This is a genomic window from Microbulbifer mixtoriginis (SeqCode) (genome assembly GCF_052466865.1).
On record NZ_CP174293.1, the window covers coordinates 3,720,573 to 3,772,500 of the forward strand.

The window sequence follows — 51,928 nt, forward strand, 5'->3', positions numbered from 1 at the left end:
TTATCCCCACCCTGGTCCTGACCAAACTCTCCGGGGACGACTGGCTTGGCACCAAATGGGCCCTAGTGGTCGCACTGGCTTTCCCTCTCGGCTACGGACTGCGCGACCTCATTCGCTCTGGTAAGGTCAACTTCTTCTCCGCCCTGGGAACTATCAGCATCCTGCTCACCGGTGGTATCAGCCTGCTGGAGTTGGATCCGCAGTATATCGCCATTAAAGAAGCCGCCATTCCAGGGCTGCTGGGTATCGCCACCGTTGCCTCCCTCTACACCCGCTGGCCACTGGTAAAGACGCTTTTGTACAACGACCAGATACTGGATACCGCCAAGATTGCCCAAAGTCTCGCCAACAAAGGCAACCAGGGTGCCTTTGAGCGCACCTTGCAACAGGCATCCTGGATGATCGCCGCCTCTTTTTTCCTCTCCTCAGTACTCAACTACGTACTGGCGAAAGTTATTTTACAGAGCCCTCCGGGTACGGAAGCCTTCAATGAGGAACTGGGTAAAATGACCGCACTCAGCTATCCGGTGATCGCCCTGCCGGCCACCATTATTTTAATGCTGGTTCTCTTTTTCCTCTTTTCCCGTATCGGCAAGCTTACCGGGCTGAAGCTGGAAGAAGTCATGGTTGCCCAATAACAAAATTTCCTGATCAACTAACAAGAGCAAAATTCACAATGTGGTACGCAATCATCAGTGAAGATGTTAGCGATAGTCTCCCTTTGCGTAAAAAAGCGCGTCCAGACCATTTAGCCCGACTCAACCGTCTTAAAGACGAGGGGCGCCTGCTGGTTGCAGGCCCACACCCCGCCGTTGATAGCGAAGAACCCGGTGAGGCTGGCTTTAGCGGCAGCCTAGTGGTTGCCGAATTTCCCTCGCTTGAGGAGGCTCAGGCCTGGGCCGACGGCGACCCCTATGTGGCTGCTGGTGTCTACGCTTCAACTTCTGTCAAGCCATTCAAATTAGTACTGCCCTAATAACAACAAGCACAAGCTGTATCGCAATGAAGAAATTATTGTGCGGCCTGATCGCCGCCACACTGCTCAACGCAGTCCCGGCAACTGCCGCCGCCGAAACTCGCTATATCACCGACCAGCTACATGTGCCCATGCGCGCCGGTAAAGGCAATGGATTTCGTATCCTGCACCGCGGCTTGCCCAGCGGCACCCAGCTCAGTGTTCTCGAAGATGCCCCGCAAGAGGGTTGGACCCGCGTGCGCACCCAGGGTGGCACAGAGGGGTGGGTGAGGCGCCAATACCTGGTCTCCGACCCAGTGGCCAAACTCAAGCTGGAACAAGCGGAAGCGAACCTGGCACGCTTTGAGAAAATGGAAGGCAACCTCGGTGGGGAAGTCCGCCGCCTGGAGGAAGAAAATAGCAAGCTGAGTAGCTCCCTGGAGTCCGCCCAGCAACAGAGCCAGACGCTCGCAGCCGAGCTGAAAACCCTAAAGGCGTTATCAGCAGATGCCCTGGCACTCAATGAGCGCCACCAGAAGCTCCTGCACCAGCACGAACTACTCAAGCAGGAGAAGACCATGGCAGAAGCGGAAATTCAGCGCTTATCCGGCAGTGAAAGCCACAAGTGGTATATGTATGGCGCTCTGTCTGTACTACTGGGCGCCCTCCTTGCAATGATTGCCCCGCACCTACGCCCGCGCAAGCGCCACTCAGAGTGGGCGAACTGATTTCGCCCACTCTCGTCGAAATCGCATACTATTGAGCCCCGGGGGAAGTGATATCCCCCCAGGCCCTACATCCAACTCAAAAGCGGCTGTGTCGAAACACTGCCGTAAAACCTAAAGGACTTAGGATGATGCGTAAACTATTTGCAATGCTACTCTGTGCAACCCTTGCCCTTCCCGCATTGGCCAAAAACCCGCGCGTGGAACTTAAAACCGACTTGGGCATTATTCAGATCGAACTCTTCGCCAAAGAAGCTCCGGTCACCGTACAGAACTTCCTTACTTATACCGATAACGGCTTTTACAATGGGATCATCTTCCACCGGATAGTACCGGGCTTCGTTGTTCAGGGTGGCGGATTTACTTTCGATTTCCAGAGAAAGGAAACCCAAGACCCCATCGTCAACGAATCCGCCAACGGCCTGCAAAACCTGCGCGGCACCCTCTCCATGGCAAGAACCAACGACCCAGACAGCGCTACCTCTCAGTTTTTTATCAATCTGGTCGATAACACCAGGCTCGACGCCCAAGAAGACAAGCCCGGCTACGCCGTTTTTGGCCGGGTGATTGCCGGCATGGATATTGTGGAAAAGATGGTAGAGCAGCCAAGGGGCCTCTATCGACAGCACCCAAGTGCCCCCAACACTCCCATCCGCATCCTTGAGGCCAAACGTATAGACACCGGTGACAACGCCGTCGCCACCAACAGCAAGGGAGAATAAGCTGTGATCGCTCTCAGTGTTAATCTCAACAAGATCGCCCTGATCCGCAATTCCCGCGAGGGTAACTTCCCCGATGTCACTGCCCACGGTCGGATATGCCTAGACGCTGGTGCGCAGGGTATCACCGTACACCCACGCCCAGATCAGCGCCATATCCGCCCCAATGACGTACGCGAATTGGCTGCACTGTGCCGCGATCGCCAGGGTATTGAGTTCAATATTGAGGGCAATCCCTTTGCCCTGCACCAGGGGGACTATCCCGGCCTGATGCCGTTAGTACTGGAAACCCAACCAGACCAGTGCACCCTGGTCCCCGACAGCAACGATCAGCTAACCTCCGATCACGGCTTCAACCTCAAACTCGATGGCCCGCGCCTGGTCCCCCTGATCGCCAGACTCAAGGACGCCGGTGTCCGAGTTAGCTTGTTTATGGATCCGGATCTAGAGCAGATCAGCCTGGCCAAGGATGTGGGTGCTGATCGCATTGAGCTGTATACAGGCCCCTATGCAGAAGCAGCCGCAAAACAGAGTGCGGAACTGGAAGATATCTTCAGCGCTCACTGCGCCGCCGCCGAGCATGCTCGCCAATTGGGGCTGGGGGTAAATGCGGGCCACGACCTGAACCTGGTCAACCTGCCCCGCTACCGCACCCTGCCAGGATTACAGGAAGTCTCAATCGGCCACGCCCTCACCGTAGACGCCATCGGTATGGGGCTGGAGAATGCTGTTAAAGCTTACCTGGACTGCCTCGCCGGCAACTAATGAAGACACTCAACATTATTGGTGCCGGGCGCCTGGGGAAAACTCTCGGGCGCTTGTGGCAACAGACCGGTTTTTTTCAAGTTCAATCGATTTTTAACCGCAGTCTGGAAAGCGCACAGGCTGCCGCCGAGTTTATCGGCGCCGGGCACGCAGTAGCCGCGCTGGAATTGATGAAGCCCGCAGACTTCTGGCTAATCGCTTGCAGCGATAGCGAGATTGCCGCAACAGTTGAACGCCTCGCCAACCACCTTGGCGAACGCGAAAACATAGCAGCCTTCCACTGCAGTGGCGCCCTGAGCTCACAAGTGCTCGAAGTGCTGCGCCCTGCCGCTATCGCCAGCGCCCACCCGGTGCACAGCTTTGCCGACCCGCTGCGCTCCCTCGATAGTTTCGCCGGCTGTAGCGTCGCCCTAGAGGGCGAAAGCTCTGCAACAAAGGCTTTAGCAGAAGCTTTCACTACCATAGGCTGTGAAATACTCAACATCGAAGCCCAGCACAAGTCTCTATACCATGCCGGTTCGGTGATCGCGTGCAACTATCTCACCGTACTCATAGATCTCAGCCTGAGCAGTTTCGCTGCGGCGGGTATCGACCGCGATAGTGCCCTCAAGTTACTGGAGCCAATTGTTCTGCAGACCGCACAGAATAATATGGCTCTTGGACCGGAGAATTCTCTCACCGGCCCGATCGCCCGGGGCGACCTGGAAACAGTAGCCAACCAGCTGAAAGACTTAACCTCCACAGCCCCGGAACTCGCGCACCACTATCGCCAACTGGGCCTCGCCTGTGTAGAGTTGGCGCGGCGGGGCCAGCTATCCGATGAGAGCGCGGCCAAATTGATCGAACTACTGAGCGAGCCAATGCGGTGAAAGACTCCTCTGAATACCTAAAAAAAAGGGCCTTTTTCGACAGCCTACTAACTATTTATGGGCGCAAGCCGGTGCTCGAAGCACTGGAAGACCCAGAACTTCCGGTACACAAGCTGCACCTGGCTAGCAGCAACCGACGCGACCAGCTGATCAGTCGAATGGAGTCTCTGGCCGAGGAGCGCCAGATAGAAATCTCCTACTTGGATCGGAAAGAACTCTCCCGCATCTCGAAAAATTCTCGCCAGGACCAGGGTGTAGCGCTGGATCTGGCCCTACCCAACTACGGCAACTACAAAGCCTTCCTGCCCAAGAATGAGGCTAAGACCTACGAACTTTTAGCGCTGGACGGTATTACCAATCCACAAAATCTCGGCATGATTATCCGATCAGCCTGTGCCGGCGGTGTGGATGGTATTCTCCTGCCGAGAAAGGGCTGCGCACAGATTGACCCACTGGTGATCAAAGCCAGCACCGGCACTCTGTTTAAAACCCAGATACTACGGTGCGACACCCTGACCGATGCACTAAGCGATTTTCGCGATTCCGGCGCACGTATCTGTGGCCTGTCCTCCCATGCCTCAATGACCCTTGCAGAGGTTCCCGGTAACAAACCAACTATTTTTGTTCTGGGCAATGAAACCCGCGGGGTTAGCGATGCGGTCACCAAGCAGTGTAACGAGCTAGTGCGTATCCCCATGCAAAATGGTGTGGAGAGCCTCAACGTAGCAGTTACTGCGGCACTGATCAGCTTCCGGCGCCAACTTTAATCCGCCCAGGGCATCTCTGTGCAAAAGGTGCCCCTTCTTTCTCTTTCAACCCCCTAATTACCAACTACACCCCTCTCGAAGAGTGGCTACCCACAGATTCTGTGGATATCTCTGAGGATAACTATTCTTTCCCTGTCGCAAAGGCCCATGGTTGCGCCAATGTGACAATCTGAAGAAAAAATGACCAGCTTTTGAAACGCCCAAAAAATCAACGAGTTACAGTGAATTACAAGATAAAAGCAAGAGACGTGCGCACCAGTTAAGCGCCATTTGAAGCAAAGGGCTCAGCTGTGGAAAGTGGCACGCTTGGCGGGGAAAATAGAGAAATGGGGCGCCAAGCGCCCCATTAAAGAAGTGAGATTAAGCGCTTACTCCCACTCGATGGTAGCCGGTGGCTTGCTCGATACATCGTAAGCCACGCGGGAGATATGCTCTATCTCATTAATAATGCGGTTGGAGACTTTCTCAATCAACTCGTAGGGCAAATGCGCCCAACGCGCCGTCATAAAGTCCACGGTTTCCACGGCTCGAAGCGCCACTACATATTCATAGCGGCGGCCATCGCCCACCACACCAACCGATTTCACCGGCAGGAATACCACAAATGCCTGGCTGGTTTTGTGGTACCAATCAGCCTTGTGCAACTCCTCGATAAAGATGGCGTCTGCCTCGCGTAAGATATCGGCATACTCTCTCTTTACCTCGCCGAGAATGCGAACGCCCAGGCCCGGTCCCGGGAAGGGGTGGCGGTAAACCATATCGTAAGGCAGACCCAACTCCAGGCCGATTTTGCGCACTTCATCTTTAAACAGCTCACGCAGTGGTTCCACCAGTTCAAACTGCATATCTTCCGGCAAGCCGCCCACGTTGTGGTGAGACTTGATTACATGGGCTTTGCCCGTTTTGGCGGCGGCAGATTCGATCACATCTGGATAAATAGTACCCTGAGCCAGGAACCTCACATCCTGCAATTTGGACGCTTCTCGATCGAAAATCTCGATAAAGGTATTGCCGATAATTTTGCGCTTGGCTTCAGGCTCATCCACACCTGCCAGACGTGAGAGGAAATCCTCTTGCGCATCGGCGCGAACAACCCGCACGCCCATATTATCGGCAAACATTTGCATCACCTGATCGCCCTCATTTTTGCGCAACAAGCCGTTGTCCACAAAAACACAGGTCAGCTGATCGCCAATAGCCTTGTGCAGCAGTGCCGCCACCACAGAGCTGTCGACACCCCCGGAGAGACCCAGCAATACCTTGCCATCACCCACCTGTTCGCGCACTTTGGCAATGGAGTCCTCGATAATATTGGCCGGGGTCCAGAGCTTTTCACAACCGCAGATATCAATGACAAAGTGTTCATAGATGCGCATACCCTGCAGGGTATGTGTCACTTCCGGGTGGAACTGTACCCCAAAGAAGTTCTTGTCAGCGGAGTACATACCAGCAATGGGGCAGGAATCGGTGGAGGCCATCAGCGCAAAGCCTTCCGGCATTTGCACGACTTTGTCGCCGTGGCTCATCCATACATCCAGCAGCGCCTCACCATCATCGTTGAGGTGATCTTTGATATCGCGCAGCAGATTGGAAGTGCCCTCTACTTTTACCTGGGCGTAGCCAAACTCGCGGACGTTACTTCCCTGTACGGCACCACCTAGCTGGTGTGCCATGGTCTGCATGCCATAGCAAATCCCCAGAACAGGCACGCCCAAGCTGTAAACCACTTCTGGCGCGCGGGGAGAGCCCTCTTCCGGTACAGATTCGGGCCCACCGGCCAGGATAATACCTTTCGGGTTATATTCGCGGATCTCTTCTTCGCTCATGTCGAAGGCGCGAATTTCGGAAAAAACACCCAGCTCGCGCACTCGGCGGGCGATCAATTGGGTGTACTGGGACCCAAAGTCGAGGATCAGAATTCGACTGGAGTGGATATCTTGGCTCATGATTGACTCATTAACAGAATAAATAACGGCAAACGGACCTGAAAGGTCCGTTTGCGGCTTGGTACTGAAAGTTGTTCACCGAGGGGCTTAGCGTCCTCCCACCGGGTAGTTGGGCGCCTCTTTGGTAATCTGCACATCGTGTACATGGGACTCACCCATGCCGGCGGCAGTTACCCGCACAAATTCCGGACGGGTGCGCATGGTTTCAATATCCACACTACCGGTATAACCCATAGCAGAGCGCAGGCCACCGAGCATCTGGTGCACAATGGCAGACAGAGGGCCTTTATAAGGGACGCGCCCTTCAATACCTTCCGGGACCAGTTTTTCAGCGCCCTTGCTGGCATCCTGGAAGTAGCGATCGGAGGAGCCCTGAGTGCGCGCCATGGCACCGAGGGATCCCATACCTCGATAGGACTTGTAAGTACGCCCCTGGTATAGCTCCACCTCACCCGGCGCCTCTTCGGTACCGGCAAACATAGAGCCCATCATTACGGAAGATGCACCCGCAACAATTGCCTTGGAAATATCACCGGAATAGCGGATGCCACCATCGGCGATCATAGGTACCCCTGTTCCTTTAAGCGCAGTGGAAACCTCAGCAATTGCCGTTACCTGGGGCACACCGATACCCGTCACGATTCGGGTGGTGCAAATAGAGCCCGGGCCAATACCTACCTTCACCGCATCCGCACCAGCTTCAACCAATGCGCGCGCGGCGTCGCCAGTGGCAATATTGCCGCCAATTACATCCACCTGAGGATGCATTTCCTTAATGCGACGCACGCGATCAATTACGTTGCGGGAATGGCCGTGGGCAGTATCCACAACCAACACATCCACACCGGCCTCTACCAGAGCCGCTACGCGGTCATCGGTGTCAGGACTGGTGCCCACTGATGCGCCAACACGCAGGCGACCATCGGAATCTTTACAGGAGTTCGGGTATTGCTCTGCCTTATTAAAGTCTTTAACGGTAATCAGGCCGCGCAACTCAAAATCATCGTTCACAACGAGTACTTTCTCGATGCGGTGCTTGTGCAGCAATTCGCGCACATGATCAGAAGAGGCATCTTCGTGTGCAGTTACCAGGCGCTCCTTTGGCGTCATAACACTGGCAACACTCACATCCAGGTCGGTAAGGAAGCGAACATCGCGGCTGGTAACAATACCCACCAGATCTCCTTTATCCATTACCGGAACACCGGAAATATTGTGATGGGTTGTCAGGGCGATCAATTCACGCACGGTGGCATCCGACTCGATCGTAATCGGGTCTTTTACCACACCGGCTTCAAATTTTTTCACCGCACGCACCGCAAGAGCCTGTTCTTCAATGGACATGCTCTTGTGAATAATGCCGATACCACCTTCCTGTGCCAGGGCAATTGCCAGGCGCGCTTCCGTTACTGTATCCATAGCAGCGGAGACAATGGGAATATTCAGGGTGATATTGCGGGACAGCTGGGTTTTAAGGCTGACATCCTTGGCGGTCACCTCGGAATAACCGGGCACAAGTAGGACGTCGTCAAAAGTGAGGGCTTCGCGCGCGATGCGCAGATTGGATTCAGACATTGTTGACACTCAAACCTCGAATAGGCGGGATTGGGTATCGGCGCGATTATACCTCTCAGGAATAAAAGCGCAAATGGCATTTCATAGAAAATCAGATTTAACGAGTAAAGCACTTTACCTATAAAGGGGATACTGCAATATTGCTCCGCCAGTTTTCACTTGAGAGGCACAGATGCAATCCAGCCCAGCAACTCCCAACAGCAAACGCAGTGTCCTGTCGGTAAGCGATTTGAACCGGGAGGTGAAACAGCTGCTGGAGGGCAGCATTCCACTACTGTGGATCAGCGGGGAAATCTCCAATTTTACTGTGCCCAGCTCCGGCCACTGGTATTTTAGCTTGAAAGATGCCCGCGCCCAGGTGCGCTGTGCCATGTTTCGCGGGCGCAACCGCAGTGTGGCTTTTCGCCCACAAAACGGCCGCGAAGTGCTGATCCGCGCACGGGTTAGCCTCTATGAGGGCCGCGGTGAATTCCAGTTGATCGTGGAACATATGGAGGAAGCCGGCTTCGGCGCCCTGATGCGCCAACTGGAACAACTCAAAGCCAAATTACAGGCCGAAGGGCTATTCGACAGCGCCCGAAAACGCGCCCTGCCCTATTTGCCCACCAATATTGGCATTATCACTTCCCCGACTGGTGCCGCGATTCGCGATATGATCCATGTATTGGGTCGACGCCACCCTGGAGCGCGAATTGAACTCTGGCCAGTGGCTGTACAAGGCCAGGGAGCGGCGCAACAAATCGCCGGCGCTATTGAAAAAGCTGGCCGCAGCGGTCGCCACGACCTACTTATCGTGGGGCGTGGTGGCGGCTCTTTGGAGGATCTCTGGCCTTTCAATGAGGAGATTGTTGCGCGAGCCTTGGCCACCTGCCCCATTCCCACAATTTCTGCGGTAGGCCACGAAACAGACACGACCGTTTCCGATCTGGCTGCCGATCTACGCGCACCCACCCCCTCAGCAGCAGCGGAAATTGCCAGTGCAAATGCCGCTGAGTTATATCAACGGCTGGAAAATAGTAGGCTTCGATTATATAGGGCCATACAGCAGCAGGTTCGCCACTTACAGCAGAAAATTATGTTGAGCCGTAATCGTTTACGCCACCCGCGCGAACAACTGCAAAACCGCTCGCAACGCCTGGACCACCTGGAGATGCGCCTATTGGCCGCAGGCCAGCAGCAAATTCAGCAGCGCCGCAACCAATTGGCAGCAGCTCAACGGGCCTTTACCCACTACCAACCCCAGAGGCAATTACAGAAAAAAGGAGAACAGCTGAAATTTGTGCAAAGCACTTTGCAACGCGCGGCTGAGCGCCTTTTGCAGCAAAAAGCGGACAGGCTCAACCACCAAGCGCAGTTACTTCACAATGTGAGCCCACTGGCTGTTTTACAGCGCGGCTATGCTATTGCCAAGGATTCCCAAGGTAAACCTCTAAAAGACAGCCACACGCTCGAAATAAACCAGGAAATTGAAGTTCAATTGGCCCGGGGTCACTTTTCCGCCAAGGTAGAGAACATCAGTCACTGAAACCAGAAAATGGGCTGAAGAGGCACGACACTATAATCCACACATAGAGAGCTTTTGGAGCTATCTATGAGGTGCCGTTATAAAGCTATCAGCCCCTATTGCTGGATTTTTTTATACTTTTTTATACTAATTCTCGCACTTGCCGGGTGCTCCCCAAAAGCACCCGAAGATTCAGAGAAGTCAGGTACTTTACAACCTACGGCCTCTTCAGAAAGTAGCCCTCAGGCAAATACCCCAACCGAGGAGAAAAAAAGTCCTATTGTTATTCCTGCAAAAGAACAACAGGTCAATTACATTGAAACCGGAGACCTCAAGGAAATAAAAAAACACGGCACCATCCGCTTCGTGAACTTGACCGGAGCAGCGGAAAACCTATTACCTAGAGACGGAGTAGTCAGCCTGCGTCACTTCGAGCTGGGAAATAAACTCGCCGACCAATTAAAACTGGAGGCCAAGTGGATTAAGGCCCCAACCCCCGACAAAGCAGTAGAAATGTTAATCGCCGGTGAAGCTGATGTCATTGCCTATAACCTAACAGTGACCGATGCGCGAAAGAAAATCATTGACTTCAGCGTACCCATGCGCCAATCCCGCCTGCAGCTAGTTACTGGCCCTTCCGGTCCAGATATTAGCGACCCGAGCAAACTTAACGATGTTGAATTAATTGTTCCGCAGGGCTCTGCCAATATAGAAGCTGCGCAACAATTAATTGCCAAATATCCTGATGCGAAACTTTCTGTGCGTGAATTTGTTATTCACGGTAATCGCGATGGTTTGATCGATATGCTCAATATGAAAAATAATCGGGTCGCGATTCTCGAGAACTTTTCTGCGGAGGATTTACGCAACTATAGGGACGACTTACGCCTAGGGGCTTATGTTAGCGAGATGCAGAATATCGCCTGGGGAATGCGCAAAGACACTAAGCGACTCAATTCCACCGTGGATAACTTTATTACTCGAAATCTGGTGAAGGCCCAGGAAGAGCGCATCACCGACTGGAAGGGCATTAAAAAATCTGGTGTTATTCGCTTGCTTACTTATAACGGCCCCACGACCTACTTTATTTGGAAAGGTCTGTTAATGGGTTTTGACTATGAATTGGCAAAAGCCTTCGCAGACAAACACAAACTGCAGTTACAAATTATTGTGGTGCCGTATGAAGAGAGCTTAGCGGACTGGCTCAGGGCCGGACGCGGGGATTTTGCCGGATCGGAACTCAATATCACCCCATCCTATGAGCCACAAGGGATGGTATTCACCAAACCTTATGTAGAGTCGGCAGAGCAAATCATAAGTAGCAAAAATAAACCCCCAATCGAAAAAATTCAGGACTTGAGCGGCCGAAAACTCACTCTACGTGCCTACTCTTCTTTTATTGACACAGCTAAAACTCTGCGCAACGCAGGTATTGACGTAGAAGTTCAGGTTGCACCGCCGGATATGTCCCAATCACAAATTTTCTCTTTGATCTCGGACGGTCTAATCGATGCCACCATTTCAAATTCTGGGCGCGCAAAAATTGAGGCTTCAGTACAGCCCAATTTGGTACTAGGCACATTACTCGGAGACCCCCAGCCCCAAGGCTGGCTGGTTCTACGCCAGAACTGGCATCTACTGAAGAACCTCAATAAATTTATCGAGGGCTATAGAAAAACTGCGAAGTATAAAAAACAGTATGCGGCCTACTTTGAGCCCAACAAACGCTTTATGCAGAGGGTTAGCACCCGAATAATCCCAGGAGAAAACCTCTCCCCCTATGATGACCTGGTAAAAGAATCGGCTTATAAATATGATTTTGACTGGCGCATGATCGTTGCACAAATGTGGCAGGAAAGTAATTTCAATCCAAAAGCGGTTTCACCGGTTGGTGCACAAGGTCTGATGCAGGTAATGCCGGCAACCGCAGAGGAAATGGGATTTCCACCCCCACTATTTGAACCGGAGCGCGCCATTAAAGCCGGTGTGAAATATATGGACTGGGTCAGAGACCGGTTTAACCCCTCCCTGCCCACGGTAAACAAACTCTGGTTCACTCTAGCCTCATACAACGCTGGTTATGGCCACCTTCTCGATGCACAGCGCCTCGCCAAGCAGTTGGGCCTAGACCCCAATGTCTGGTTCGACAATGTAGAAGTAGCCATGTTAAAGCTGGCCCAACCCCAGTATTTTAAGCGTGCGCGTTATGGCTATGTAAGGGGATCGGAGCCTGTGCAATATGTGCGTAACATCAGCAATCTCTACAAGGCCTATGTAGAAATGATGAGCGACGATGCCAGTGTGGCTGTGCCCCTACAGAAAGCACCGGGTATCAGCTATTGCTCGCCACTCCACACCCCAGAGGGGGTTATCCAACAGATACCCAATTACTCCGCTCCGTAGGCTACCAACGTAGATTTTCTAAAAATCATAAGGTGAGCACAATTTTCCCAACGATCTTGCCAGACTCAAGAAGCCGATGTGCTTCGGCAACCTCCTCCAAAGGGAAGCGCGCAGCAATCTGAGGGTGAATTTTTCCAGCTTCTATTAATGGCCAAACTTGTGATTCCAAAGAGTGTGCAATACTGGCCTTAACCTGTGTGGATCTTGGCCTTAAAGTCGAGCCGGTAAGGGAAAGCCGCTTCAACATCACCGGTAACATATTCACTTCGACTCTGGCTCCCTGCAGATAGGCGATATTCACGATACGGCCATCATTCGCAGCCACTTGAATATTACGATCAATATAGCTGCCACCCACCATATCCAGAATCACATCCGCTCCATGTCCTGAAGTAGCTTCTTTTACTGCCTGTACAAAATCTTCTTCCCGGTAATTTATTGCTCGCTCGGCGCCGAGTTGTACACAAGCCGCACATTTTTCTGGGGAACCAGCTGTGACGAAAACCCTGGCACCCAGCTGGTGTGCCAACTGAATAGCGGTAGTGCCAATACCCGAGCTACCGCCATGTACCAAGAAGATCTCTCCACTTTTCAAACGAGCCCGATCAAATACATTGGCCCAAACCGTGAAGAAAGTCTCCGGTAATGTCGCAGCCTCCACCATAGACAAAGAACCGGGTATTGGTAGGCACTGCCCTTCTGGAACCGTCACAAAATCCGCATATCCGCCGCCATTAGTTAGGGCACAGATCTTATCGCCAACTTGCCAGCGTTCAACGCCTTCACCCACAGCGGCCACCCGACCGGAAACTTCAAGCCCAAGAATAGGTGAGGCACCTGGAGGCGGTGGGTAATGACCATTACGCTGAACGATATCGGGACGATTGACACCAGCGGCAGCTACCTCAACCAACACTTCACCTGGGGCGACCTCCGGTCTGGGCAGATCCGCCAGCTGCATAACCTCAGGGCCTCCATATTCCGGTAGATCAATAGCACGCATTATTCGCTCCTTTATCCTTTAAATTCTTCACGACCCGATTCAGTGATGGCGACAAACCCTCAAACCATCAGAGAGATATTGAGCACTACTGTACCGCTAATAGGAGGGAATTACAGGAGGGTAAAAGCAATGTGGCCGGGAACACTTGCACAAATCACCGAAAGATCCTGTATGCAAGTGGCCCGGCCAAGAAATGCATTAAATGAGAGCCAATATCTCAATTAATTCCAAAAGTGAGTTGCGATTTAAAGCTCGTATAGGAACTCCACTCCCATCACACGGCCTTTATTCAGTGGTGTGAAACTGGCGCCAACTCCTCCCATAACAGGAGGTAACTGGGTATTGTTACCCTCCGCCATTTCATCCAGCATATTCTTGCCGAACAACGAAACCGTATAGCTTCCATTATCCGGGGTATAGCCGATGCTGAAATCCAGCATATCCACTTCTGACAACATGCCGCGATTGTCATCGGTGTAAGGAGCTTCATCCCTATGATTAAAATTCACACGAGAAGTCAGGGTGCCGAAGGCGCCTAACTGCAAGTCGTGGATAAAGCCCATTCCGTAGGTCCAGGGGGCCAGACGCGGAATCTCAAGACCGAGATCGGTACTATCTACAAGTCCATCGCCATTTAGATCACCCAGCACCTTATCGTAGTCACCGTCAACATAGCCAACATTAAAGGTAAACAGCAGATTTTCACTAAGGGCCGCCATAGCCTCCAACTCGGCCCCGCGGATGGTTGCATCGGCAGTATTGCGGATGATTTGTGCAACCCCTGTTACCGCATCAGGAAGGTTTTCCTCACGCTGCATATCATCAATAGTATTGTGGAATACCGCCATATTGGTGCGTAGACGCCCATCCAGCCAATCCACTTTGGCGCCAATCTCGAAGCTGCTCTGCTCCTCTTGATCGGTAACCTGTGGAGAATAGGGCCTTTCAGTTAAAGGATTAATTCCTGCATTACGGAAATTGTAACCGCCGCTGCGGAAGCCCTTGGTCCAGAAAGTATACAACTGTGTATCATCGGAGACGGACCACTGCAGGCCCACCTTGGGCGTAAAGGCATTCCAACTCTCGCTATCTTTATAGTCGTAGCCTGCACAGCCGTCTAAAGAGCAGAGGTTCAGGGGAATAGAGGCTATCTTGGCATCTTTTTTCTCACTGGAGTAGCGCCCCCCCAGGGTCAAAACCCAAGCTTCATTTAAGTCAATATCCGCCTGGGCAAATACGCCATAAGTGCTGTGATCCTGTTCACCGCCTCCCGTCCAGTCAATTGTCCCGAAACTTAAAAGACGATTCTCCAAGTAGGTGACATCCTGGCTAAACCAGTAAACACCAGTAGTCAGAGCAGTGCGACCAAAACGCCCAGAGTAGCGCAGCTCATTACTAAGCTGGCTCTGATCCACACTGGAATCAGCATGGAACAGCGTAACCGGTAGAGAGTCGATATCACCCAGCCCGTGAGCCTCATATTCCCTCCAGGCGAGAATATTGGTGATGGTGCCATCACCAAAGGCAACATCTTTATTGAACTCGGTAATAACCTGGCTCCACTCATCTTTCTGGTAGCCTTCCTCATTTTGTGCCACCTCAAAAGAATCTCTGCCGTTATCCCAATCATCAATGCCAATTGACGCAGCAATCAGTGGGGCACTTGGAGCAAATTGCAAACCTTCCCTAGTCTGAACATAAGTCGATTCATAACCGCGGTTCTGAGCCACCACACCATCAGAATCCATGCGGCCGTGCTCCATACGCACCAATAGCTCCGCCGTATCGCTCAGCTGGATACTAAAGCTTGGCCGAATAAACCAGCTGTCGGAAGCACCGGCATTGTCGTTGTTAGTGGCAACGTTTTCGAACCATCCGCGGTCATCGTTGTAATAAACCGTTAAACGGCCGTTGACCGTATCGGAAATGGCGCCGTTAATGGAGCCGGCTGCGACAGTATCGAGATTGTCGGTGGTGGATATTTTAAAGCGTGTAGAAAATTCATCCGTGGGGCGGGCAGTCTTTATGACCACTGCACCACCAGTTACATTGCGGCCAAATAGCAGGCCCTGTGGACCCCGCAAGACTTCAACACCTTCCAGGTCGAACAGGTCGGTCACCACACCGGCGTTCACACCCAGATACATACCGTCCACAAACACACCGACGGTAGGATCAATAGAGGGAATAGAACTATTGATACCCAGGCCGCGTACCGTGAAGTTTGCGGTATTTTTTACCGTGCCCACATCTTCCAATTGAACATTGGGCATTTTGAAGGAAAGGCTTTGCAGATCCTTGGTGTGCAGAGCCTCTAACTGATCGCCAGAATAGGCGGTGGCCGCTACGGGAACCTCCTGCAGGATTTCTGCATCGGCGCGTTTGCGGGCGGTGACTTGCACCTCCTCCATTAGAGTACCTACCGAACCCTCAGCGGCAAAGCTGGGGGTCGCACCACTGGCCAACCAAAGAGTCGCTACAGAACAGGCGGAAAGCAGAGCGGAGTGCTGCTTAAGTTTTGACGGACTTCCCATGTTTTCTCTCCATTGTTTTATTGTTTTTATCTACAACAACGGACTTATCGCAATCGGTACTGCCTTATCCCGCCGCTCTACTCTCTCTGTGGAGATTCCGACTTTGCGGGATTCCGATCCAAGACCGCGCTGATAAAGAGGCACAGAATTCGCATATTTTCTGTGACTCAAACAGATTACAGGCTAGCCACGCCCGGTGGAAGTCTATTTATCGCGGATAACGATAAAAATAACTCAATTAGTCTGGAAAGTTCGTTGGAAGAGGAAAAACTAAATCCTGACTAAAAAAAAGAACTAAACATGCACTATTTAAGTGCGAACTTTTAACTCGCCCACACCCAAAATTCCCCTTAAAAAGTAAGGAATCAAAATTTATTTTTGTTAAGAGCAGCCAAGGCGTGAGTTAAATCTAGCTTGATAAATTTAAAAAATGCAGTAACGGCGAAATACAGGCTCAAACTTCGTTATCTTCAACATAAAAGACCTAGCAGTCAGCAAAATTACTCGGTTAATAGACTAGATTTTTCTGGGTGTGGATACTGAGAAATGGTACTTTTGAATATTCTGTTAAAAAAGTGTGACACTAATTACAAATTTCTCCACTTTATACAAAAGTGAATTTGACCATTAAGTCCGGCCACTTTATTGCCAGAAGTAACAAATTATTTTCACCTTATTAGTACATCGCAAACGACCCACTGGTAAGCTAGCCGAGCAATGCCCTATCAATTCGTCAACTGCAAATGCAGCGCTAGGATGTATCCGATCCCTTAACCGCTTGCAGATCAAGAGTCTGCTTTGCCCCCAAGTGTGATTACTTGATGCATCTCAGAAGCATCGAGGGTTTCTTTTTCTAGTAGCGCTTGTGCCAGGGCATCGAGCTCCTTGCGATGGCCCTGTAGAAGATTCTGGACTTCCGCCTCTATTGCGCTGACCAGGGCGATGACTTCATCATCAATAATCTCAGAAGTATGCTCACTGAAATCTTTTTGCTGCGCCATTTCTTTACCAAGAAAGATATGCTCCTCCCCGCGCCGAAAGGCCACGGGTCCAAGTTTCTGACTCATACCCCAGTGCGTTACCATATGCTGGGCCAACCGGGTGGCCTGCTTCAAATCGGACTCTGCCCCACTGCTGACTTCATTAAACACGACCTGCTCAGCCACCCTCCCCCCCAACATCACACCGATGCGATCACGCAGGTAGCTCACTTTCATGTTGTGGTGATTTTCTAGTGGAATCTGTTCTGTTGCCCCGAGGCTGTGTCCCCTGGGAATAATAGTGGCTTTCTCCAACGGATCGGCATGGGGTAGCAGCATCGCGGTGAGCGCGTGGCCAGCCTCGTGATAGGCAACCGTCTTTCGATCTTCCTCCCCCATTATCACTTCCCGCTCGCCACCAAGTACTACTTTGTCCCTGGCCTGTAGCAGACAATCCATATCCACGGCTGTCCTATTTTGCCTGCCCGCCAACAACGCGGCTTCATTAATCAGGTTTTCCAAGTCCGCCCCGGCGAAACCCGCCGTTAAGGCAGCCAAGCGCTCCAGGTCGACCTCCCCATGTAGTGGGACATTCTTAGTATGAATACTTAGGATGTCCCTTCGAGCAGGCCTATCCGGTAAATCCAGGGTGATCTTGCGATCAAAGCGCCCAGGGCGAAGCAGTGCCGCATCCAACACATCGGGGCGGTTGGTTGCCGCTATCACAACCACCGCCTCCTGGGGATCAAAGCCGTCCATTTCGCCGAGAATCTGATTCAGGGTTTGCTCACGCTCATCGTGTCCCCCTCCCAGACCCGTGCCGCGCGCCCGCCCTACTGAATCAATTTCATCGATAAAAATGATTGCTGGAGCCTCTTTCTTGGCTTCAGCAAACATATCCCTCACCCGCGATGCCCCGACACCGACAAACATCTCTATAAACTCCGAACCACTGATACTGAAGAAGGGAGCATCACTCTCTCCTGCCAAAGCCTTGGCCATCAATGTTTTGCCTGTACCTGGGGGGCCCATCAGCAGAATACCGCGAGGAATCTTTGCCCCGAGTTTACGGTAGTGTTCAGGGTCTTTTAGGTAGCCGGCTATTTCTTGCAAGTCCCTCTTGGCATTGGCAAGGCCAGCCACATCAGCAAAAGTCACTTCGGATTCACTGCGTTCATAGCGTTTGGCCGGTGACCGGGCAAAACTGAATGGGTTGCCTGGGGTCATAGCACCCATTCGGGCCTGCATTCGACGCCCCAACCAAACCAGCAAGGCAATTATCAAAACCCACGGCAACAGCAAGATCGCCATCCTTTGCCAAAATCCGCCCTGGGATGATTCCGCTTCAATTATTACCTGCTGCTTTTTCAGTAAGGGCATTAACTCGGGGTCCTGCACCGGGGGTATGGTCGTCTCAAAGCGTTTTTCTTCTGGCTTCTGGGCTTTATCTTTAGTCTCACTCTTTCCCTCGGGCTGCTTACTGGCTACTTGTTTGAAGACTCCGGTGATACGTTGTCCTTCAAAAAGTACACTGGCAATTTCCCCCTTGCTTAGCGCACTCTTAAAGTCACTGTAAGATAAAACCTCTCTTTCTGAACCAAACTGCCCATTCGAACAGTATTGAAGAGTGAGGATCACCAGGAAAAGGAGTACCACATACTGCAGCCAACCAAGTGGACTCTGCTGAGACTGGCCAGAGAGAGGGGAACCTGGCTCCTCGGCAGGTAACTTCTTCCCTTTCTCATCGTCATCCGCCATTGCCATAAGATCTCACTGATATTGGGGTAGCCTACTATCCAAAAATTGAAGCGCAGTCCCTTTATGCTGGAACAATCAGTATAGTTCTCCGCCAACTATGCTGAGCCGGCATATGTATAGGCCCATAAAGCCTCGGGCTAACGAATGAGGGCGGCGCTCAGCGGTCTCAATCAACCCCACCTAAAGGCCTGTAACAACTATTGTTAAAAAGAACTTGCAAACTCTCGTTCCACGCGGCAAAATTCGCGCCCTGTCGAACTCTCTGGCCCTGCCCCAAGGGGCGAAAAAGTTCGATAAGTTGCGGATTTTTAAAGGATTTTCTTTGAAATCAGTTGACTTAAGCAGATCAACTGACTATAGTTCGCACCCATAACGCGCTCGTAGCTCAGCTGGATAGAGTACCTGGCTACGAACCAGGCGGTCGGAGGTTCGAATCCTCCCGAGCGCGCCATACAAAAAGGGCCTGTAACGCAAGTTACAGGCCCTTTTTATTTTTCTGACTTTTTACCTACCTTATAGCTAACAACCTTCAGCTAAGTTAGCTGGCAAGATAGCCTAGCTTGGTTAGTCCCTGAAAAATTGAAAAGGCCTTGATAACAACCGAGGCCCCTTCACTCACCGTACAATACGGAGATTCTCACACCTGCTTACTTGCAGATGTTCTCCTTCTGTACAACATCATATTTCTTCAACAACTCCTGATAGCGGCCACTGCTGCACAGCTTGGCAAGCCCACTATTGAAATCATCGCGCACCTTCTGATCACGGAACCCTACACGGAAATCGGTCATTGGAACGAAGATCGGGAAAAGATTAACCTGATCCATTTTATGTCCCATTTTATTACTCAAATGCTTAAACAGCTCCATATCTACAACCGCCACCACGTCTTTCATTTTCCAAAATTGAGCGACAAGATCGGGGGCTGTTGGAGCCTGAATAATATTCTGGCGCTGCGTACCATTGGGTCCATACATCTTTTCAAATTCCGGCCCTAAATCCATAGGCCCTCCCTGCCAAGTAATCACCTTCTTACCGGCCAAATCAGCAATGCTATCAATTTTCATTTTATCGGTAGCTTTGGTAATTGCGTAATTGGCAAAACTGATCATGTTATTAGAGTAAAAAAGACCATCATCTTTCTTCATCACATTAACAGCTGCCTGTACTTTACCCTGCTCAAGGGCTGGGGCTGTCTCTGCAAAACCCATCTGTTCAAACTGCACCGAATACCCAGGCAGCGCTTCCCGTACAATATCGACCTCCAGGCCACTGGTAGCATTGTTGATCACATAGGGGGGAGCATCGCCAGCTATTGCCACCTTTAAGGGTGTGCCGCCCGATTGGGCAACCGCCTGAACAAGAACACCGAACATCAACCCGAGAAAAACAACAACGGAGCGCATACGCATAACCATCTCCAAAGCGACAGAAAAATCACCCAGACGCCCTAAGTGTTGACACCGAATAGCTATTTATCAAGTCGCATCTTTCCACCATAGAAACAGACTTATACTCAGCCACCCCCTATGCCAGACATATTTTCTAGCCAAAGAACTTGAAAACGGCACGTAATCCCCCCAACTCAGAAAATAGTAAAGCGGTATGGCTATAGACCCCTATTGGAAAACTCTCAACATCAATCTTTTTCCTGAGAACTGCAAAGTCAAACTTGTATTTTGCTCAACCAGGTTTATACCCCCCCCGCTGGAATCCCAAAGAGACTGAAGCAAAGGCCAGCCAGTATGGTATCGATTCAGAAACAACTCACTAAATATAAAAGAACTCTACACAATACAGATGATCGCAATAATCTGACAATCCTAGACTCACAATTGAACACTGAGTTTCGAGAAGTAAGAAAGCCTGGTCGCAGCTTTAATGTTAAATCGATAGCCTCAATGGTACAGATGGAGAAAAACTGCAAGTGGATAGCTCACAGTCAAGATCATAAATACATAACACTCTCCGACCCCCTTCGGTTACGTCTTTATCGGACCGCACACAACGATCGGCAGGAAAATTTCTATGAGTTCTGCAAGCTACCCTCTATTTGGGTATTCAATAAACGGCAGAAACAAATAAAGTACCACCAAGGTACGACCTGTGAAACTTTTTCAATAGACGAGAATAATTCAGCCAGACAGCAGGCACATAATCTATGAGCGCTTTTATTGCAATTATCCTGCTCGCCCTGGCAATTTGGTTAATACCGATTCTTTATCGCCGCTGGCGCATCAACTATCGACGTGCACAAGTATTGACTCAGGAGCAGTTACAGCTCCTCAAGGAAGCGCTTCCTCTATATCACGATCTAAATAGTGGCCAGCAGAAAGAACTACGTGGAAATATCGCACTTTTTCTTCATGACAAAGAATTTGTCGGCTGCGACGGCTTACAAGTGAATGAAAAAATGAGAGTCACGATCGCCGCCCATGCATGCCTTCTACTGCTGGGTCGTAAAAACGAGTGTTACCCCAACCTCTACACCTTACTACTCTATCCGGACACTTACGTTGCCCAGGAAACTCACCGAGAGGGTTATATAGAGACCCACAAGCACAGCGCACGGGAAGGCGAGGCACACTATCGCGGCCCCGTAGTGCTCTCCTGGGGTGATTTGGAGGAAGATTTAGAGTTCCCTCAGCGAGGACACAATGTCGCTTTACATGAATTTGCCCATAAAGTGGATGAGGAAGATGGCTACTTTGATGGCCGCCCACTCTTTGAGAAGTCCAACGATGGCGACAACTGGGCTGCAGTGATGAGCCAGGAATTCCATCGTTTGCGCCAAAAAGCTGAATTTGGCCAGCTCCCCGGTGACAGTCCTTCCGTGCTGGATTTATATGGAGCCCAATCGCCCGCTGAATTTTTTGCTGTAGCCACTGAGAGCTTTTACACCATCCCCATTGCTATGCGCTCCCTACACCCAGAGCTCTACAGGGAACTGAGCCACTTCTATCGACTGGACCCAGCAACACTGGTCGGAGGAAAAGCAGATAGTTCTCCAGGGCTATAACTCTTTCTCTTTAAATTCAACATAGAAATACAATAAGCTAGTGGCAGCTTATAAAAGAAAAATGATATCGAGCATAATTCCAGAAAACTAATACCAGGAAGTATCAATGGAAGCAATTGAGAAAGCGCTTAGCTTTATTATCGAAATAGAGAAGCTCAAAGACATTCAACGGAAAACAAAACCAGTGGGATTGAATCGCTTCGAAAACTCCGCAGAGCACAGCTGGCATGTCTGTCTATGCGCGCTAATTTTGAAAGATTATTCAAATGACCCAATTGATATAAACCGAGTTTTACAAATGCTACTAATACATGATCTTGGGGAAATTGATGCAGGGGATACCATAATATACTCAAGTGAAACAAACGAGGCAAAGACTAAAGAAAAGAAAGGGTTAGAACGACTATTATCATTATTACCTAGAAGTATGAATATAGAATTGATGAAATTATGGGAGGAATTCGAGTCTGGAGAAACGGCTGACGCCCGATTTGCCAAGGCCATTGACCGAACCCCTCCCCTACTACATAACATTTATGGTGAGGGACACAGTTGGAAACAATACGGCATCACCAAGGATCAAATATTTTCTTTAAACGCACGTATTGGAAAGGGTAGTGAAAAACTTTGGTCTGAGATTAGTAGCATGCTAGAGGGGGCAATCAAAGATGGCATCCTCAAGTAAGGGCCTACCTGAATAGGATCAAGCATATAAATTTGAGCCATGGGCTTCCCACAGGGTAATGCTCAACTACCTTAGCCTGTTCTACAATCAATACCATTCTTGTATAGCTTCCCCTGATTGCTACCAATATCTGAATAGTTTCCAACTCCTTCTGGAATATAAATCGTGCCAAAAGTAGCCCTGCCAATCCTCGGAGCCTTTATTCTTTTTTTGCTCCACACCGCATCAGCCAATTCGCCTATTAAGTGCCAACCCTTATTTAACCATCAGGATGATAAGGTTGCTCAATACAATAGGTGCACCCAAATTGACTTCCAACCCAGTAGTATCGACGGATCGGCAACGATCATAATGCGGCGCAATAGCAAGGGGGCTTGTGCCTATACCACAGCTGTCCAATGTGGCAATAAAAACATACAGATGGAGGAAATTGCTGCGATAGATTTCAAGGTCTCTATTCCTGCGGGCAAATGTAACCCAACCGAGTGGATTGCTGTATACATGTTCCCCTGGTGTGGAGAATCTGGGGGATGTTGGAGCGGCGGGGAACGAGAAGTGGACTTTGTAGAAACAATGGGCCCCAATGGCCCCGGTGACCTAGCCTCCAATTGGGGAGGTCGCCCCAAGCAGGCAGAGTGGATCAACCAACATGGCGCCATCAGAGTCGATAGTGGCACTAGCCAGCATATCACTTTTACTTCCAGCCAAGTTCTCTCAGGACCCAAAAGCGGCACTTATCAATGGGACATTCGAGTGTGTGCCCCTTCGGCGACAAAGTGTGAAAACACTAATCAACTCTGGCATGCTTACCGTGAGAAAGGCCCGACTATTTTTGATGAGTCGATGATGATCGTTATTGACAACTGGGGAGTTAATCACCCACCAAGAGAGGGCTGCACTTTAGAGGTTACAAATATGCTAATCACTAAACACTTGAGGTCATCTAAAGAGTAGGCAAAATTCTGAACATCCTTACCATTTTCCAAAAAAAGGGAGTAATTCAGCCATTTACTTATATATAGTCTTTGAGAATATCAAAAACTCAAAAAACTGATTAAATAATTGAATCATTCTATGATCCAGCCAAAAGTTCTTTTTACGAAAAGACTTAAATAAAGCGAGTTATCAGCCGCCAAGTCGAAAGCAAGCCCTTTCATTCTTATTGATAACTTTTAATAATTGCAAATTAATAATCCTTCTTCCACTGCAATTCCACACTACCAGAACCACTATCGCCCTCGTCCGCTGTTTTAAACTCCAGATTAAGGTCTTCGCCTATCTCTATCTGCATTTCTGCTTGCCAGGGGCTTAGGGGATCGGTACTACGTTGCAACTCTACATAGATACGGTTGGTAATATATTTTCCCAGGCTCAGAGCATACTCATCCCCCTCATCACCTTCCTCTTGCTCAATATTCAGAGTATCCAGCCGCAACAATTCCCGGGTTTTGGCTACCGGGTCTAACACAGCGCGTCCGGTTTGCAAGCTGCGAACCACACTCACTAAACGCACCGCCTGCAGCGGAGAAATATCTGACAAGGACTTACCAAACAACAGCTGAGCTAAGATTTCATCCTGGGAAGCTGAGGGGTCAGAGCTGAAAGTAATATCCATATCTGTTGCAGAACCAGAAATATTTGCTGTGATTTCACCGTCGCTATATTTGTAAACGCCTTCGACAAATACAGCCACTTCGTTATTTTCAAAGCGTATCTCCCCTTCCTGCAAATTAAATTTCTTACCTAGTAGATCAAAGCTACCTCTCACAATGGTCAGCTTTCCTGAAGCCTCGGGTTTGGCCGCAGTTCCACGAATATCCACCTGACCACGCAGTTGGGAGTTGAGCCCCAGACCACGCACATAAGATTGCTGGTCTAAAACCACTTCCACTCCCAGGCTAATCTTACTGAGTAACGGTGGAGCGCGCTCCACTTGTGGGCCATCCACCTGGACTTCTACCACCTGGATTTCCGGAACACTGCTACCGATCCACTGTTCAATCTGTACCGCTAATGGACGTAAAGTAAAGCGCCCGGTAATTTCCGCATCCTGGCTGGAGCCGGACAGAATTGCCTCTCCCGAGATGGCACCGCGCACCCCCGGAGTATTTAACAAGTGTGCTCTATTTAGGTTTAAATTGAGGCTAATCTGTGGTGGCGACTGCTCAGGGAAGAACACCGCTCCTCCCAGGTTAATCGTACCGCCATCCACAACAATGGCACTGCCACGCTCAATACGCCATTCCTCTGGTGTAAGGCGCATATAAAAATCGATATCGGCAATGCGCGTGTGACTGGGCCGGTGCTCATAGCTGGCCCCGCTGAGTTCTATCGCACCATTGAGCCGGGGCTCGCCAAGTGTGCCTGCACCATCAGCAGAGAAACTCAACAGGCCCCGCATAACATTCACCCTCGGGTCCATAAACTCCGCAACCACAGACAAGTCTGCAGTACCATCACTGACCAACTGCAGGGGAACATCACTTATTGGTCCAGATGGGTTATCTGCGAACAATCGCTCCATTATGGGCGTAATAAGCAGGCTAGCGCTGCTATCTACTGCGCGTCGATTGCCATGATCAGCTACCAGAGACACTTGCAACTCACCGCCCTCGGTATACCACTCCAGGGCCATAGAGAGCGGCTGTACCTGAACCCGCCCTTTTTCCCTGCCTGGCATATAGCCGCTGAGACGCAGATCACCCTCAAGCTGTGGCTGACGTGGGCTACCGGTAATATTCGCATGCAGGGAGATATCCCCTTGATCGGGGATTTTAAATGCTACCTCACGGGAGAGATCTTCCAGGGAAGCCCTACCTAAAACTTGCAGGTCCAGACGTTGTTCATTGAGGCTGCCATGGACCGACAATTGGTTACGCCCCGCCCACAAAAACTCCAGCCCCTCAACAATCAAACTCTTATCGGCATAATCCAGAGCGCCCTGCAGCACCCAGGGCTCATAGCGATAACCACCCTGCGCCAGCACACTGGCCCTTACCTCCGGGTTAGTAAGCGATCCACTAATTTCTCCATCCAGGCTCAGCTCACCCTCCATAGTACTGGGCAATACTGCTCCAAACACTTCCACCAAGCTCAAGGGTAAGTTACGCACATTCACTCCCACCTGGAGCTGGTCCCGTTTAGGCTCAATTACTCCCTGCGCCTCCACCAATACGACGCCCTGCTTCCCCAGACGCTGTGCTTCCTCGGCCAGGGCTGTCAGGCGACTCGCGCTCTGCTCAGGCTGTACCGCGCCCTTGGCGATACCTGGGATAATCACTGGCGATTGCAGGCCCTGAAACTGTCGTGAACCAAAGTAATTCATGGTGCCGTTGGCAAAGAGTTCCAGTCGCAAGCCTTGCAGGTCAATTTTTTCCAGGTTTCCGCTGGCATCACCTTTCAGGTTATAGCGGTATTCTTGAACCAGACCATCGGATTCCAGGCTGGCATTCAAGTAGGGATTAGACCAAGGGCCCTCGACACCCAGCAGCCCCTTTAAACCCAGGCTAACCCCCTGTGCAGAGACAAATCCGAGATCTTCATAAGGGCTGAGGTTGCGAATATCCAAATGCAGCTGCAAATTCAGTGTTTTTGCCTCGATATCCACCGAGCCGCCACCGAATACATTCAGCTTTTCCCCCACCAAGCTCAGATCAGTAATTGTCAGCCCCTGTAAATTACCCTTCACCTTGCCCGTCAACTCATTTTGTAGGCCTCGGTAAGCGGTAACAGCACTCACATCCCCATCAAAAACCGGCTTGTCCCATGGCCCTTTTATCTGTAGCTGAAGTTGATGCAGGGTCCCAGAGAAGTCATCGGGGATTTTTAGTGCTTCTGTTTGCGGTAAAGCAGATAGCAATCGACGAATCTCTTCAACCCCCAGCTCTTGCGCCGCTACATTGATGTCCAGGGACTTGTTGTCGGTATCAATAGCGCCCGCCGTACGAATTTGCGCACCGGCAAACGCCAGTCGAAGTGACTCCAACAGAATAACCCCCTGATCAGTATTCACCTCACCCAGCAGACTCAGTGGCTGCTCCCGATAGTGACTATTCAGCTCAATCTGACCAGAGATACTGGGTAGTGGCAGTGTACCGGATAGGGTTAAATCAGCACTAAACCAGCCGCTGTGTAATACATCTTGCCAAGGGCGAGAGAGGGTAATTGGCAGGCGGTTGAGGTGAAGCTCAGCACTGATCTCATTTGCACCAATACTGCCTGAAACAGTGCTGCGCCGCCCATCCACCTGCAACCAAATACCTTCGGAGTGAATACGCCAGGGAAAAAGGTCAATTAGCAGGCTACCGGTCAATGCCAATTGATGCTGGGAAAGTGGAATGGAAATAGACTCTATATCGATCTGTACCTGCTCATCGCGACGGCGCAGAGCAATTTTGCCACGTGCATCCAACGCCTGCCCTTTCGGCAGGTGTAGCTGGCGACCCACAAAGCCCTGAGCTGTTTCACTGGCCGAAAAGTCCAGAACAAACCGCCCCGGCTGCTGCTCCCGCCCCTCGGCAATAAACTGCAGATCACCACCTTTTAACTCGCGAACTTCCAGCTGCAACTGAGTGGGCTGCCCCTCCCAGCGATACAGGCTATTAGCGGATACAGAGAGCGCTGGAATATCGCTGACTTTGCTGCTAATTAACTGTAATCGCTCAAGCTTTAACTCTCCTAAGCGAAAACTCGGCAACAGGGCTTCCCAGCTGGAAGTTTTTACTGTGTCCGTCTCATCCTCTACTACTTGTGCAGTTTCTTGCTCTGCTTCAGTCAAGGATTTAAGTAATTCATCCAGCACATCTAGATTCAGCAGAAAATCTTTGGCAGCGATACGCTCAATATTGACTGGATTACTGGAAAAACTCTGTAGCTGAAACTCCAGCTGGCTTCCCTCTGCCAGGGTATTGCTCTCAAAATCGACCCGAAGACGTTCGAAAAACCAGGCCCCGAGGCGCTCGCTGCCAATCCCTTCAGCTTCAATCGTAAGGCCGTCGATTACCTGTTCTGCACCGTAAAAAGCCGTGCGGGTCAAATTAACCCGCCCCTGCTCTGTGCCTAGAAAGTAAATTAATGAAAGCAGAGTAAATAGCAACAGACCCGTGATCAGGTAGCCCCCGGCTCCGAGGGAACGCCACAACCCCCGCAGAAAGCCTCGCAAAAAAACTAGCAGTGCGCCAGCAAAGCCCAGAGCCAATACACTCCATCTGGACATCAAAATGCCTGCCCCAGGCTGATATAGACTTGGTAGTGATCATCTACTCCGTCGCGCCTATCCAGAGGAAAGGCTAAGTCAAAGCGGATAGGAGCGAAGGAGGTATTGTAGCGAACACCAAATCCCGCCCCCCAGAAGAGGTTAGAGAAGTTAGGGCGTGGATTCTCATAGGCATTTCCTCCATCGAGAAACAGGACTCCGCCCCAAGTTTTACTAAAGCGGAAACGCCCTTCGATTGATATTTCGCTGAGGCCGCGCCCACCGATCGCATCGGACAGGGATTCCTGACCGTCCTCATTAATTTCAACAATACGTGGACCCAACTCCTGGTACCCATAGCCTCGCACTGAACCACCCCCACCTGCATAAAAGCGTTCATCCGCCGGCAGTTCCAAATTGGGTGCGCCAGTAATGGCGCCGGCCTTGATACGCAATGCTAAAGTTGGTTCGTAGCGCGCCGATTGCGCCGTTTTATAAGCGGTCAACTGCAGGATATTTTTGACAAATGAAGTACTGTTATTTTTGAGATCCACATAGGGCTTAATCTCCAGTGCTGTGGTGGCGCCGCGGCGGGCATCCAGAGGCTTATCTGTAGTGTTTAACTTAAATCCCAACGGGAACGCCAATAAATGATAATTCTCATCCGGGTCCCCATCCTCCACAGCACCATCTACTTTTTCATCCACACGGCTGAACTTCAGTTCAGCCCCGCCACTGATGGTACGGTGCTTACTCAGCTTGCGCGATACCAGCCCCTTAAGGGTCAAGGCCTTGGAACTGTAGGAGTCTACATCCTCACCGGTTAGGGCCACACTCGCAGTAAAGCGCTGTTTATCTCTAAAAAAACGCGGTATGGTCAACTTACTCTCTAGAGTTTGCTTGACCTTATTCACTTTACTCTCCACTTCCAGCTTTTCGCCACGGTGAAAAATATTGCGATGTTCCCAACTGGCAGATACACCGGGGCCCTCATCAGAGGTGTACCCCACCCCCAAAGTAATAGTCCGGTGGTTGCGCTCCTGCACAATAAAGATGACATCAACCAGACCGTTATAGGGCTCTGATATCTGGTGAGTTACATTGGAAATTAAATTAGTGCGCAATAAGCGCAATTGAGCCGCATCCAGCTTACTGCGACTGAAACAATCCCCAGGGTTAATATTCAACTTACTGCGCAAATAGTCATCTTCAACAGAAGTGGCACCAAGGATTTCCACCTCACCCACCAACACCTCTGGACTGGGTGCCACACGGTACACCAATCGTGCAGCTGCCTCCTGGTGAATCACTGTAGCTTGATAGGTAACATCGACATTGAGCAGACAGGCATTTTCATTAAGGTATCTGGTGATGGTCTGCACACCTTCGAGTACCTCATCTGCCTGTAATGGATCGCCGATAGAAATAGGCAAGCCGGGAAAGCCCGCCCACAGATTCGCGGGCATTTCAATATCCAGGCTCTTTATCAAATACTGAGGACCGGGAATTACTTGGTAAATAATTTCACTACCCTGCACCGATTCCCGTACAGTAGCATCGTAATACCCCTCAGCGCGCAGTAATTTTTCCAGATTTCCACGCTCATAATGAGCGATATCCCGCAGGTTTTCATAACTCTCAAGGGCGCTACTATTCTTACGCAACTCATTGAGCTCTTTAGTCAATTTTTCCTGCAATTGCGGGTCGCCCTGCACATACAGTGAAAAAGCGGGAAGTTTGGAAAAAAAAGGAATGGCTACTGCCTGCTGGAAGGGCAGTAATACAAAACCGATAAGCAGGAAGGCAAAGAGAACTCGCAAAATATTAATCCGTTGACTACGGCGGCTAGTCCGCATACTCCCGGGTATCCATCCCTTCACACCTGATAATGACCCGGTACAGATATTGCCCGGGTAGAGTTTGCCGACGAGAGACGAAATAGCTAATAGTCCCGTTTTAATCGCCGGCGGAGAGAAAGCAAATGGTTTATGGCTGGCTGCTAGTGCTCGGGCTGCCAAGTAACGGATTACAGTCTTTGATAATCACCCGCCCCTCGAGAATATTGCCCTTGGAGTATTCAGTAAAAATACATTGATTGGTTTTGGGGTCGTAGTTCTCGATCCAGAGGTTATCCTCTTTCCAGGTGGCGCCAATATGCCGGTAACCGTCAGGTACAGAAATACGCATCACACCACCGAAGCGTTTTACAAAGACCTGTTCATAGTGGAAGTAATAAGCCAGCCAGCCTGCAAAGAAGAAAACTGCAGCCACAATGGCGCCAATTTTCAAGCTGCCCATGCGGCTGCCAGCAAAGAGGGAGAGAATAACCAGAGCGATAACCGCTGCCCAGTAGAGATAGGTAACCATACTTGCTCTTCTGCCTTGAATTTATTGGTATTACTACAGGGCAAGGGTAGCGCAGAACCGAGTCAAACAAAATGACGCCCGTCTACGCGCCCTCCCCCCCTTAATCTCTTTAGTCTTCCGCCAAGGCTGGCAAATTTTCATAGAGTGCCAGAGCCTCTGGGTTGGCGAGGGCTTCTTTATTCTTAACCGCCTTACCATGCACGACATTGCGAACCGCCAACTCAACAATTTTTCCACTAATAGTACGCGGAACATCGGCCACCTGAATCACCTTGGCGGGTACGTGGCGCGGGGTCGTATTAGCGCGAATGGTGGAGCGGATTCTCTGCACCAGATCATCATTCAGCTCTACGCCCTCGCGCAACACCACAAACAGTACAACCCGTACATCGTCTTGCCACTGCTGACCGATACAGATGCTATCAAGCACCTCCTCAACTTTCTCTACCTGGCGATAGATCTCGGCAGTACCAATACGCACCCCACCGGGATTCAGTACCGCATCGGAACGACCGTAAATAATCACTCCTCCATGGGTAGTAATTTCTGCATAGTCGCCGTGTGCCCAAACTCCCGGCCAATTTTCGAAGTAGGCGCTGTTATATTTCGCCCCATCGGGATCATTCCAGAAACCGATCGGCATACAAGGGAAAGATTTGGCACACACGAGCTCCCCCTTCTCTGAAGTTACCGGCTTGCCATCGTCATTCCAGACTTCCACAGCCATGCCCAATCCTCGACACTGAAGTTCTCCCGCATAAACTGGCAACGCAGGGTTACCCAAGGCAAAGCAGGAAATAATATCCGTGCCTCCAGAAATAGAAGACAGGCACAGATCCTCCTTTATATCTCGGTAGACATATAGAAAGCCTTCATGAGCCAGTGGCGAGCCTGTAGACAGTACCGCGCGCAGCTTCTCCAATTTGTGGCTTTCGCGGGGCTTACAGCCGCTCTTTTCCAAGGCGGCGATATACTTGGCACTGGTGCCAAATACGCTGATGCCCTCCTCATCCGCCATATCCCACAAGCCCCTAGCCTCTGGATAGAAGGGAGAGCCATCGAACAGCACCAGGGTTGCACCACAAGCCAAGCCACTTACCAGCCAGTTCCACATCATCCAGCCACAGGTGGTGAAGTAGAATAGGGAATCCTCACGACGCAAGTCGCAATGCAGGCGATGCTCCTTCAGGTGTTGAAGCAAGGTGCCACCCACCCCGTGCACAATGCACTTCGGCACCCCAGTAGTTCCTGAGGAATACATGATGTATAGGGGGTGATCGAAAGCGGTCTGAACAAAGGTAAGCTCGCGCTCAGGTGCTGTGGCTTCGAACTCCTGTAGCAACACCGCTTTATCCAGCGGCTCTGCTGCTAGTACCTGAGCCGCTTTTTCCTGCGAGCGGGCAACAGGCACCACTACCAGCTTCTCAATGGAGTCGATACGGGCCACTATCTCGCGCAATCGCGGCAGGGAATCGATCACTTTGCCGTTGTAGAAGTAACCTTCGCAGGCGATCAGCACCTTCGGTTCTACCTGGCCGAAACGATCAAACACGCCATTGATACCAAAATCCGGCGAACAGGAAGTCCATATAGCGCCAAGACTGGTGGTTGCCAGCATCGCCACTACGGTATCCATCACATTCGGCATAAAGCCAGCTACACGATCCCCTTCGGATATGCCCTGATTCGCCAGGGCCGAAGCCAAGCGTTCTACCCGACCGTATAGCTGCGCGTAGCTGAGCTGGCGGCGGCTGCCATTCTCCAGGCGCTCAACCAAAGCCGTCTTATCGTCGCGGTAGCGCAGCAGGTTTTCGGCAAAATTGAGTCGTGCATCGGGGAACCACTCAGCACCCGGCATGTTATCGCGGCCCAAGATCTCTTCTCCACGCGCACTGGCCTGCACTTCACAGAAATCCCATAAGTCGCTCCAGAAGACCTCACGCTCTTCTACAGACCACTGGTAAAGCGCACTGTAGTCTTCAAGCTGCAGCTGGTGTTTCACATTAACCAGGCGACGAAACTCATCCATTTGGGTGGCGGCTACGGCCTTGGGGCTCGGTTGCCAAAGGGCTTGTGCGTTGTCCTTCATCTCAGCAGACCTTGTAGATTCATTATTCTTGGTGATTGTTTGACCTTCGCCAGGGCGAAAGCGGCAATCATGCCTTGCCCGACAACTTTAAACTATTTTAATCTTTCGATGGTTTATTAAATAAAGCTTAACATTCATAGAATGTATCCGGAGCCATAGTGAGCGCCACCATTAAACAGCTTCGCGCCTTCGTTGTTGTAGCCCGCAGCCACAGTCTGGCGCAGGCCAGTGCCCAGTTACACACTTCCCAGCCGGCGCTCTCCGTGGCTATCCGCAATCTGGAAGAGGCCGCTGGAGGGCCTCTATTTAGCCGCGATAGCCGCCAACTGGTCTTGACCCCAGAAGGGCGTGAGTTCCTGGTTCGTGCGGAGCAACTACTTAACAGCTGGGATCAATCACTGGATGCTATACAGCAGCGCTTCCGCCTGGAACGTGGACAACTGCAACTGGCAGTTATCCCCGCTTTCGCCTTAAACCGAGTACCCGCTCTATTAGCTAACTTTCACCTGACATATCCACAAATCAATATTGTGCTGGAAGATGTGGTTATGGAGCGGGTTGTAGAATCTGTACAGGAGGGACGCGCGGAGCTGGGCATTAGCTTTCGCCCGGACGAACTAGGTGGCATGGAGTTCGCACCCATTGAACACGACCGTTTTATCGCAATAATGCCAGAAGACCACATATTGGCGGAAAAGAAGGCCGTACGCTGGCGCGACTTGGCCGCTCATCCTTTTATATCGATGAACCGTGGATCGGCAGTGCGACGCTGGACGGATACTGCCTTTGACCAGTGTGGACAAGCTGCTCAATATATTTGTGAAGCTAACCAGCTTAGTACTATCGGGCAGCTGGTCAGAGCGGGCTTGGGAATCAGTGCTGTACCAAGCCTTTGTGAGGCACAAATGCGAGAGTACGGTTTAATCTGCTTGCCTCTTACCGCACCGGCGGTAATGCAAGAAGTTGGCGCACTATTTAAAAGCCGCGGTAACCTCTCTGCACCCGCCAGCGCTTTCCTGGAATTACTCACCGGGCAATAGCCACTACAGAATAGTAATTTACCCAGAGTGCCAGTAACTATTTACTACTGGTAGCGCGCAGCATCCAGGCAGTTTTTTCATGCACACGCATACGGTCAGATACCAGGGCAATAGTCGATTCATCCTCGCCCTTTTGCGCGGCCTTTAATACATCGCGACAAGTTTTTATTACCTGCTCATGGCCCTTGGTGAGAATTTTCACCATATCTTCTGCTGCGGGAACTTCTACAATTTCTTCAATAGAACTCAGCTGTCCAAAAGCCTGATAGGTGCCCGGTGCAGAAACACCCAAAGTGCGAATTCGCTCTGCAATGTCATCTACCGCCGTAGCCAGTTCGTTGTACTGCTCCTCAAACATCAGGTGTAGTTCACGAAAAAATGGCCCGGTAACATTCCAATGGAAGTTGTGCGTTTGCAGGTATAGAGTGTAGCTATCCGCCAGCAAGTGCTTGAGGCCGCCAGCAATCTTTTCCCTATCCTTTTCACTAATACCAATATCAATTTTTTTCATTAAACAAATCCCTCTTCCAAGACTTTGCCACCGAAATGGTTACACTGCCATTCTGATAGCTTTATGGTTTTACCACAAGCTATCGGGTTGATAGCTTATCTATATAGCCGAGCCAAGTTTATAAGACACTAAAAAGACAAACATATTTATCCTGGCAACTAACTCGGAACATGCCTTGAATCTAGCGGTATCCTGCCCTGGAACAACTGTGTGTCCAAACTGAAAAGTTAATTAATCCGCCAAAAAGAAAAAATAAATAAAACATGTTGGTTATGCATACACTTATAGTGCTAGCACTATTTCAATCTACAGAAAGAAAAATTTAAGAGAAAACAAAGTTAGCTAGGTATTACAAACCGGGCAATTACTATGACTCGGCAGCTGCAAAGTTTGCAGAGCTAAGGTTTCCGTCTCGATTAAGTGCAATTTATTCAAGCTCGATACCGGCAAATCCATCAGGTACTTCATGGCCTCCAGAGCCTGCATACTGCCAACGACCCCCAATGCAGGACCGATCACCCCTGCTGTAGCGCAGTTCTGGACTTCAGCCTGCTCCTGGGGCGGAAACAGGCAGGCATAACAGGGACCTTTTCCTTCAGAAAAATCAAAACTAATCAGCTGGCCGGAAAACCCCTGCACCGATGCCATTACCACCGGACACCCTGCCTGATAACAAACCCGGTTGATCGTATGGCGGATTTCCAGGTTATCGGTGCAGTCCAACACCAGATCCACCTGTTTTACCTGCTCACGCAGCCAGGATTCATTCGCCATTTGGCTGTGGGGGTGAATGCGAATAGTTGGATTGGCTGCAGCCAATTGTTGTGCAGCCACCATGGCTTTGGATTTTCCCTGGTGATTGGTTTTGTACAAAACCTGGCGCTGTAAATTGGAGAGATCGATATGATCACCGTCTACCAGGTGCAGCTCTCCAATACCGGCTGCGGCCAGATACATCGCTACCGGGCTGCCGAGCCCACCTAAACCAACAATCATAATTCGAGCAGAAGACAGTTTTTTCTGCCCCTCTTCACCCACTTGGGGCAACATTATCTGGCGACTGTAACGCTGTAATTCCTTACTACTTAACATGGCTCTACTTCCGCATGCTTACCTTTCAACAGGACATTAAAATCGGCAACCGCCTGCTTGTAATCTTCCGCTTTAGTTATAGCGCTGACCACGGCGATACTGCCAACGCCACTAGCGATAACCTCACCGGCCCGTTGCATATTAATACCACCAATTGCCACGAGTGGATATCCGGGCAATAGCGCGGCCATTCGCGCAAGTTTCTGCACGCCCTGCAACTGATCCGACATATCCTTGGTGTTGGTCGCATAAATTGCACCAATCGCCAAGTAGCTGGGGCGATAACGGTAGGCCAACAGTAATTCATAGAAGCCGTGAGTACTGATACCCAGCTTCAATCCTGCCGCTTGAATTGCCCTCAGATCAGCAGCCTGCAAATCCTCCTGGCCCAAATGCACACCGTAGGCGCCGCACTCAATCGCCAACTGCCAGTAATCATTGATAAACAGGCGCAGGTTATACGTCCTGCCAATAGCCACTGCACGCTCAATCTGTGCGCGCAGGTCCCCACCCGGATTCTTTATTCGCAACTGTAGAGTACGCACCCCCAGCTCAGCCAGGCGCTGCAACCACTCCACTGTATCCACAACCGGATATAAACCCAATGCTTGAGAGTCTGTTTGGGCAAACCCTTGAACAAGAGGCGGGGCTGCACCAAAGCCATAATCCAGCGCACGCTCTTCTCCCGGCACCAAAATCTCCGGGAAGTCGATGAAATCCAGGGGCCAGCCACAGTGGCCTACAGGTCCAGCACCAGCGCCGATATGTGCATTATTTCCCCGGCGCAAGCCCCGCTGAACATAGGCTTTACCCACAACGCAGGCATCTCGCAACGGGTAGCCCAAAGCGCGGCAAGCGGCGATAGCGGAGGACAGGGTGCAGCCGGTGCCATGTGTGCCTGTACTGGACACTTCCCGGCCAATAAACCAATCGGCTTTTTCACCATCCCACAGTAAGTCGGCAACTTCTCCCGCACGCAATTGCGTATGGCCGCCGGTAACTAAAATTGCGGTACCGCCGTGAGCGTGCAACTGACGCGCAGCCTGCACAATAGATTCCGCACCCGTGACACTGGCTCCGCTAAGCCATTCCAATTCATGTAAATTGGGAGTGACCAGATCACACTGTGGCATCAACTGAGCCAACACCGTTGCGGTAATATCCCCTTCGGTGAGCCCGGCTCCGTTGGTAGCAACAGCAACCGGGTCGTAAATAACCGGAACCGGCTGCACCGCTTTCAGCTGGCGCAGGAAATCTGCCACCGCAACAACTTGTTCAGCATTCGCTAGCAGACCGATTTTAATTGCGGCAGGAAATAGATCCCGCTGTAAAGCCTGTAACTGAGAACCCAAGACCTCTAGGGAAACTGCATTAATTGCAGTAACTTCCACCGTATTCTGTGCAGTATTGGCCGTGATAGCACTGCAACCATGGCAGCCGAGGTCGGCAAAAGTCAGCAGGTCCGCCTGAATACCGGCGCCACCGCCGGAGTCACTGCCGGCAATGGTCCAGACAATTGGCTTTTTCAATTGGAGTTGATCGCGCATAAAAATACTAATCCTGCAATATGCTCTCTGCCTGCTGCCAGAAAGGCATATCCAGGGTGGGGGTGCTGGGGCTGGCAGTTTGACGCCTGAGCATCAAGCCGGCATTAAAGGCGGCGCGCCCGGATTCCACAGCCAGTTTAAAAGCATTAGCCATCAGTACCGGATCCTGGGCTTTTGCAATCGCGGTATTCAATAACACCGCATCAAAGCCCATCTCCAGTGCTTCTGCCGCCTGTGATGGCGCACCGATTCCGGCGTCAATAATAAGCGGTACATCACTCAAACGCTCGCGCAGTGTTTGCAGGTTATATTTATTGAGCAGTCCCTGCCCGGTACCGATGGGAGCCCCCCAGGGCATTAATACCTCGCAACCCACATCCAATAGTTTTCGACACAGAACCAGGTCATCTGTGCAATAAGGCAAAACCTTGAAGCCTAACTGAATTAATTCCCGCGCAGCTTCTACCAGACCAAAGGGGTCTGGCTGCAAATTGTAATCATCACCAATCACTTCCAGCTTGAGCCAATCGGTCTGGAAAATTTCCTGGGACATTTTTGCCAGCTCCACCGCTTCTCGCGGCGATTTACAACCGGCGGTATTGGGCAACAACTGACAACCGGACTCGCGAATATAATCCCAAAATCGATTGTCCTGCTGCTGTGCCGGATTTTGCCGGCGAAGAGACAAAGTAATAATTTCTGAAGCTGAGGCTTGCACGGATTCGCGCATAATCGCTGGGGAGGGATACAGGGCGGTGCCCACCAAAAGCCGGCTGTTAAATGTTTTTCCGTAAAGTGTTAATAGATCGCTCACCTTTACCCCCCCACTACCGGAGCAACAATATCCAGGCTATCGCCGTTATTTATCTGTGTACTGCTATATTCCGTACGGGGAATAAATCCACCGTTGATCGCAACGGCAAACGTTTCTCCGCGATAGCCGAGCTGCTGTAAAAGCGCAGAGAGTTTTAGCGGGGATTCAAGGCTCTGTGTTTCCCCATTAATTAGTACCTGCATCAAACCCCCTGTAACAGTTGTTGTGCCACTTGATTCTCCACTTGCTCCACTACTGCCGGCGCTAAAAGATAACCGTGACGGTAAAGGCCATTCACCCTAATCAGCCCATCCTCGCTGTGGATATAAGGCATATTATCCATAGTGGCGGGGCGACAATTTACGCGGGTCTCAACAATACGAGCCTCGGCAAAAGCCGGGTTGAGGGAGTAAAGCGCGGAAGACAATTCCATACTGGAGCGCACGGAAATGGGCGACTGGTCTTCGCTCTCAATTTCCGTAGCACCAATTACAGTGCGTCCATCGCTACGGGGTACAGCGTAGAGCTTATAGCGTGGGTGGAGCAGGCGCACTGGACGCTGCAAAACCACTTCCCGGGATTCCACCACCATCACCTCACCACGGACACCGCGTAAGCCTTCAATCTGTCCCTTGGCACCGAGACCACGGCAGTCGATCACGCAATCAAATTGTTCGCGCTCCGAGTTCACAGAGATATACCCGGCTTCGCAATTTACCTTGCTGTGCTCTCGCAGAGTGACAGCACCTCGGTGCAACACCCTGAGTAACGCGGGCAATAGGCGGTGATTATTGATATCCGCCTCACCCCGCAGGTAAAGCCCTTGTTCAAAGCCATGTAAGCAAGGCTCTAATTTCGCTAAAGTATTGCTATCGAGGGGCTGCACCTGCACCCTGGCAGACTCGCCAAGCTTACCCTGTAGTTCCCGCAGAAATTGCAGCAGCTCGCTTTTATCCTTGCCATGCGCCACCAGCACTGAGCCCGCTCGGCGGTATTCCACGTCCTGCCCGCTCTGCTTCTCTAGCTGCCGGACCCACTCAGACCAAAGCTCAAGGCTTTTTAACCCCAGGCTATAAATGTGTTTATTACTATGTACCAGCTCCGATAAAGGCGAGATCATTCCCGCAGCTGTCCAACAGGCTCCACCTTTTGATTCCGATAAGTTACCGGCCTCAAACAGGGTAATATCTACATCAAGCTGACAGAGCCTCCAGGCGAGTAATCGCCCCAACAGGCCGCCACCGGCAATAGCCACTTTGGCTTTGGTTTCGTTTGACACAGCTTACCTATCTTCACAATTCCAATTGGATACCAGCGATAGCAAGCTCCTTTTACATCACTGTATTTCTAATATGCTGGGGGAGTTACCCTCCCCCAACACCCGATCAGCCCTTGTGATAAATCTCGCTGCCCATATCCTTAAATTTAACTGCCATCTCTTCCATCCCGCGTTCCGCCTCCTGCTTGGCTGCGTAATCGCGCACATCCTGAGTAATCTTCATAGAACAGAATTTAGGCCCACACATGGAGCAGAAATGCGCTACCTTGCCGGATTCCTTCGGCAGGGTTTCATCGTGATAAGAGCGCGCGCGCTCCGGGTCCAGACCAAGATTGAATTGGTCTTCCCAGCGAAATTCAAAGCGGGCTTTTGACAGAGCGTCATCGCGCTTCTGTGCCCATGGATGCCCCTTGGCCAGGTCTGCGGCATGGGCCGCAATCTTATAAGCCATCAGCCCCTCTTTAACATCCTCTTTATTGGGTAGGCCTAGGTGCTCTTTGGGTGTCACATAGCAGAGCATGGCGCAACCATAGGTGCCGATAAGCGCTGCACCTATGCCGGAAGTGATGTGGTCGTAACCGGGAGCAATATCTGTCGTTAATGGGCCAAGAGTATAGAAGGGGGCACCGTGGCAGTGCTTCAACTGCTCATCCATATTTTCTTTGATCTTATGGATAGCCACATGGCCAGGGCCTTCGATCATGGTCTGTATATCGTGCTTCCAGGCAACTTCGGTTAATTCACCAAGCGTATGCAGCTCACCGAACTGAGCTTCATCATTGGCATCGGCGATGGAGCCCGGACGCAGGCCATCACCAAGGCTAAAGCTCACATCATAAGCTTTCATAATCTCGCAGATTTCCTCAAAGTGGGTATAGAGGAAATTCTCCTTGTGATGAGCGAGACACCACTTCGCCATGATGGAACCACCACGAGACACTATCCCGGTCATTCTTTTGGCTGTGAGTGGTACATAGCGCAAGAGCACGCCGGCATGAATAGTGAAATAATCCACTCCCTGTTCCGCTTGCTCAATCAAGGTATCTCGGAAAACATCCCAGTTGAGGTCTTCGGCAATTCCATTTACTTTTTCCAATGCTTGGTAAATGGGTACGGTACCAATGGGGACTGGTGAGTTGCGCAGAATCCACTCGCGAGTTTCGTGGATATTGGCTCCGGTAGACAGATCCATTACCGTATCTGCCCCCCACTTGGTAGACCAAACCAGTTTTTCCACTTCCTCTTCAATGGAAGAAGTCACAGCGGAATTGCCGATATTTGCATTCACCTTACACAGAAAGTTGCGCCCGATAATCATCGGCTCCACTTCCGGGTGATTGATATTCGCTGGGATAATTGCGCGTCCTTCTGCAACTTCCCTACGAACAAATTCCGGCGTGATTTGTTCCGGGATGTAAATACCATCACGCGCTTTTTGGTATTCACTCTCACTCATCTCTGCCGCTAACTTTATGCGTCCCATATTTTCACGGACTGCAACAAACTCCATCTCCGGCGTGATAACGCCACGGCGGGCATAGTGCATTTGCGATACATTACGTCCCTGCTTGGCTCTGCGCGGACTGGGAAGCTTTTCGAAGCGAATGTGATCCAGTCCCTGGGCCGCCATACGCTGCTGACTGTAGGCCGCCTGGCGTGAATCCAGCTGTTCAGTATCTCCTCGTGTCTCTATCCAGCCTTTGCGTAGCTTGGGCAGACCTTGGCGTACATCGACTTTAAAATTGGGCTCTGAATATGGCCCGGAGGTATCGTATACGGTGAGAGGCGCGTTGGGTTCTAGAATAGGATTATCGGCATCCCCACCTACCACACTATCCCCAAGACAAATCTGGCGAGCGCCAACCTGGATACCAGGGGTTTCACCAGGCAAAAACACCTTGCGCGAATTGGGAAAAGACTGAACCGTGAGATTCTCAAGAAATTCTTTAGCGGAATCGCGACTGGCAGCGCGGGAGGACTTTCCGGCTTTACCGGATTGTTCAATGATCTCAGACATGCGTAACCTTAAAACTTGGGAATTTAAAGGTCGCAGCATCCAGGGCACGTACAAAGAGAAAAGACGCCAAAATGTAAAAAAACAGGCGACTTCAGATCTTGTTCCCTACGCGGGGGTTACCCCGATCAGGTTCAACGGATCTCGCAACAGCGATCTCAGCCCACAGGCACTCCGACAAGTAATGCGCAGTATAGAGGAAGCCATCGAATATGAATAGGTGGTCTATCAAAGAGCCGTATCTAGGTCTGACAACAACCATCATTTGAAGTGAAACCAAAATCACTTAATGTTCTCGACGACAGAATTTCAACATGCTTCAACTTATTAAAATCTGACCAGCTAGTCTAGCGCATTCACAGTAGCACCTCTCACCCACCAACCTAAACTCCTCAGGTTCACCGATATAGCTTTAAAACAATAACTATCTACGACGAAAGTCGGTGTGGGAGAAATCACAATGTGGAAAAGATACGGAGTTATAGCAGTCTTTTTTTTAAGTGTTATGTCGCTGCCATCAGTGATGGCAGCCCCTTCAAAATCCGTCGCTGCAGGAGACAGTATTACCATGGCATTCGGTGCAGACTGTACACGCAATAAGTATTTTTGGGACCTATTTTGTCTTCTGGGTGGAGATCAACCGGAACACTCTTGGTTTGATGGTGACAATAATTCTGTAGAAAGTATTTACGATAGATATAAAATTATTTCACCCAATATCGCTGCAAATAAAAAAGCGGCTGAATCCGGTGCCGAGATGCGTGGAGGTAATAAGAATTTTGCAGTACAGGCCGATCGAATTTTGGCTCAAACCAATGTGGCAGATCATGTTGAAATCGTTCTTGGCGGGAATGACATCTGCAACCGAGATTGTGCCGATCCAGCCAACTGCAATAACCCACTATATACCGACAATGAATGGCGCTCAGCTGTTCAAGCCGGCTTGGATAAACTCGTCGACGGCCTTCCCAATGGTTCCACCATTCTGCTCGGATCTGTACCTAGGGTACAGGATCTTCGTGGAGCAGGCCTGGAGAAGCAGGCGGAAAACTCCCGAGTAGACTGTGAAAATGTTTGGTCAACATTTGGTATCTGCCGAATTGCAACCAACGGCGGTATCATGAACGGAGAGGATTTCACCACCCGCTATAATGCGATTACTGCAGCCCAGCGGCGTTACAACGAGATTCTTGCCGAAGAAGCCGAAAGTTACAATGGTGTTAATGGTGTTGAGGTTATAGCGGAATACACTGGTGAAGATGAGGTAAATGCTGGGACTTTCCAGTTTGGAAAGGATGATGTGGGTGGTGGAGACTGTTTCCATCCCAGCGTACAAGGCCAAAATATCGTTGCCGATATCTTTTGGCAGGGTAATCCCGATAAGTAAATAGCTTCCCTAATCGGTGAACAGTGGGCTCTCTGACTAGAGCTTTCATGAGAGCCCAAGTTTATCTCACAGCCTAAACTATTCTCTTTCTGTATTTGAATTTTTCTCAAAGTAGCTAAGCTCTTCAACTACATACTGTATACGTTGTGGTAGTCCCTTTCTCATAAAGACCACATCAATAAGCTGGCCACTAGAAAGCGCATCCCACAATTTATTTTGACCGCTATGTACCCAACTATCATTCACTCTCAGTAATACATCATTTTCTTGAAAACCCAAGGCAGTGAAGAACTCATTATCTGCGACACCTTCAAGTCGCATCAAATGGTGTCCCTCAACTTCCAATTCGGCCTCGGTAAACTTAGCCTCCAAAGCCTGTCGCTGCTCCAAGTGACGACTTAACCAAGCCTGCCCTAGAGTCAGCACACCAGAAGAGGCTATCAACTTGCGAGTTCCAGGGCCCAATGGCTGCTCTATACGTCGTTTCAACTCCTCACTTTGTCCATGAGTGTAGGTGAGTAAAACCTCAGCGCCCTCTCTCCCCTTTAAGGGTAACTTTTCCAGTCCGCCTCTACTCTCTATCACTGCGAAATTAGAGTGGAGGCGCAACAATAAAATATTGTCTGAAATTTTTTGCCCTGCACTGAAATACTCCGCACTAGCCTCCTTTACTGCAATCAAAGCTTTCGACTTACCTTCTACAGTTGATTCGCTAACCCCCAGTAACATTAGTGGCAATCTGGTAGCCGGTAGATTTCTATCATCAATCGTTTCGCTATCCTTCCATCTATACTTTTCTTTTGATTTTATCCCCATAGATTGCAGTTCTTTATCTATCCAAAAAGCATACTGCTCAAAGTTACGCACCCCTTTCAGATACAACCCATTAATAAAAATGACCGGTACATTTTTAAGACCAAGATCTAGTGCATGATCCCGGGACCCTACTACGAAATCTTTTGGACTATCACTGGATAAGCAATCTTCAAAAAGATGAATATCTAATTGCAATTGCTTGGCCAACTGAAGGTAAGTATCACTATCAAACTCAGGAGTTAGAACATACAAGGCATCGTGATACTCCCAAAATTTATTCTGCACCGCCGCACAACGCGCTGCAGATGCAGCTTGAATTCCTTCACGATGAAATTTAAGCGGAAAATCAAAGTGCGCTTGACGAACCCAACCCTTATAAACCTCTAGTAGACGGCGTATTACAGGCTGTATCGTTTTGCAATGTGGAGACTGGTAAGAACAATACATCTCCAAGGTGACTGGAGCATCCTGATTACCCCTAATAAATTTAGAACTCTCGGGCAATTGAATTCGTGGCGGCTCGGGCAACTTCAGATAAATCTCTATATCATCCCTCTTTGAGCTAAAATTAGCTTTTCCATTCACCAAGGCATTCAGTCTAGCCAAACGCAAATTATATTTTTGCTCTGCAATATCATAAAAAACCAGCTGTAAATCATTATCCAAATCCTGCAATGTAATATTATTACGGCCAATACGCGCAACCACTTCAGAGCCAACACCTGGTTTAGAACTCCGCAAGCCCTCTTTTCCTTCTTCTGTACACGAAGAAACAACACAGGTAAAAATAACCAATAAAATCAGCCAAAATCTCAGTTTATAATTTTTCATTATACCCCCCCCTATTTTCCATGCCGATCCTAACAAGCCCACAATCTGCGACCTAACAATTACAAAATAAGCGCCAAAATCACCCTAAAACTGTGATCCTTGTTCGTTTACCTGTCAGAAATTTCTTTATGGATCTACATCTATCTGGACAGATATGTTTAGCGCCATCACTGATAATACCTTCGACTAACACCTGCAAAACTGATCGACATTTAATGAGAAGCTGGCCAGCTTCCAACTTTTCTTATTTGATGAAAAACAGATCTTAGCTAATGAGTTAGCTATGAATGACATTCCTATTAGTGCTTCAGTATTTTTGATTTCCTGTTTTGAAAATGAAGGGCCTAAATTTATATTTGGAATACCCTCAGAAAAAATATACGCTTTATCGATGTAAAAAAATGGCGCCCTCTTATGATTTATTCTCACTTTATCAGAACAGGCCGCTTTATTTATGACAGTTATGTATGGCCTGGTAACTGGGAACGTCGGTGTCTGCTATGGAACACTTGGACGAGAAGCTACTAATATGCTAGTGGGAATCGCCGAGACGTAAGCGGATAGCACGCCTCTCGTGCCCATCAATGCTCAAGCTGGTATCGACGGGCTTTTTAAAGAAAAGTATCAATATATTGCTCTAGTAAAGATGCTTGAGCTCATCCCCAAGCCATCAAAGATGATTACAAATCCAGAATCCACTTCCGAGCTGGTACGTGCAGCTTTCAAAAGCTATCAGGAAGATCAGCCAAGGGCCTATTATCTTGTGTGTTCCCGAAGACATTTTAGATATGGCGGCACTCCAAAATAAGTGGCCCTGCTTGTTAATACCAAGCTAAATCCCACCCCTCCAATCGCAAACACCTAAGATACTTAGATTCAATTCTCCGAGGCTCTAAATATAGTTTCACCAGCACATTTCATGGAAAGAACGCAATGCCCGAGGAGCATCCAAACTCTCTGGGTATTGTAGTTTACGACTATGCCAATTTTGGTTTTGATTGTGTCGATGTTGTTATCTGTGTTGACTATGAACTGCATGAGATGCCTCCATACCCCATACCCCATACCCCATACCCCTAAATGCAGACAAAAAATCATCCATAATCATAATTTCCCAGCAGAGGTTGATGCCAACATTTGCATTAGCCGTGATATAGAAGCCAAAATCTTTTTTTTACAAATGTTGAGCACGCTTGAAAAAGCCAAACCTGGTCAGTGAAGACTAAAAAATACAAAAATTTCTTTTCAGATAAATTAACAATGGCGAAGCCTCCAATGCCTGCCCAATAAAATCCCAAAGGGTGGTCGCAGACTTTCAAGAAGCGATACAAACAGATGATATTGTGCTTTCAGACACCTACGTAGAGAAAATGTGGATGGCACGCCTATACCTAGCCTACAAGCCCAACACCCTTCCTAATTCTTAATAGGCATGCCATTATGCCCTACCTGATGCTACTGATATCAACCTGGTCCCCCCTAAGTGCAGAGTACTAGCGGTGATGGGCGATCGCAGCTTCATGATGAACTCTCAAGAAGTTGAAACTGCAATTAGTGAGAGTATTCCCATTATTATTTTAATTTTTTTTGGCAGTAGCTATGGGCTTATTAAATGGAAAATGGATCTGGAGCTCAAACGCCATTTTCATGTCGACTTCCAGGGTCAAGCATATTGTTAAATATGCTGAAATTTTTGGTGCAAAGGGTTATTTAATTGAAGAGAACTGTCAGCTCTTACCAATCTTAAAAAGGCCTTGGCAGTCCACACAGTTCCAGTGATTTCCTGCCTGTATATTATTCTGAGAATGATAAGTTGACCGAGCATTTGGGTGAGCTTGTGGAGGATTTCTGAAAACCTGTTTCAATTATTTTTCGCTGCCAATAAGAAGCGCTCTACATCACTTATCGCATTGCATCACTATATGCCCCTTAATGCGCGAATATCCGACTCTATCAGGGTACTCAATCCACAAAATGCAAAATAAATCGATCATTAGAGCCTTGAATCCTACCTACTAAATGAAATCGGGCCGCTAAAGCGGCCCGATGAGTGTAAAGCTGTGATCAGGAATCTTCCTCACATGCTTCATCTTCAGGCGAATTTTCACACAAATCATAGGTACACTTGAACTGCCAGAGCGCGGTAATGCCTGTGTCCGAGCTACCTTCCCGCGCAGGAACATTGACCTCTACCTTTACGAAGTCAGAACCTTTCGGTTCAGCATTATCTGGGGCATTGACTGTTATACGAAAAACACTAGGGCCAACGTCACTAGTATTAGCAACTGCATTGTCCTCTGGCCACACTTCGCAATAATCTGATTCAATATTTATCTTCGTCCCCAAGGGCAAGCGGCCGTTGTATTCATCAGAAAGATAAAAAAGCACTGAACCGGTTCCACCTTTCGATATATCCACATCAGGCTGAGTAATGAAATCACCCTCAGCAGTTTCAAATATCCCGTATGGCTTATCTCCCGAAACCAGAAGTTCTACCTGCTTACGTACATGAATCAGTTCTTTCGAGCAACTTCCATCTGCCTCTGCTTCATCTGAACAGAGAACACCATTGTAAATGCCGTTGCCCTGATCGTAGACTCCATTATTATTCAAGTCAGCAGGCCAATCTTCATCGCCAGCCACTTCGGGACAATCAGGATAGCAACTACCAGCATTGCCAGAGTTCCCGAACGCACCATCTTCATTGTGATCCAAAAATGCTTCCGGTAAATCAGTAAAGTCTTCCCCGGTATCAAAGCGTCCATTACCATTGGCATCTGTAAAAGTTTCTTGCCCAAACGCATATGCGAGAATTGTTGAGCGAGCACCATACGGCTGCCCTAAAGACACCGGGCAGGGAACGCCCAAAAGCCCAGTTTCAGGACAGACTGTGTTATTAATGGTTCGAACCGAGTGGGCTTGACCGTCAACACCAACAAATGTATATGACTCGGGCTTACGAGGGTCCTGGCTAGTCCAATTTACTGAACAGTTACCGTCAACCGTGGTACAAGATCCAGTTATACGTCCATACTCTGTTGTAAAAGTAATTGCAGTACCATCTGGGACCTTATTATTAAAAGCATCACCAGCATAAGCAGTAACTGTTGAAGTTGCGCCGTTAAAAGTATCGCCACCTGGATTTAAAATGGTAGCAGCCACATCAAAAGAATTCTGATCAGGGATGCCTACAGAGACCACCAACTCATCAGATACGGTGGAGACAACCTCCCCGCCATCGACTGTTATTGAGGCAACTACTGAAACCGGCGTCGCCACAGTACCAGAAGAAACTAGTGCAGTTACTTCACCATCCGCATTGGTCGTGCCGGAATCGTTAGTAAGGGTCGCATCACCTACTTCTGTGGACAAAGAAAAGTTAACTTCAACTCCACTTATTGGCAGGTCATTCTTGCTTAAAACCTGAAAAACCAGCGTTGATGTTTCCTTACCGCCAGTACCCTTAATGGAGATTATCGTAGGATCTGCACTTACAAACTCAATGGAGCCGACCTCTGGAGGCATTACAGTAAGCTGGCCGCTGGCCGATATACTTGGATATGCCGCTAACGCTGCTGTGATCTTATCCTCACCTTCACATCCCTCGGCAGTATAGGTCGAGGTTGCCTTACCTTCCGTTGTGGTAACCGGAGAATCAAGAGTAGCTACGGCTGGTTGGCTCAAGCTGCAATTACTGGAAAATTCTACCTGCATCCTCTTAGAGTAAAGATTGCCGTCAGGACCTTGTACATAAACACTAACTGGCGTACTCCCCTTAGAAGATAGATTCTGAGCAAGAATCTCCAGGGCACCCGACACAAACTGCTGGTTATTATCCAAATAACCAAGCTTCAAAGCAGGCTCTTCGATACTAAATCGTAGTGGCGAGTAGGGTGCCTGGTCTGTACTAACGCTATCGTAAGCAACAACAATCTCTCCAGCACTGCCAATTTGCTGCCCTTCAACATCCAGTTCCAGAGTAGCAACGCCACTGTCATTGGTCTTGACTATTCCGCTCTCAGGGCTCAACTCACCCAAGGTTGTTGTAACGGTTATGTTATCTGAGGCAATAGGATCACCATTGTCACTCTTTACCGTAACATGGACGCGTACAGGTTCTTCTGGGTTGGGATTTTCAACCAACTCATCCGTACCTAAGTCACGTAGCTCTACAGTAATGCTATAAGAGGGATCTGTTTCTGGTGAAGTTGGATCCGGGGAAGAAGCCCCGTCATCGCTACCGCCACTACCACCACCACAGGCGGCTAGTGAAACTGCAATGGCCAGCAATAGAAACCATCGCGAAATTGATTGGTACAGTGTAAGAATGTGCATCTAACTATCCTTCAATATCTTTAGCGCCCAATGGCAGCAACAGCCATCACTGCCCAAACTGGGTATGTATAGTCTTCCCCGACACGGCTGAATACGTCTTTAACTATCATCGACCACTCGTACAAGTGAGAAGCCTTAACGTGCCTCTATCGTGTTGCGTATAAGAGCAGATAAAAACCCTTCAACCCACAAGAAAAGGCAACGGGCGACTATCCTGAATCGCTATATTAAAATCAAGTTCTTTATGCCTATGTTGTACGACTGTCTCACAAAAATGAGGCCAGGATGAGATTTAGATCAAATAATTTCTTATAAGAACACCAAGCTCAAGTTATTACTTCAGCATAAACAAAGGACAAAGAAAGCTTCATTGATTATCCAGCAACATTATTGAGAGGATAAATTTGGCGGAAGCTTTTAATCTCCCTTTTTTATTTTTAATTCCCAATCGCGATTCGCTGATATTTCTTTCATCCATAAAAAAAGCCCGCCTGCTTAGCAGTCGAACCCTTTGTTATTGTCATGGAAAATAAAATCAAGATCAGATTGATGATCAATACTGGGGTTAAGTTTTAATTTGAAGTATTGCTAGCTTGAACCAGAAGATTGACCAAGCAAATTAAGAACTCAATTTTCTTCAACCCATCTTATCTTTTTCTGTAAATATTTTTACACATAAAAAAAGGGCCACCCTGTTGGGTGGCCCTTTTCGGATTAGAAGCCTGACGATGACCTACTCTCACATGGGGAAGCCCCACACTACCATCGGCGATGCTGCGTTTCACTTCTGAGTTCGGCAAGGGATCAGGTGGTTCCACAACTCTATTGTCGTCAGGCAAACTGGCTTGGGTTGGCATTGGTCTTATAAGCAATCTGCTTGGCCTGCCGTGTTATCGCTGTTTGCCTCGGTCTGTTGACCGGCGATAACCCCAAATAAGTCGGTAAAACAATCTGTAGTAATACACCGCAAGCGATCATTGTGTGTCTTTCATTCCACAATCCGCTAGCTTAGCTAGTCGTTAGTAACCATCTCTGTTGTATGGTCAAGCCGCACGGGCAATTAGTACTGGTTAGCTCAACGCCTCACAACGCTTCCACACCCAGCCTATCAACGTGGTAGTCTTCCACGGCCCTTTAGGACTCTCAAGGAGTCAGGGAAATCTAATCTTGAAGGAGGCTTCCCGCTTAGATGCTTTCAGCGGTTATCCCGTCCGAACATAGCTACCGGGCAATGCCACTGGCGTGACAACCCGAACACCAGAGGTTCGTTCACTCCGGTCCTCTCGTACTAGGAGCAACTCTTCTCAAATTTCCAACGCCCACGGCAGATAGGGACCGAACTGTCTCACGACGTTCTAAACCCAGCTCGCGTACCACTTTAAATGGCGAACAGCCATACCCTTGGGACCGGCTTCAGCCCCAGGATGTGATGAGCCGACATCGAGGTGCCAAACACCGCCGTCGATGTGAACTCTTGGGCGGTATCAGCCTGTTATCCCCGGAGTACCTTTTATCCGTTGAGCGATGGCCCTTCCATACAGAACCACCGGATCACTATGACCTACTTTCGTACCTGCTCGACATGTCTGTCTCGCAGTCAAGCGCACTTATACCATTATGCTCATTGCATGATTTCCGACCATGCTGAGTGCACCTTCGTACTCCTCCGTTACTCTTTGGGAGGAGACCGCCCCAGTCAAACTACCCACCATACACTGTCCTCGATCCGGATAACGGACCAGAGTTAGAACCTCAAACATACCAGGGTGGTATTTCAAGGACGGCTCCACAACAACTAGCGTCGCTGCTTCAAAGCCTCCCACCTATCCTACACAAATAGGCTCAAAGTTCAGTGCAAAGCTGTAGTAAAGGTTCACGGGGTCTTTCCGTCTAGCCGCGGGTACACTGCATCTTAACAGCGATTTCAATTTCACTGAGTCTCTGGTGGAGACAGCGTGGCCATCGTTACGCCATTCGTGCAGGTCGGAACTTACCCGACAAGGAATTTCGCTACCTTAGGACCGTTATAGTTACGGCCGCCGTTTACCGGGGCTTCGATCAAGAGCTTCGCCGAAGCTAACCCCATCAATTAACCTTCCGGCACCGGGCAGGCGTCACACCCTATACGTCCTCTTACGAGTTTGCAGAGTGCTATGTTTTTAATAAACAGTCGCAGCCACCTGGTCACTTCGACCGGCCTCAGCTTAGGGAGCAAGTCCCATCACCAAAACCGGCGTACCTTCTCCCGAAGTTACGGTACCATTTTGCCTAGTTCCTTCACCAGAGTTCTCTCAAGCGCCTTGGTATTCTCTACCTGACCACCTGTGTCGGTTTAGAGTACGATTCACTATTGCCTGAAGCTTAGAAGTTTTTCCTGGAAGCAGGGCATCAACCACTTCACCCACAAGTGGGCTTCGTCATCAGTTCTCAGCCTTAGGGACCCGGATTTGCCTAAGTCCCCAGCCTACAACCTTAAACATGGACAACCAATCGCCATGCTGGCCTAGCCTTCTCCGTCACTCCGTCGCAGCAATAGCGAGTACAGGAATATTAACCTGTTTCCCATCGACTACGGCTTTCGCCCTCGCCTTAGGGGTCGACTAACCCTGTCCCGATTAGCGTTGGACAGGAACCCTTGGTCTTCCGGCGGGGAGGTTTTTCACCTCCCTTGTCGTTACTCATGTCAGCATTCGCACTTGTGATACCTCCAGCAGACCTCCCGATCCACCTTCAACGGCTTACACAACGCTCCTCTACCATGCTCCTAAGAGCATCCGCAGCTTCGGTTACCAGTTTTAGCCCCGGTATATCTTCCGCGCAGGCCGACTCGACTAGTGAGCTATTACGCTTTCTTTAAAGGATGGCTGCTTCTAAGCCAACCTCCTAGCTGTCTGGGCCTTCCCACATCGTTTCCCACTTAACTGGTATTTGGGACCTTAGCTGGCGGTCTGGGTTGTTTCCCTTTCCACGACGGACGTTAGCACCCGCCGTGTGTCTCCCGCGATTGCACTCCTCGGTATTCGGAGTTTGCATGGGGTTGGTAAGTCGGGATGACCCCCTAGCCCAAACAGTGCTCTACCCCCGAGGGTGAGACGCGAGGCGCTACCTAAATAGCTTTCGAGGAGAACCAGCTATCTCCCGGCTTGATTAGCCTTTCACTCCGATCCACAGGTCATCCCCTAATTTTTCAACATTAGTGGGTTCGGTCCTCCAGTTGATGTTACTCAACCTTCAACCTGCCCATGGATAGATCGCCGGGTTTCGGGTCTATTGCCTGCAACTAAACGCCCTATTAAGACTCGATTTCTCTACGGCTCCCCTAAGCGGTTAACCTTGCTACAGACAATAAGTCGCTGACCCATTATACAAAAGGTACGCAGTCACCCCGAAGGGCTCCTACTGCTTGTACGTATACGGTTTCAGGTTCTATTTCACTCCCCTCTCCGGGGTTCTTTTCGCCTTTCCCTCACGGTACTGGTTCACTATCGGTCAGCTGGGAGTATTTAGCCTTGGAGGATGGTCCCCCCATATTCAGTCAAGATAACACGTGTCCCGACCTACTCGATTTCACTCTAAATGCCTTTTCGTGTACGGGGCTATCACCCTGTATCGCGGTACTTTCCAGAACCTTCCACTAAAACATAAAGAGCTTAAGGGCTAATCCCCTTTCGCTCGCCGCTACTCAGGGAATCTCGGTTGATTTCTTTTCCTCCGGGTACTTAGATGTTTCAGTTCCCCGGGTTCGCCTCCATAACCTATGTATTCAGTTATGGATACCTGTAAAACAGGTGGGTTTCCCCATTCGGACATTCTAGGATCAAAGCTTGTGTGCCAACTCCCCTAGACTTTTCGCAGGCTCCTACGTCCTTCATCGCCTCCAGCTGCCAAGGCATCCACCGTATACGCTTAGTCGCTTGACCATACAACACAAACGACTACTAACGACTTTAACATTCAGACTCAACGATAAATCATTGGCCTGAACGCCGGATTGTGTGCTTGAGAGACACACAATATTTTTGATGTTGAGTATTATTCTCTAAAAAAAGAGATACTCAACGTCGCCTTGCAGTGTATTACTACAAATTATTTCACCTTGTTAAAGAGCATCTGATGTAAAAATCAGAAAGCTGAATTCTTATTCTCAAACAGCGAGAAACTGCTAAAAATTCAGTTTTCTGACTTCTAATGTGGATTAGGAAATGGTGGAGCTAAGCGGGATCGAACCGCTGACCTCCTGCGTGCAAGGCAGGCGCTCTCCCAGCTGAGCTATAGCCCCATTTTCGATAAGTGTTTCCGAGGAAAGTGGTAGGCCTGGGCAGACTTGAACTGCCGACCTCACCCTTATCAGGGGTGCGCTCTAACCAGCTGAGCTACAGGCCTATAAATCATACCCTTGGGAATT

The 51,928-nt window shown here is 49.8% G+C and carries 36 protein-coding genes, 3 tRNA genes, 2 rRNA genes, 1 pseudogene and 1 riboswitch (1 of these 43 running past the window's edge); of the genes and pseudogenes, 19 read left to right on the forward strand and 23 right to left on the reverse strand.

Annotated elements, in window-relative coordinates; all coding sequences use genetic code 11:
* The 7 genes from ACJJJA_RS16760 to rlmB form a co-directional block, all read left to right on the forward strand.
* Nucleotides 1-638, forward strand: the 3' portion of a protein-coding gene (locus ACJJJA_RS16760; protein ID WP_252082700.1) for a VC0807 family protein. The gene continues 88 nt to the left of window position 1, outside the view; the window shows 638 of its 726 coding nt (coding positions 89-726); its start codon lies off the left edge, out of view; it ends in the stop codon at nt 636-638.
* Nucleotides 639-676: 38 nt separating this feature from the next.
* On the forward strand, nt 677-976 hold the full coding sequence (locus tag ACJJJA_RS16765) for a YciI family protein (RefSeq protein WP_444886839.1): 300 nt from the start codon (nt 677-679) through the stop codon (nt 974-976).
* Nucleotides 977-1,002: 26 nt separating this feature from the next.
* On the forward strand, nt 1,003-1,683 hold the full coding sequence (locus ACJJJA_RS16770; protein ID WP_252082703.1) for a TIGR04211 family SH3 domain-containing protein: 681 nt from the start codon (nt 1,003-1,005) through the stop codon (nt 1,681-1,683).
* Nucleotides 1,684-1,811: 128 nt separating this feature from the next.
* Entirely contained in the window at nt 1,812-2,402 is a 591-nt protein-coding gene (locus tag ACJJJA_RS16775) for a peptidylprolyl isomerase (RefSeq protein ID WP_444884163.1), read from the forward strand.
* 3 nt (nt 2,403-2,405) lie between these two features.
* Nucleotides 2,406-3,164, forward strand: a complete 759-nt coding sequence (locus tag ACJJJA_RS16780) for a pyridoxine 5'-phosphate synthase (protein ID WP_444884162.1) — start codon at nt 2,406-2,408, stop codon at nt 3,162-3,164.
* Nucleotides 3,164-4,033 (forward strand): Rossmann-like and DUF2520 domain-containing protein, encoded by an 870-nt coding sequence (locus ACJJJA_RS16785; protein ID WP_444902817.1) that lies wholly within the window; start codon nt 3,164-3,166, stop codon nt 4,031-4,033. Before ACJJJA_RS16780 ends, ACJJJA_RS16785 begins: the two co-directional genes overlap by 1 nt.
* Complete coding sequence (rlmB, locus tag ACJJJA_RS16790) at nt 4,030-4,800, forward strand: 23S rRNA (guanosine(2251)-2'-O)-methyltransferase RlmB (protein WP_444902818.1); 771 nt, start codon at nt 4,030-4,032, stop codon at nt 4,798-4,800. Before ACJJJA_RS16785 ends, rlmB begins: the two co-directional genes overlap by 4 nt.
* Nucleotides 4,801-5,168: 368 nt before the next feature.
* Here the strand turns inward: rlmB and guaA are convergent, their stop codons facing one another.
* On the reverse strand, nt 5,169-6,746 hold the full coding sequence (gene guaA, locus ACJJJA_RS16795) for a glutamine-hydrolyzing GMP synthase (protein WP_444902819.1): 1,578 nt from the start codon (nt 6,744-6,746) through the stop codon (nt 5,169-5,171).
* Between the two features lie 87 nt (nt 6,747-6,833).
* On the reverse strand, nt 6,834-8,321 hold the full coding sequence (guaB, locus tag ACJJJA_RS16800; protein WP_444886843.1) for an IMP dehydrogenase: 1,488 nt from the start codon (nt 8,319-8,321) through the stop codon (nt 6,834-6,836).
* Nucleotides 8,322-8,493: 172 nt separating this feature from the next.
* On the opposite strand from guaB, the gene xseA reads away from it, so the two are divergent.
* Entirely contained in the window at nt 8,494-9,846 is a 1,353-nt protein-coding gene (gene xseA / locus ACJJJA_RS16805; protein WP_444902820.1) for an exodeoxyribonuclease VII large subunit, read from the forward strand.
* 66 nt (nt 9,847-9,912) lie between these two features.
* Entirely contained in the window at nt 9,913-12,228 is a 2,316-nt protein-coding gene (locus tag ACJJJA_RS16810) for a transporter substrate-binding domain-containing protein (protein WP_444902821.1), read from the forward strand.
* A 25-nt stretch (nt 12,229-12,253) separates the two neighbouring features.
* On the opposite strand, the gene ACJJJA_RS16815 is transcribed toward ACJJJA_RS16810, so the two are convergent.
* The 3 genes from ACJJJA_RS16815 to ftsH all read right to left on the reverse strand — a co-directional run bounded on the left by ACJJJA_RS16815 (nt 12,254) and on the right by ftsH (nt 18,509).
* Nucleotides 12,254-13,231 (reverse strand): NAD(P)H-quinone oxidoreductase, encoded by a 978-nt coding sequence (locus tag ACJJJA_RS16815; RefSeq protein WP_444902822.1) that lies wholly within the window; start codon nt 13,229-13,231, stop codon nt 12,254-12,256.
* Between the two features lie 245 nt (nt 13,232-13,476).
* The gene (locus tag ACJJJA_RS16820; RefSeq protein ID WP_444902823.1) at nt 13,477-15,765 is read right to left on the reverse strand and encodes a TonB-dependent receptor; all 2,289 of its coding nucleotides are present in this window, start codon (nt 15,763-15,765) and stop codon (nt 13,477-13,479) included.
* A gap of 785 nt (nt 15,766-16,550) precedes the next feature.
* Nucleotides 16,551-18,509 carry an ATP-dependent zinc metalloprotease FtsH gene (gene ftsH, locus ACJJJA_RS16825; RefSeq protein ID WP_444902824.1) on the reverse strand — a complete coding sequence of 653 codons (1,959 nt, stop codon included), beginning with the start codon at nt 18,507-18,509 and terminating at the stop codon, nt 16,551-16,553.
* Between the two features lie 368 nt (nt 18,510-18,877).
* Between ftsH and ACJJJA_RS16830 the strand changes: the two genes are divergently transcribed.
* Nucleotides 18,878-18,954 (forward strand) — tRNA-Arg (locus ACJJJA_RS16830).
* A 196-nt stretch (nt 18,955-19,150) separates the two neighbouring features.
* Here the strand turns inward: ACJJJA_RS16830 and ACJJJA_RS16835 are convergent.
* Entirely contained in the window at nt 19,151-19,915 is a 765-nt protein-coding gene (locus ACJJJA_RS16835; RefSeq protein ID WP_444889715.1) for a substrate-binding periplasmic protein, read from the reverse strand.
* Between the two features lie 749 nt (nt 19,916-20,664).
* On the opposite strand from ACJJJA_RS16835, the gene ACJJJA_RS16840 reads away from it, so the two are divergent.
* From ACJJJA_RS16840 to ACJJJA_RS16850, 3 genes are all read left to right on the forward strand, one after another.
* A complete protein-coding gene (locus tag ACJJJA_RS16840) occupies nt 20,665-21,522 on the forward strand; it encodes a M90 family metallopeptidase (RefSeq protein ID WP_444902825.1) in 858 nt (285 codons plus the stop codon).
* A gap of 106 nt (nt 21,523-21,628) precedes the next feature.
* A complete protein-coding gene (locus ACJJJA_RS16845; RefSeq protein WP_444902826.1) occupies nt 21,629-22,207 on the forward strand; it encodes an HD domain-containing protein in 579 nt (192 codons plus the stop codon).
* A 351-nt stretch (nt 22,208-22,558) separates the two neighbouring features.
* Complete coding sequence (locus tag ACJJJA_RS16850; protein WP_444902827.1) at nt 22,559-23,161, forward strand: hypothetical protein; 603 nt, start codon at nt 22,559-22,561, stop codon at nt 23,159-23,161.
* 232 nt (nt 23,162-23,393) lie between these two features.
* Here the strand turns inward: ACJJJA_RS16850 and ACJJJA_RS16855 are convergent, their stop codons facing one another.
* The 4 genes from ACJJJA_RS16855 to ACJJJA_RS16870 form a co-directional block, all read right to left on the reverse strand.
* Nucleotides 23,394-27,422: a translocation/assembly module TamB domain-containing protein gene (locus ACJJJA_RS16855; RefSeq protein WP_444902828.1), complete on the reverse strand. Its 4,029-nt coding sequence runs from the start codon at nt 27,420-27,422 to the stop codon at nt 23,394-23,396.
* Complete coding sequence (locus ACJJJA_RS16860) at nt 27,422-29,257, reverse strand: autotransporter assembly complex protein TamA (protein WP_444902829.1); 1,836 nt, start codon at nt 29,255-29,257, stop codon at nt 27,422-27,424. The genes ACJJJA_RS16855 and ACJJJA_RS16860 overlap by 1 nt, the downstream gene beginning before the upstream one ends.
* Before the next feature lie 130 nt (nt 29,258-29,387).
* Nucleotides 29,388-29,768, reverse strand: coding sequence for a hypothetical protein (locus ACJJJA_RS16865; RefSeq protein ID WP_252082736.1), 381 nt, complete (start codon nt 29,766-29,768; stop codon nt 29,388-29,390).
* 109 nt (nt 29,769-29,877) lie between these two features.
* Entirely contained in the window at nt 29,878-31,857 is a 1,980-nt protein-coding gene (locus ACJJJA_RS16870) for an acetoacetate--CoA ligase (protein WP_444902830.1), read from the reverse strand.
* 158 nt (nt 31,858-32,015) lie between these two features.
* Here ACJJJA_RS16870 and ACJJJA_RS16875 point away from each other — a divergent pair, with 158 nt between their 5' ends.
* On the forward strand, nt 32,016-32,897 hold the full coding sequence (locus tag ACJJJA_RS16875; protein ID WP_444884145.1) for a LysR family transcriptional regulator: 882 nt from the start codon (nt 32,016-32,018) through the stop codon (nt 32,895-32,897).
* A 37-nt stretch (nt 32,898-32,934) separates the two neighbouring features.
* Here the strand turns inward: ACJJJA_RS16875 and ACJJJA_RS16880 are convergent, their stop codons facing one another.
* The 7 genes from ACJJJA_RS16880 to thiC all read right to left on the reverse strand — a co-directional run bounded on the left by ACJJJA_RS16880 (nt 32,935) and on the right by thiC (nt 40,157).
* The gene (locus ACJJJA_RS16880; RefSeq protein ID WP_444902831.1) at nt 32,935-33,408 is read right to left on the reverse strand and encodes a Dps family protein; all 474 of its coding nucleotides are present in this window, start codon (nt 33,406-33,408) and stop codon (nt 32,935-32,937) included.
* Nucleotides 33,409-33,750: 342 nt separating this feature from the next.
* A complete protein-coding gene (locus tag ACJJJA_RS16885; protein ID WP_444902832.1) occupies nt 33,751-34,500 on the reverse strand; it encodes a HesA/MoeB/ThiF family protein in 750 nt (249 codons plus the stop codon).
* Nucleotides 34,494-36,047, reverse strand: coding sequence for a thiamine phosphate synthase (gene thiE / locus ACJJJA_RS16890; RefSeq protein WP_444902833.1), 1,554 nt, complete (start codon nt 36,045-36,047; stop codon nt 34,494-34,496). Before thiE ends, ACJJJA_RS16885 begins: the two co-directional genes overlap by 7 nt.
* Before the next feature lie 7 nt (nt 36,048-36,054).
* On the reverse strand, nt 36,055-36,861 hold the full coding sequence (locus ACJJJA_RS16895; RefSeq protein ID WP_108734076.1) for a thiazole synthase: 807 nt from the start codon (nt 36,859-36,861) through the stop codon (nt 36,055-36,057).
* Nucleotides 36,862-36,863: 2 nt separating this feature from the next.
* Nucleotides 36,864-37,064: a sulfur carrier protein ThiS gene (thiS, locus tag ACJJJA_RS16900; RefSeq protein WP_444902834.1), complete on the reverse strand. Its 201-nt coding sequence runs from the start codon at nt 37,062-37,064 to the stop codon at nt 36,864-36,866.
* On the reverse strand, nt 37,064-38,140 hold the full coding sequence (gene thiO / locus ACJJJA_RS16905; protein WP_444902835.1) for a glycine oxidase ThiO: 1,077 nt from the start codon (nt 38,138-38,140) through the stop codon (nt 37,064-37,066). The genes thiS and thiO overlap by 1 nt, the downstream gene beginning before the upstream one ends.
* 106 nt (nt 38,141-38,246) lie before the next feature.
* Nucleotides 38,247-40,157, reverse strand: a complete 1,911-nt coding sequence (thiC, locus tag ACJJJA_RS16910; RefSeq protein WP_444902836.1) for a phosphomethylpyrimidine synthase ThiC — start codon at nt 40,155-40,157, stop codon at nt 38,247-38,249.
* Nucleotides 40,158-40,242: 85 nt separating this feature from the next.
* Nucleotides 40,243-40,341: riboswitch (TPP riboswitch) on the reverse strand.
* A gap of 273 nt (nt 40,342-40,614) precedes the next feature.
* On the opposite strand from thiC, the gene ACJJJA_RS16915 reads away from it, so the two are divergent.
* Nucleotides 40,615-41,541, forward strand: coding sequence for an SGNH/GDSL hydrolase family protein (locus ACJJJA_RS16915; RefSeq protein ID WP_444884140.1), 927 nt, complete (start codon nt 40,615-40,617; stop codon nt 41,539-41,541).
* A gap of 78 nt (nt 41,542-41,619) precedes the next feature.
* Here ACJJJA_RS16915 and ACJJJA_RS16920 read toward each other — a convergent pair whose 3' ends face one another.
* Nucleotides 41,620-43,188 (reverse strand): thioredoxin domain-containing protein, encoded by a 1,569-nt coding sequence (locus tag ACJJJA_RS16920; RefSeq protein ID WP_444902837.1) that lies wholly within the window; start codon nt 43,186-43,188, stop codon nt 41,620-41,622.
* A 421-nt stretch (nt 43,189-43,609) separates the two neighbouring features.
* On the opposite strand from ACJJJA_RS16920, the gene ACJJJA_RS16925 reads away from it, so the two are divergent.
* The 4 genes and pseudogenes from ACJJJA_RS16925 to ACJJJA_RS16940 all read left to right on the forward strand — a co-directional run.
* Nucleotides 43,610-43,744 carry a thiamine pyrophosphate-binding protein gene (locus ACJJJA_RS16925; protein ID WP_444905259.1) on the forward strand — a complete coding sequence of 45 codons (135 nt, stop codon included), beginning with the start codon at nt 43,610-43,612 and terminating at the stop codon, nt 43,742-43,744.
* A gap of 18 nt (nt 43,745-43,762) precedes the next feature.
* Complete coding sequence (locus ACJJJA_RS16930; protein ID WP_444900156.1) at nt 43,763-43,996, forward strand: hypothetical protein; 234 nt, start codon at nt 43,763-43,765, stop codon at nt 43,994-43,996.
* 125 nt (nt 43,997-44,121) lie between these two features.
* Nucleotides 44,122-44,268 (forward strand): hypothetical protein, encoded by a 147-nt coding sequence (locus ACJJJA_RS16935; protein ID WP_444902838.1) that lies wholly within the window; start codon nt 44,122-44,124, stop codon nt 44,266-44,268.
* 371 nt (nt 44,269-44,639) lie between these two features.
* Nucleotides 44,640-44,867 (forward strand): annotated as a pseudogene (locus tag ACJJJA_RS16940) (thiamine pyrophosphate-dependent enzyme); the annotation flags it as partial.
* A gap of 385 nt (nt 44,868-45,252) precedes the next feature.
* On the opposite strand, the gene ACJJJA_RS16945 reads toward ACJJJA_RS16940, so the two are convergent.
* The 5 genes from ACJJJA_RS16945 to ACJJJA_RS16965 all read right to left on the reverse strand — a co-directional run bounded on the left by ACJJJA_RS16945 (nt 45,253) and on the right by ACJJJA_RS16965 (nt 51,906).
* Nucleotides 45,253-47,523, reverse strand: a complete 2,271-nt coding sequence (locus ACJJJA_RS16945; protein ID WP_444902839.1) for an Ig-like domain-containing protein — start codon at nt 47,521-47,523, stop codon at nt 45,253-45,255.
* Nucleotides 47,524-48,243: 720 nt separating this feature from the next.
* Nucleotides 48,244-48,359, reverse strand: a 5S ribosomal RNA gene (rrf, locus tag ACJJJA_RS16950).
* 203 nt (nt 48,360-48,562) lie between these two features.
* Nucleotides 48,563-51,443, reverse strand: a 23S ribosomal RNA gene (locus tag ACJJJA_RS16955).
* A gap of 283 nt (nt 51,444-51,726) precedes the next feature.
* A tRNA-Ala gene (locus tag ACJJJA_RS16960) sits at nt 51,727-51,802 on the reverse strand.
* Nucleotides 51,803-51,829: 27 nt separating this feature from the next.
* A tRNA-Ile gene (locus ACJJJA_RS16965) sits at nt 51,830-51,906 on the reverse strand.
* Between the last annotated feature and the right edge of the window lie 22 nt (nt 51,907-51,928).

What these genes read in the sequence shown, in the direction of transcription:
- ACJJJA_RS16860 (WP_444902829.1), bottom strand. Translation starts at nt 29,257, where the DNA reads ATGCGGACTAGCCGCCGTAGTCAACGGATTAATATTTTGCGAGTTCTC.
- ACJJJA_RS16765 (WP_444886839.1), top strand. Translation starts at nt 677, where the DNA reads ATGTGGTACGCAATCATCAGTGAAGATGTTAGCGATAGTCTCCCTTTG.
- ACJJJA_RS16845 (WP_444902826.1), top strand. Translation starts at nt 21,629, where the DNA reads ATGGAAGCAATTGAGAAAGCGCTTAGCTTTATTATCGAAATAGAGAAG.
- ACJJJA_RS16935 (WP_444902838.1), top strand. Translation starts at nt 44,122, where the DNA reads ATGCCCGAGGAGCATCCAAACTCTCTGGGTATTGTAGTTTACGACTAT.
- ACJJJA_RS16835 (WP_444889715.1), bottom strand. Translation starts at nt 19,915, where the DNA reads ATGCGTATGCGCTCCGTTGTTGTTTTTCTCGGGTTGATGTTCGGTGTT.
- thiC (WP_444902836.1), bottom strand. Translation starts at nt 40,157, where the DNA reads ATGTCTGAGATCATTGAACAATCCGGTAAAGCCGGAAAGTCCTCCCGC.
- thiE (WP_444902833.1), bottom strand. Translation starts at nt 36,047, where the DNA reads ATGCGCGATCAACTCCAATTGAAAAAGCCAATTGTCTGGACCATTGCC.
- ACJJJA_RS16820 (WP_444902823.1), bottom strand. Translation starts at nt 15,765, where the DNA reads ATGGGAAGTCCGTCAAAACTTAAGCAGCACTCCGCTCTGCTTTCCGCC.
- ACJJJA_RS16850 (WP_444902827.1), top strand. Translation starts at nt 22,559, where the DNA reads ATGCGGCGCAATAGCAAGGGGGCTTGTGCCTATACCACAGCTGTCCAA.
- ACJJJA_RS16945 (WP_444902839.1), bottom strand. Translation starts at nt 47,523, where the DNA reads ATGCACATTCTTACACTGTACCAATCAATTTCGCGATGGTTTCTATTG.
- ACJJJA_RS16770 (WP_252082703.1), top strand. Translation starts at nt 1,003, where the DNA reads ATGAAGAAATTATTGTGCGGCCTGATCGCCGCCACACTGCTCAACGCA.
- ACJJJA_RS16885 (WP_444902832.1), bottom strand. Translation starts at nt 34,500, where the DNA reads ATGTTAAGTAGTAAGGAATTACAGCGTTACAGTCGCCAGATAATGTTG.
- ACJJJA_RS16920 (WP_444902837.1), bottom strand. Translation starts at nt 43,188, where the DNA reads ATGAAAAATTATAAACTGAGATTTTGGCTGATTTTATTGGTTATTTTT.
- ACJJJA_RS16785 (WP_444902817.1), top strand. Translation starts at nt 3,164, where the DNA reads ATGAAGACACTCAACATTATTGGTGCCGGGCGCCTGGGGAAAACTCTC.
- ACJJJA_RS16775 (WP_444884163.1), top strand. Translation starts at nt 1,812, where the DNA reads ATGCGTAAACTATTTGCAATGCTACTCTGTGCAACCCTTGCCCTTCCC.
- ftsH (WP_444902824.1), bottom strand. Translation starts at nt 18,509, where the DNA reads ATGGCAATGGCGGATGACGATGAGAAAGGGAAGAAGTTACCTGCCGAG.
- ACJJJA_RS16815 (WP_444902822.1), bottom strand. Translation starts at nt 13,231, where the DNA reads ATGCGTGCTATTGATCTACCGGAATATGGAGGCCCTGAGGTTATGCAG.
- ACJJJA_RS16855 (WP_444902828.1), bottom strand. Translation starts at nt 27,422, where the DNA reads ATGTCCAGATGGAGTGTATTGGCTCTGGGCTTTGCTGGCGCACTGCTA.
- ACJJJA_RS16865 (WP_252082736.1), bottom strand. Translation starts at nt 29,768, where the DNA reads ATGGTTACCTATCTCTACTGGGCAGCGGTTATCGCTCTGGTTATTCTC.
- ACJJJA_RS16880 (WP_444902831.1), bottom strand. Translation starts at nt 33,408, where the DNA reads ATGAAAAAAATTGATATTGGTATTAGTGAAAAGGATAGGGAAAAGATT.
- ACJJJA_RS16810 (WP_444902821.1), top strand. Translation starts at nt 9,913, where the DNA reads ATGAGGTGCCGTTATAAAGCTATCAGCCCCTATTGCTGGATTTTTTTA.
- ACJJJA_RS16840 (WP_444902825.1), top strand. Translation starts at nt 20,665, where the DNA reads ATGAGCGCTTTTATTGCAATTATCCTGCTCGCCCTGGCAATTTGGTTA.
- xseA (WP_444902820.1), top strand. Translation starts at nt 8,494, where the DNA reads ATGCAATCCAGCCCAGCAACTCCCAACAGCAAACGCAGTGTCCTGTCG.
- guaB (WP_444886843.1), bottom strand. Translation starts at nt 8,321, where the DNA reads ATGTCTGAATCCAATCTGCGCATCGCGCGCGAAGCCCTCACTTTTGAC.
- thiS (WP_444902834.1), bottom strand. Translation starts at nt 37,064, where the DNA reads ATGCAGGTACTAATTAATGGGGAAACACAGAGCCTTGAATCCCCGCTA.
- guaA (WP_444902819.1), bottom strand. Translation starts at nt 6,746, where the DNA reads ATGAGCCAAGATATCCACTCCAGTCGAATTCTGATCCTCGACTTTGGG.
- ACJJJA_RS16870 (WP_444902830.1), bottom strand. Translation starts at nt 31,857, where the DNA reads ATGAAGGACAACGCACAAGCCCTTTGGCAACCGAGCCCCAAGGCCGTA.
- ACJJJA_RS16915 (WP_444884140.1), top strand. Translation starts at nt 40,615, where the DNA reads ATGTGGAAAAGATACGGAGTTATAGCAGTCTTTTTTTTAAGTGTTATG.